38 protein-coding genes and 1 pseudogene (2 of these 39 running past the window's edge) are annotated in these 57,671 nt (G+C 39.0%); 24 read left to right on the plus strand and 15 right to left on the minus strand.

All coding sequences use genetic code 11. The features are described 5' to 3' along the window. Window positions 1–416, plus strand: partial view of an arylamine N-acetyltransferase family protein gene (locus tag P3U61_RS00740; RefSeq protein WP_099997495.1) — the 3' portion only. It extends 391 nt beyond the left edge of the window; only the last 416 of its 807 coding nucleotides appear in the window; its start codon lies off the left edge, out of view; its stop codon occupies window positions 414–416. A gap of 293 nt (window positions 417–709) precedes the next feature. Here the strand turns inward: P3U61_RS00740 and P3U61_RS00745 are convergent, their stop codons facing one another. Further along, entirely contained in the window at window positions 710–1,204 is a 495-nt protein-coding gene (locus P3U61_RS00745) for an isoprenylcysteine carboxylmethyltransferase family protein (RefSeq protein ID WP_015729749.1), read from the minus strand. Between the two features lie 259 nt (window positions 1,205–1,463). Here P3U61_RS00745 and lip point away from each other — a divergent pair, with 259 nt between their 5' ends. The 3 genes from lip to P3U61_RS00760 all read left to right on the plus strand — a co-directional run bounded on the left by lip (window position 1,464) and on the right by P3U61_RS00760 (window position 4,085). After that, window positions 1,464–3,368, plus strand: coding sequence for a YSIRK-targeted triacylglycerol lipase (gene lip / locus P3U61_RS00750; protein ID WP_104052142.1), 1,905 nt, complete (start codon window positions 1,464–1,466; stop codon window positions 3,366–3,368). A gap of 193 nt (window positions 3,369–3,561) precedes the next feature. Next, window positions 3,562–3,819, plus strand: coding sequence for a type II toxin-antitoxin system Phd/YefM family antitoxin (locus tag P3U61_RS00755; RefSeq protein ID WP_014612814.1), 258 nt, complete (start codon window positions 3,562–3,564; stop codon window positions 3,817–3,819). Continuing rightward, complete coding sequence (locus tag P3U61_RS00760; protein WP_063278654.1) at window positions 3,819–4,085, plus strand: Txe/YoeB family addiction module toxin; 267 nt, start codon at window positions 3,819–3,821, stop codon at window positions 4,083–4,085. Before P3U61_RS00755 ends, P3U61_RS00760 begins: the two co-directional genes overlap by 1 nt. 360 nt (window positions 4,086–4,445) lie before the next feature. Here P3U61_RS00760 and P3U61_RS00765 read toward each other — a convergent pair whose 3' ends face one another. Both P3U61_RS00765 and lqo read right to left on the minus strand, forming a co-directional pair. Then, window positions 4,446–4,547, minus strand: a complete 102-nt coding sequence (locus tag P3U61_RS00765) for an SE2200 family small protein (protein WP_019169745.1) — start codon at window positions 4,545–4,547, stop codon at window positions 4,446–4,448. A 13-nt stretch (window positions 4,548–4,560) separates the two neighbouring features. Next, window positions 4,561–6,054 (minus strand): L-lactate dehydrogenase (quinone), encoded by a 1,494-nt coding sequence (lqo, locus tag P3U61_RS00770; RefSeq protein ID WP_014612817.1) that lies wholly within the window; start codon window positions 6,052–6,054, stop codon window positions 4,561–4,563. 756 nt (window positions 6,055–6,810) lie between these two features. Between lqo and P3U61_RS00775 the strand changes: the two genes are divergently transcribed. From P3U61_RS00775 to gtfB, 8 genes are all read left to right on the plus strand, one after another. Next, the gene (locus P3U61_RS00775) at window positions 6,811–20,415 is read left to right on the plus strand and encodes a KxYKxGKxW signal peptide domain-containing protein (protein ID WP_323695725.1); all 13,605 of its coding nucleotides are present in this window, start codon (window positions 6,811–6,813) and stop codon (window positions 20,413–20,415) included. Between the two features lie 123 nt (window positions 20,416–20,538). Beyond that, window positions 20,539–21,747 (plus strand): accessory Sec system protein translocase subunit SecY2, encoded by a 1,209-nt coding sequence (gene secY2 / locus P3U61_RS00780; RefSeq protein WP_037544107.1) that lies wholly within the window; start codon window positions 20,539–20,541, stop codon window positions 21,745–21,747. Window positions 21,748–21,757: 10 nt separating this feature from the next. After that, a complete protein-coding gene (gene asp1, locus P3U61_RS00785) occupies window positions 21,758–23,323 on the plus strand; it encodes an accessory Sec system protein Asp1 (RefSeq protein WP_015729742.1) in 1,566 nt (521 codons plus the stop codon). Next, window positions 23,307–24,851 carry an accessory Sec system protein Asp2 gene (asp2, locus tag P3U61_RS00790; protein WP_063284745.1) on the plus strand — a complete coding sequence of 515 codons (1,545 nt, stop codon included), beginning with the start codon at window positions 23,307–23,309 and terminating at the stop codon, window positions 24,849–24,851. The genes asp1 and asp2 overlap by 17 nt, the downstream gene beginning before the upstream one ends. Next, entirely contained in the window at window positions 24,841–25,767 is a 927-nt protein-coding gene (asp3, locus tag P3U61_RS00795; RefSeq protein ID WP_096536584.1) for an accessory Sec system protein Asp3, read from the plus strand. Before asp2 ends, asp3 begins: the two co-directional genes overlap by 11 nt. Next, a complete protein-coding gene (secA2, locus tag P3U61_RS00800) occupies window positions 25,764–28,151 on the plus strand; it encodes an accessory Sec system translocase SecA2 (protein ID WP_015729739.1) in 2,388 nt (795 codons plus the stop codon). Before asp3 ends, secA2 begins: the two co-directional genes overlap by 4 nt. A gap of 15 nt (window positions 28,152–28,166) precedes the next feature. Next, the gene (gene gtfA, locus P3U61_RS00805; protein ID WP_014612824.1) at window positions 28,167–29,675 is read left to right on the plus strand and encodes an accessory Sec system glycosyltransferase GtfA; all 1,509 of its coding nucleotides are present in this window, start codon (window positions 28,167–28,169) and stop codon (window positions 29,673–29,675) included. Continuing rightward, on the plus strand, window positions 29,668–30,999 hold the full coding sequence (gene gtfB / locus P3U61_RS00810; protein WP_020220167.1) for an accessory Sec system glycosylation chaperone GtfB: 1,332 nt from the start codon (window positions 29,668–29,670) through the stop codon (window positions 30,997–30,999). The genes gtfA and gtfB overlap by 8 nt, the downstream gene beginning before the upstream one ends. 61 nt (window positions 31,000–31,060) lie before the next feature. On the opposite strand, the gene P3U61_RS00815 is transcribed toward gtfB, so the two are convergent. From P3U61_RS00815 to P3U61_RS00865, 11 genes are all read right to left on the minus strand, one after another. Further along, window positions 31,061–32,242 (minus strand): thiolase family protein, encoded by a 1,182-nt coding sequence (locus P3U61_RS00815; RefSeq protein ID WP_014612826.1) that lies wholly within the window; start codon window positions 32,240–32,242, stop codon window positions 31,061–31,063. A 23-nt stretch (window positions 32,243–32,265) separates the two neighbouring features. After that, a complete protein-coding gene (gene fadB / locus P3U61_RS00820) occupies window positions 32,266–34,527 on the minus strand; it encodes a 3-hydroxyacyl-CoA dehydrogenase/crotonase FadB (RefSeq protein ID WP_096536581.1) in 2,262 nt (753 codons plus the stop codon). Between the two features lie 44 nt (window positions 34,528–34,571). Continuing rightward, on the minus strand, window positions 34,572–35,783 hold the full coding sequence (gene fadE, locus P3U61_RS00825) for an acyl-CoA dehydrogenase FadE (RefSeq protein ID WP_063284747.1): 1,212 nt from the start codon (window positions 35,781–35,783) through the stop codon (window positions 34,572–34,574). Between the two features lie 36 nt (window positions 35,784–35,819). After that, window positions 35,820–37,334 (minus strand): long-chain-fatty-acid--CoA ligase FadD, encoded by a 1,515-nt coding sequence (gene fadD / locus P3U61_RS00830; RefSeq protein ID WP_014612829.1) that lies wholly within the window; start codon window positions 37,332–37,334, stop codon window positions 35,820–35,822. Window positions 37,335–37,352: 18 nt separating this feature from the next. Beyond that, window positions 37,353–38,924 carry a fatty acid degradation protein FadX gene (gene fadX / locus P3U61_RS00835; RefSeq protein ID WP_323695709.1) on the minus strand — a complete coding sequence of 524 codons (1,572 nt, stop codon included), beginning with the start codon at window positions 38,922–38,924 and terminating at the stop codon, window positions 37,353–37,355. Window positions 38,925–39,211: 287 nt separating this feature from the next. Further along, complete coding sequence (locus tag P3U61_RS00840) at window positions 39,212–40,384, minus strand: MFS transporter (protein ID WP_014612831.1); 1,173 nt, start codon at window positions 40,382–40,384, stop codon at window positions 39,212–39,214. A 345-nt stretch (window positions 40,385–40,729) separates the two neighbouring features. Continuing rightward, window positions 40,730–41,773: an acyl-CoA dehydrogenase family protein gene (locus P3U61_RS00845; protein WP_037542148.1), complete on the minus strand. Its 1,044-nt coding sequence runs from the start codon at window positions 41,771–41,773 to the stop codon at window positions 40,730–40,732. A gap of 19 nt (window positions 41,774–41,792) precedes the next feature. After that, window positions 41,793–42,557 (minus strand): ABC transporter permease, encoded by a 765-nt coding sequence (locus tag P3U61_RS00850; protein WP_037542150.1) that lies wholly within the window; start codon window positions 42,555–42,557, stop codon window positions 41,793–41,795. 5 nt (window positions 42,558–42,562) lie between these two features. Next, complete coding sequence (locus tag P3U61_RS00855; RefSeq protein WP_014612834.1) at window positions 42,563–43,510, minus strand: ABC transporter substrate-binding protein; 948 nt, start codon at window positions 43,508–43,510, stop codon at window positions 42,563–42,565. A gap of 13 nt (window positions 43,511–43,523) precedes the next feature. Next, window positions 43,524–44,264, minus strand: coding sequence for an ABC transporter ATP-binding protein (locus P3U61_RS00860; protein WP_104052140.1), 741 nt, complete (start codon window positions 44,262–44,264; stop codon window positions 43,524–43,526). 170 nt (window positions 44,265–44,434) lie between these two features. Further along, window positions 44,435–44,947: a DUF4242 domain-containing protein gene (locus tag P3U61_RS00865; protein WP_063284751.1), complete on the minus strand. Its 513-nt coding sequence runs from the start codon at window positions 44,945–44,947 to the stop codon at window positions 44,435–44,437. A gap of 226 nt (window positions 44,948–45,173) precedes the next feature. Here P3U61_RS00865 and P3U61_RS00870 point away from each other — a divergent pair, with 226 nt between their 5' ends. Further along, window positions 45,174–45,629: a P-loop NTPase family protein gene (locus P3U61_RS00870; RefSeq protein WP_014612837.1), complete on the plus strand. Its 456-nt coding sequence runs from the start codon at window positions 45,174–45,176 to the stop codon at window positions 45,627–45,629. A gap of 338 nt (window positions 45,630–45,967) precedes the next feature. Here the strand turns inward: P3U61_RS00870 and P3U61_RS00875 are convergent, their stop codons facing one another. Beyond that, window positions 45,968–46,483 carry a peroxiredoxin family protein gene (locus P3U61_RS00875; RefSeq protein WP_015729726.1) on the minus strand — a complete coding sequence of 172 codons (516 nt, stop codon included), beginning with the start codon at window positions 46,481–46,483 and terminating at the stop codon, window positions 45,968–45,970. Window positions 46,484–46,752: 269 nt separating this feature from the next. Between P3U61_RS00875 and P3U61_RS00880 the strand changes: the two genes are divergently transcribed. From P3U61_RS00880 to P3U61_RS00930, 11 genes and pseudogenes are all read left to right on the plus strand, one after another. Beyond that, window positions 46,753–47,724 (plus strand): LacI family DNA-binding transcriptional regulator, encoded by a 972-nt coding sequence (locus tag P3U61_RS00880; RefSeq protein ID WP_063284752.1) that lies wholly within the window; start codon window positions 46,753–46,755, stop codon window positions 47,722–47,724. Next, entirely contained in the window at window positions 47,724–48,608 is an 885-nt protein-coding gene (rbsK, locus tag P3U61_RS00885; protein ID WP_041614892.1) for a ribokinase, read from the plus strand. Before P3U61_RS00880 ends, rbsK begins: the two co-directional genes overlap by 1 nt. Then, window positions 48,601–48,990: pseudogene (gene rbsD, locus P3U61_RS00890) on the plus strand (D-ribose pyranase). Before rbsK ends, rbsD begins: the two are co-directional and overlap by 8 nt. Before the next feature lie 1,703 nt (window positions 48,991–50,693). After that, window positions 50,694–51,146, plus strand: a complete 453-nt coding sequence (locus P3U61_RS00895) for a DM13 domain-containing protein (RefSeq protein ID WP_014612843.1) — start codon at window positions 50,694–50,696, stop codon at window positions 51,144–51,146. Window positions 51,147–51,185: 39 nt separating this feature from the next. Further along, entirely contained in the window at window positions 51,186–51,644 is a 459-nt protein-coding gene (locus P3U61_RS00900) for a DoxX family protein (RefSeq protein WP_014612844.1), read from the plus strand. Further along, a complete protein-coding gene (locus P3U61_RS00905) occupies window positions 51,622–52,308 on the plus strand; it encodes a response regulator transcription factor (protein ID WP_015729722.1) in 687 nt (228 codons plus the stop codon). Before P3U61_RS00900 ends, P3U61_RS00905 begins: the two co-directional genes overlap by 23 nt. Then, on the plus strand, window positions 52,309–53,343 hold the full coding sequence (locus P3U61_RS00910; RefSeq protein ID WP_014612846.1) for a sensor histidine kinase: 1,035 nt from the start codon (window positions 52,309–52,311) through the stop codon (window positions 53,341–53,343). A 515-nt stretch (window positions 53,344–53,858) separates the two neighbouring features. Further along, window positions 53,859–55,793: a BglG family transcription antiterminator gene (locus P3U61_RS00915; RefSeq protein WP_015729721.1), complete on the plus strand. Its 1,935-nt coding sequence runs from the start codon at window positions 53,859–53,861 to the stop codon at window positions 55,791–55,793. A gap of 12 nt (window positions 55,794–55,805) precedes the next feature. Next, window positions 55,806–56,255: a PTS sugar transporter subunit IIA gene (locus tag P3U61_RS00920; protein ID WP_014612848.1), complete on the plus strand. Its 450-nt coding sequence runs from the start codon at window positions 55,806–55,808 to the stop codon at window positions 56,253–56,255. Further along, window positions 56,252–56,536, plus strand: coding sequence for a PTS sugar transporter subunit IIB (locus P3U61_RS00925; protein WP_014612849.1), 285 nt, complete (start codon window positions 56,252–56,254; stop codon window positions 56,534–56,536). The genes P3U61_RS00920 and P3U61_RS00925 overlap by 4 nt, the downstream gene beginning before the upstream one ends. 18 nt (window positions 56,537–56,554) lie before the next feature. Next, window positions 56,555–57,671 carry the 5' portion of a PTS ascorbate transporter subunit IIC gene (locus P3U61_RS00930; RefSeq protein WP_015729719.1) on the plus strand. Its footprint extends 245 nt past the window's final position, so 1,117 of the gene's 1,362 nt are visible here — the first part of the coding sequence; it begins with the start codon at window positions 56,555–56,557; its stop codon lies beyond the right edge, outside the window.

Below are 57,671 nucleotides of genomic sequence, written 5' to 3' on the forward strand. Positions count from 1 at the left end.
TCAAAGCGATGCGTGTCACTGATGATGGAAGTGAGACCGTAGAAGATAAAAGTGGCGTATATCGAGCATTGAGAGTGGATGATGACATTAAAATACAAAAATTTGAAGATGATCATTGGGAAACATCATTTGTAGCAAGTGCTGAGCCCAGATCATTATCTGACTTTGATGATAAACTTGAATACAATCAACATCATCCAGATTCTCCATTTGTGAATCACTTAATTGTGACAAAACCTACTTCGACAGGACGTGTGACGATGTCTCAAAGTAATTTAACAGTGACAGACAAAAAAGGGAAACACAAAACACCTGTCACATCTAACAATTATAGACACTTTTTGAAAAAGTATTTCGATATGGATATTGTTATTCCACGTTTAGAAAGTGAAGAAAAGACATCAACGGAAAAGTAAAAGATGGTAAATCAAAACAATATTGATTCAAGAGACTTAGAGCGTCATCGTTCTAGGTCTTTTTTGCATTTTGAAAGGAAAATAGACCTAGATCATATCGTTGGTACAAGTAATTGATGGATCACGTCGAGAAAGGGGACAATTGATACAGGAATTGGAGAAATAGGAAGTATATAATAGTCAAAATGTGGTATGACTCAAGTCTATGTAAGTTGTTGTAATTAGTGAAGGCAACAGAAAAGAACAGCACATGTCGAAATGAAAAAAGAAAGCTTTCAACATGTGCTCTTGTTTTAGAGTGACATCAGCTTTTCTTCTTGACGAATACGAACGAATAAGAAGTAAGCGTATGGAATTAATAAGATAGCTGTGTATGTCGCATGTGTAAGTAACAGAACACCAATTAATTCAGGGATAATATTCAAGTAGTAGTTCGGATGTTTAGTGACGCGGTATAAACCAGAGCGAATGATAGGGTGGTCTGGTAAGATATACAACTTCAAAGTCCAAATCGGTCCTAGTGTTTTAATGACATGGAATAAAACGAGGTAAGCCAGTACAATGATGATTAGACCTACAGTATTTACTATGCTCCATGTATCATGGTTCAATAATGTTTCGATTGCTGCACCAACATAAATTAAAATGTGTGTGATGGCCAACCATTTCGAATTCTTTTCGCCGTATGCCTGTGCCCCTTGCTGTACAAGTTGTTTTGAATGTTTGATAGAAATAGCAAGGCTAAAAAGACGAATGATAAAGAAAATCAATAAAATAATAAAAGCCATGGTGTTCCTCCAATGAAATAAAATCAATTTATCCTTACATTTTATAGTTTCACACTTACAATTACTATTAACTAATTATTAAATATATAGGACTTGAGCTTTTGTGTAAATTAAATTATAATGCCAAATCTAAAATTTAAAATATAAAATAGATTTACAGTTAAGCATAGAAATAATACAGTTAGGAGAAACTTTAACTATATACAGATGGATTTGTTATATTGGGAGTGTCACCATTAAATTTCAAGGGGAAATACAATTGCATAAAATTAATAAACGTAACACTTTTGCACTGAGAAAACGACCAATGGGTGTTTCATCGATTTTAATTGCATCGGGGTTGTTGATGTTCGCAGGGCACGACGGAAAAGCAGCAGAAAGAAGTGCATCTCAAGACGTAGGAGTTGTAGCCAAACAACAGGAATTATCACTCTACCAACAGAAAGATGGAGATGAACCCACGCGTCATGATGCTCCGACTGTTGTAAATCATGAACGAGAAACGACAAAAAAAGCTTCTGTTGACCACCTTCATACATATACACGCTCTTTAGATACAACAACTGTATCTAAAGAACTCGACAATGAAAAAATATATGGTACAGTTCCACCATCACCGCGAGTTCCTAAAGATCAATCTAACGAAGCCACGCCTGTAAAAACAGAAGATAGCCATACTCAATTAACACAAAAGCCAGAGTTAGATTCTGAGTTTTCAGCTATTGAAAATGACAATAAAGAAGCAAAAGAACAAACAAAACATGCACAACGACCAGAGTCAGATTTTTCGGTAGTAGAACAACAACATAAAGACAAGTATATTACGAGAGAGATTAAACAGGCTCCTAAAGTGGTAGAGGCATCAACAGAAGACGTTGCACCGACAGACGCTGATAAAAGGAATAAAGGCGTTGTACCAGATTCAAAAATAAACAGCCCCTCACCGCGTCTAACCACACACAGTCAAACACAAGCAACTTCAGCACCGACTATAACAAAACTTGATAAATCGGCTGTTGAAAACAAGTGGAAGCATAAAGATCCAATCATTTTTGTTCATGGCTTTTCTGGCTTAGTAGGTGATAATGCGCCGAAAGGTTCGAATTATTGGGGCGGGACAAAATACAAAATGATTGAAGAACTGCGTCATGCGGGTTATAACGTATTTGAAGCGAGCGTAAGTGCATTTGGAAGTAACTGGGCACGTGCTGCTGAATTATACGCTTATATTAAAGGCGGTATCGTTGACTACGGGGCGGCGCACGCAGCAAAATACGGTCATCAACGTTACGGTAAAACATATGAAGGTATTTTACCTAATTGGCACTCAGATCAAAAAATACATTTAGTAGGTCATAGTATGGGCGGACAAACGATTCGCCTTTTAGAACAATTATTGCGTAACGGAGATTTAGAAGAAATGGCGTACCAAAAAGAGCACGGTGGCACAATCAGTGAACTTTTCCAAGGTAATCAAGATAATAGAATTACTTCGATTACGACAATTGCGACGCCACATGATGGGACTGTTGCGTCAGATGATTTAGGTAATACAGAAATCATTAAACGCTTGCTATATGAGTACAATGTATTCGCAGGGCGTACAGGACAGACTATAGATTATGGCTTAAAGCATTGGGGATTAGAGCAACGTGAAGGGGAAACCTACGCTGAATATGCAAAACGTGCTAGCAAAAGCCCTCTTTTTACATCTCAAGATACGGCATTGTACGATTTAACTCGTGAAGGAGCGAAAAAACTTAACGCACGTACAGATTTGAATCCTAATATTTATTACAAGACGTATACAGGCTCTGCCACATATGAAACGGTTTTTGGTACACAAATTGCACATCCTTACATGAATATTGCGCACGTCTTGACTGGTGACTTAATCGGTATGACAGAGAACCCCGCTTGGAGAGAGAATGATGGCCTCGTTTCAGTTATTTCATCACAGCACCCTGAAGATGAAGCGTTTGAGTTTGTCGATTTTACTGCGCCAGCTGTCAAAGGGATCTGGCAAGTCACGCCAACATTAAAGGGATGGGACCATACTGACTTTACTGGTAAAGATGTACTGGATTGGCGACGAAGCGGTGCGGAGTTGCAAAACTTTTATCATCGTTTAGTAGAAGATTTAGTACGTAAAGAAGAAGTATAGCGCAGTGAAAAAAGGTTCCATACAATAGGGTTGATGATTTGTGAAATAGTCATACGTAAACTTGAAATGAAATACTTTAAACATAGGTCAATATGTTGTTTGTATTTTTAATCAGAATTGAGAAAGTCATATCATTTGCGTACGTAAAAACGTACGTTATAATATAACTATACTAGTAATGGAAGTGATGTTAATGATTATTAAAACGCCTACAAATGCTAGAAAAGAGTTTTACGAGTTGTTAAAACAAGTTAATGATAATCATGAGCCTATTATAATAAGTGGTTCTAAAAGTGAAAACAATGCAGTTATTGTTAGTCAGGAAGACTGGGATAGTATTCAAGAAACGTTATTTCTCGAATACACTGGTACTATGGATAAAGTAAGAGCACGTGAAAAAGATGATAGTGGTTATACCAATATTGACGATATAGATTGGGATAATTTGTAATGGGTAATTATTCTGTTTTAATTAAGAATTCAGCCAAAAATGACTTAAAAAAAATTAAAAAGCCACTTCTTAAAGAGCAATTTTCAAAAATTATTGAAGTTTTAAAGATTAACCCTTATGAAGCTAGTCAATCTTTTGAGAAGCTACAACCGAAGCATTCAGCTCGATATTCAAGGCGTCTGAATCATCAACATAGAGTTGTGTATACGGTTGATGATGAAAAAAGAGAAGTTTATATTTTTTCTGCTTGGTCACATTATGAGTGAGCGGTATGTAAATAAGTGCTGTGAAAGCATTGATAGTGAGTTATATTGAAACAACATGATTAAAAGTGAATAAGAACAAGGCCATGATTTAAAAATCGTGTTTTACAATACCGTGAATGTCTGAGAAAGCAATGGAGTGTATGTTTTTAAAAGTGACATTATTTCGGTTAAAGCGTTGTTACTACTCTATTGTTGAAGCTTCTATCGTTAAGTGTGACAGTTTACTTCTTAGTATATATGTTGAGTGATGTTGAATAACGACGCTGACATCAGTTCATATGGCGCATCAGTCCAGTTTGGCAAGATATTTTGAAAAAGCCCGATATCTCTATAATAGAGATGTCGGGCTTTTTGCATGCTTTAATATTCAATATTAGGTGCTTTGTTGACGTGTTCTTGATAACGTTTTAAAGCAACGAAAGCTGCAGTGAGTACAGTTGCAACGACTAATAATTTTTTCATGATAGCAACTCCTTTACTCGTAGTAGTTTAATTCTAAGTCTTTTGAAGTTTGTTGACGTATTTTTCTCATTAAATCAACATCTTCAATTAATGATTTACCATAAGAAGGAATCATTTCTTGTAATTTAGGTGTCCATTCAGGTACGTATTCAGCAAAGTTGCGTTCTAATACTTCAAGTGCCACAGACACTGATGTAGAAGCCCCTGGTGATTCACCTAATAAAGCAATAACAGTATGGTCTTGTGAGTTTACTACTTCTGTACCGAATTGGATGTAACCTTTACCGTATTCTTCAGTATCTTTAATCACTTGTACACGTTTACCAGCAGTATATAATTCCCAATCTTGATCTTTAGCTTCAGGGTAGAATGTACGTAAGTGGTTCATACAACCTTCTTTAGTCATTAAGATTTGATCGATTGAGTATTTAATTAACGGTAAGTTTTTCACCGCAGCGGCAAGTAAAGTAGTAATATTGTATGGTTTTACAGATTTGAATAAATCTAAGTTCGAACCATTTTTCAAGAATTTAGGACCGATGCTTGCGAAAGGTCCGAATAATAATGCTTTACGGCCGTTGATATAACGTGTATCTAAGTGAGGTACAGTCATTGGTGGTGTACCAGGTGGCTCTTTACCGTATACTTTCACACCATGTTCTTCGATAACATCTGGGTTTGTACACATTAAGAATTGTCCTGTAATTGGGAAACCACCTAAATGTTTACTTTCAGGAATACCTGTTTTTTGTAACAACGGAATCGCACCGCCACCAGCACCGATGAAGATATAGTCTGCAAGTTGTACATGTGACTCACCTGTATTGCGGTTGACCACTGTAACTTCCCATTTACCATCTTTACGACGGTTGAAGTCTCTAACTTCATGGTTATAATGTACATCTGCATTTTTATGTGCTTCGATACTTTTAGCCATTTTACGAGTTAATTCACCGAAGTTAACATCAGTACCTTCGTCGATTTTACTTGCAGCCATGATGTCGCTAGCACTACGACCTTGCATCATCAACGGCATCCATTTTCTCATCACTTCAATATCTTCTGTATATTCAATATTGTCGAACATTGGGAAATCTTTCATTTTATTATAACGATCTTTTAAGAATTGAACGTTATTCTTCCCGCGTACGAAGCTAATGTGTGGAAGAGGATTGATGAAATCTCTTGGTGTATCAATGTTTTTACTTTTAACAAGATGACTCCAAAATTGTTTTGAGATTTCGAATTCTTCATTGATTTCTTTTGCTTTTTCGATGTCAATTGAGCCATCAGGTTGTTTCACTGTATAGTTCAATTCACAAAGTGCAGCATGGCCAGTACCAGCATTATGACGCTCGTTTGAACTTTCTACACCTGGACTGTCTAGGCGTTCATATAATTTAAGATTCCATTCTGGTTCTAAATCTTTAATCATTGAAGCGAAAGTCGTACTTAGCACACCGGCACCAATAATGACAATGTCTTTAGGTTCTGATTGAGTTGGCATACATAATCACCTTTCGTTTGTTGTATATTGCGGAATATGATAGGAAATCAAGTCCCTTGCATCACTTCTTAACTATTATAGTACATTTTCTATACTAACAAAAATGAAGCGCTTGAATTGTGACAGAACTGATACCACTTTGTAAAGATTGTAAACAAAATGAACAATCATACTTCGCATTACTATAATAATAATAACCCGTGTTAAAGGGGTGAAGCAATAATTTTTAATAAATAAATTACGAGTTTTTTAATTTATATTAAAGAAGGTGAAAGTCAAATCAATGCATCACTTTTATTTATGTCATAAAGGTGTCGTCTTACACTTGTTGTTCAACAGTATAAAGTTCATGAAATGCCCATTATATATGGAATGACACTGACTTAGTGATCTGAAGAATAAATATTTTTATGTTTATTTGTTATCACAAAAATATTATCGTAAATATTAAATTTGTTAAATATAAAACTTAACGGTAGTGCTACATGTGCTTTTATTTATGCTTTTTAAAAAAAACTCCCTTGATTTAAGCTATCTTTTCTTTTCGATTTTGCTATTTTTTACATCAATGCAAAAATCCTAATAACAAAATAAAAACATAATTTAATATAAGTAAATTCTAATAATGAAATTCGTTATATAACCAACATTATAATGATTAAAATTAAGTTGCCTAACGCTTAGAATCGTATTATTATCTATTAATGCAGTGGTGGAATTTTTATCTTTTGAAATTTATCATATGGGAGTTTTGCAATGACAAGAAAATTTAGGGAATTTAAGAAAAGTTTAAGTGAAGAAAAAGCAAGAGTGAAACTTTACAAGTCAGGTAAAAACTGGGTTAAAGCTGGAATTAAAGAATTTCAGTTATTAAAAGCATTAGGCTTATCTTTTTTAAGCCATGACATTGTAAAGGATGAAAATGGAGAAGTAACGACACAATTTGGGGAACAGTTGAAGAAAAATGCATTAAGAACAACTGCTTTTGCGGGTGGAATGTTCACAGTTAATATGTTGCATGACCAACAAGCATTTGCGGCGTCGGATGCACCTATAACTTCTGAACTGGCAACCAAAAGTCAAACTATTGGCGATCAAACATCAATTGTTATTGAAAAGTCTACATCGTCAGATCAATCAACGAACCCAATAACAGAAAGTGAAAGTAAACACGATTCTGAAAGTATCTCATTATCTGAGCATCAAACATCAGAGTCAACAAGTCTTTCAACGTCAACTTCCAAATCAATATCAACTTCAGTAGAGGAATCAGAATCAACATCAAAAGATTCTCATACTAAAACTCAAGATAGTCAATCAGATAGTCATCAGTCAACAAGTCAAGAGGTAAATGGCTCTTCCAACCACGAGCAATCAACACCACACACTGCACAAAGTCTTACGAGCCTATCTATTGAGAGCCAAACGTCGACTTCAAATACATCATTGAAGGAAACTAAAGAAGGGGAATTGTCAAAAAACCTTTCGAAGTTATCTCAAAATCAAAACATCAAACTTCATGAAGAACATACGATGCGTTCAGCAGATTTGAGCTCAGGTTATACAGGATTTAGAGCGGCTTACTATGTACCAAGATCAAGAACAACACCAACGACAAAAGTCTACACAGGGCAAGGAAGCTTCAGAGGTAGAGGTAGAATTAAATATAATATTTTCTACAAAGTTGTCGTTACAAGTAATGGCAAAGAAATGAAGATCCGCTATACATTGAGTCAAGATGATCCAAACACGTCTAATGTTGAAAAACCTAGGTGGGCAGGACAGAAACGATTTGGTATTCATAATACTTGGGATGCAGGTCCTGGTCGCGGGCAATTAAAGTTAGGGTCGGCATTCGGCAAACCAACAGTTATACAAGGAGAAACTAGACCGAATTATGGTAGCTGGGTTGGCACACCTATAACGAAATATGTTTCAGGCGATCGTACAAATGGTTTTTACTGGCAAGCTGCTGTACTTGCACCGAGACATGGAGAGAAGGGAGAAGGAATCACAGCAGAAATTACAGTTCCTATTGTTAACCCTTCTGGAAGATTTAATTGGGAATTCCATCCTGTCGGTCAACAGGACGGAGTTGGTGGCAAAACTGACTACTTTGAAAATGTATGGATTCGAGACTATGACCCATATTACAAATATATTCAAACTAAGGAAGGCAGAGCCTCAGTTTCGCACTCTATTTCTCAGGTGAAAGCAAGTGAATCGAGATCGACATCGCTCATACAATCGGAGTCTATTAGAAGATCACAGTCCATATCTGAGAGTGAATCTATTGTAGCCGCAAGTCATTCGGCAAGTGTAGCAAAATCGCAATCCATCTCGAGAAGTCAATCTGTGGCGAAATCACAATCGATCTCAAGAAGTCAGTCGATCGCACACAGCCGATCAGCAAGTGTGGCAAAATCGCAATCCATCTCAAGAAGTCAGTCGATCGCACACAGCCGATCAGCAAGTGTGGCAAAATCACAATCGATTTCAAGAAGTCAGTCGATCGCACACAGCCGATCAGCAAGTGTGGCGAAATCACAATCGATTTCAAGAAGTCAGTCAATTGCGCAGAGCCAATCAGCAAGTGTGGCAAAATCACAGTCGATTTCAAGAAGTCAGTCAATTGCACAGAGCCAATCAGCAAGTGTAGCAAAATCACAGTCGATTTCAAGAAGTCAGTCAATTGCGCAGAGCCGATCAGCAAGTGTGGCGAAATCGCAATCGATTTCAAGAAGTCAGTCGATTGCACATAGCCGATCAGCAAGTGTAGCGGAATCACAGTCGATTTCAAGAAGTCAGTCGATTGCGAATAGCCAATCTGTAGCAGCGAGTGAATCAGAGAGTCTATCAATATCATTGTCTAAAAAGCAGTCAATATCGATGAGTAATTCTGAAAGTGCAGCAAAATCACACTCGCTTTCGGTGAAAAGGTCTAACTGGATTAAAAAGTCAAAAGCGGCTTCAGTAAGAAAGTCACATTCACTTTCGGTAAGAAAATCTAATTCGGCGAAAAGGTCACATGCTATTTCGGTAAGAAAGTCAAAGTCATTATCAGTTAAAAAGTCGATTGCGCAGAGCCAATCAGCAAGTGTGGCGAAATCGCAATCGATTTCAAGAAGTCAATCAGTAGCAGCAAGTGAATCGGCATCATTAAGCAAGTCGAAGAGCACATCTTTAAGCAACTCAGTGAGTGTAGAGAAATCGACGTCATTAAGTCGATCAGCAAGTGTAGCAAAATCGCAATCGATTTCAAGAAGCCAATCAGTAGTAGCGAGCGAATCGGCATCGTTAAGTAAGTCGAAGAGCACATCGCTCAGTAACTCAGTGAGTGCAGAGAAATCGACGTCATTAAGTCGATCAGCAAGTGTAGCAAAATCGCAATCGATTTCAAGAAGCCAGTCAGTAGCAGCGAGTGAGTCGGCATCGCTAAGTAAGTCGAAGAGCACATCGCTCAGTAACTCAGTGAGTGCAGAGAAATCGACGTCATTAAGTCGATCAGCAAGTGTGGCAAAATCGCAATCGATTTCAAGAAGCCAATCAGTAGCAGCGAGTGAGTCGGCATCGCTAAGTAAGTCGAAGAGCACATCGCTCAGTAACTCAGTGAGTGCAGAGAAATCGACGTCATTAAGTCGATCAGCAAGTGTAGCAAAATCGCAATCGATTTCAAGAAGCCAGTCAGTAGCAGCAAGTGAGTCGGCATCATTGAGTAAATCAACAAGTACGTCAACAAGTGACTCAGATAGCGCGTCAAAATCAACATCTGTATCAGATAGCGATTCAGCTTCATTGAGTAAGTCGACTAGTACATCAACAAGCGATTCAGACAGCGCGTCAGCATCATTGAGCAAGTCAACAAGTACATCAACGAGCGACTCAGATAGCGCATCGACATCAACATCAGTATCAGATAGCGACTCCGCATCGTTGAGTAAATCGACAAGCACGTCAACAAGTGATTCAGACAGTGCGTCAAAATCAACATCTGTGTCAGATAGCGATTCAGCTTCATTAAGCAAATCGACAAGCACATCAACGAGTGATTCGGACAGTGCGTCAAAATCAACATCAGTATCAGATAGCGACTCCGCATCGTTGAGTAAATCGACAAGCACATCAACGAGTGATTCGGACAGTGCGTCAAAATCAACGTCGGTATCAGATAGCACGTCCGCATCATTAAGCAAGTCGGCAAGTACGTCAACGAGTGACTCAGACAGCACGTCTACTTCATTGAGTAAGTCGACAAGTACATCGACAAGTGATTCAGATAGTGCGTCAAAATCAACGTCAGTATCAGACAGTACGTCCGCATCATTGAGTAAATCGACAAGCACGTCAACAAGTGATTCAGATAGTGCATCAAAATCAACATCAGTATCAGATAGCGATTCAGCTTCATTGAGTAAGTCGACTAGTACATCAACAAGCGATTCAGACAGTACGTCCGCATCACTAAGCAAGTCGACAAGTACGTCAACAAGCGATTCAGATAGTGCGTCAACATCGACATCGGTATCAGACAGCACGTCAGTTTCATTAAGCAAGTCGACAAGCACATCGACAAGTGACTCAGATAGTGCGTCAACATCAACATCAGTATCAGATAGCGACTCCGCATCGTTGAGTAAATCGACAAGTACGTCAACAAGTGACTCAGACAGTGCGTCAAAATCAACATCTGTGTCAGATAGCGACTCAGCATCATTAAGCAAGTCAACAAGTACGTCAACGAGCGATTCGGATAGTGCGTCAAAATCAACATCAGTATCAGATAGTGAATCCGCGTCATTAAGCAAGTCGACAAGCACATCGACAAGTGACTCAGATAGTGCGTCAACATCGACATCGGTATCAGACAGCACATCAGTTTCATTAAGCAAGTCGACAAGTACATCGACAAGTGACTCAGATAGCGCATCGACATCAACATCTGTATCAGATAGTGACTCAGCATCATTAAGCAAGTCAACAAGTACGTCAACAAGCGACTCAGATAGTGCGTCAAAATCAACATCTGTATCAGATAGCGACTCAGCTTCATTAAGCAAGTCGACAAGTACATCAACGAGTGATTCAGACAGTACATCAGCATCACTAAGCAAGTCGACAAGTACGTCAACAAGTGACTCAGATAGCGCGTCAACATCAACGTCGGTATCAGATAGCGATTCAGCTTCATTAAGCAAGTCGACAAGCACATCGACAAGTGACTCAGATAGTGCGTCAAAATCAACATCAGTATCAGATAGCGACTCAGCATCATTAAGCAAGTCGACAAGTACGTCAACAAGTGACTCAGATAGCGCGTCAACATCAACGTCGGTATCAGATAGCGATTCAGCTTCATTAAGCAAGTCGACAAGCACATCGACAAGTGACTCAGATAGTGCGTCAACATCGACATCGGTATCAGACAGCACATCAGTTTCATTAAGCAAGTCGACAAGCACGTCAACAAGCGACTCAGATAGTGCATCAAAATCGACATCAGTGTCAGATAGTGACTCAGCTTCGTTGAGTAAATCGACAAGCACGTCAACGAGCGATTCAGATAGCGTGTCAAAATCAACATCAGTATCAGATAGCGACTCCGCATCGTTGAGTAAATCGACAAGTACGTCAACAAGTGACTCAGACAGTGCGTCAAAATCAACATCTGTGTCAGATAGCGATTCAGCTTCATTAAGCAAATCAACAAGTACGTCAACAAGTGACTCAGATAGCGCATCAACATCATTAAGCAAGTCAACAAGTACATCGACAAGCGATTCAGACAGTACGTCTACATCATTAAGTAAGTCAACAAGTACATCAACAAGTGATTCGGATAGTGCGTCAACATCAACATCAGTATCAGATAGCGACTCCGCATCGTTGAGTAAATCGACAAGTACGTCAACAAGTGACTCAGACAGTGCGTCAAAATCAACATCTGTGTCAGATAGCGATTCAGCTTCATTAAGCAAATCAACAAGTACGTCAACAAGTGACTCAGATAGCGCATCAACATCATTAAGCAAGTCAACAAGTACATCGACAAGCGATTCAGACAGTACGTCTACTTCACTAAGTAAATCGATAAGTACATCAACGAGTGATTCAGACAGTGCATCGACGTCAACGTCAGCATCAGATAGCACATCCGCGTCGTTAAGTAAGTCGGCAAGCACGTCAACAAGTGATTCAGATAGTGCGTCAAAATCAACGTCGGTATCAGATAGCGATTCAGCATCATTAAGCAAGTCGACAAGTACATCGACAAGTGATTCAGATAGTACATCAGCATCATTGAGTAAATCGACAAGCACGTCAACAAGCGATTCAGATAGCGCGTCAACATCAACGTCAGTGTCAGATAGCGATTCAGCATCATTGAGTAAATCGACAAGCACGTCAACAAGTGACTCAGACAGTGCGTCAAAATCAACATCTGTGTCAGATAGCGATTCAGCTTCATTAAGCAAATCGACAAGTACATCAACAAGCGATTCAGATAGTGCGTCAACATCAACGTCGGTATCAGATAGCGACTCCGCATCGTTGAGTAAGTCGACAAGTACGTCAACGAGCGATTCAGATAGTGCGTCAAAATCAACGTCGGTATCAGATAGTACGTCCGTATCATTAAGCAAGTCGACAAGCACATCAACAAGTGATTCGGATAGTGCATCGACGTCAACGTCAGCATCAGATAGCACATCCGCGTCGTTAAGTAAGTCGACAAGTACGTCAACAAGCGATTCAGACAGTGCATCAAAATCAACGTCGGTATCAGACAGTACGTCAACATCATTAAGTAAGTCGACAAGTACATCAACAAGCGATTCAGATAGTGCGTCAACATCGACATCAGTATCGGACAGTACGTCTGCATCATTGAGTAAGTCGACAAGCACATCGACAAGTGATTCAGATAGCGCATCAACATCAGTATCAGATAGTGATTCCGCGTCATTAAGTAAGTCGACAAGTACGTCAACGAGTGATTCAGACAGCGCGTCAAAATCAACATCAGTATCAGATAGTGATTCCGCGTCATTAAGCAAGTCGACAAGTACATCGACAAGTGATTCAGACAGTGCATCAAAATCAACGTCGGTATCAGACAGTACGTCAACATCACTAAGCAAGTCGACAAGTACGTCAACAAGCGATTCAGACAGCGCGTCAAAATCAACATCGGTATCAGATAGCACGTCAACATCGGTATCAGACAGTACGTCCGCATCGTTAAGTAAATCAACAAGTACATCGACAAGTGATTCAGATAGCGCATCGACATCAACATCAGTGTCAGATAGCGATTCAGCTTCATTGAGTAAGTCAACAAGTACATCGACAAGTGATTCAGATAGTGCGTCAGCATCATTGAGCAAGTCGACAAGTACATCGACAAGTGACTCAGATAGCGCATCGACATCAACGTCGGTATCAGACAGTACGTCCGCATCGTTAAGTAAATCAACAAGTACATCGACAAGTGATTCAGACAGCGCATCAAAATCAACATCAGTATCAGATAGCGATTCAGCTTCATTAAGCAAGTCGACAAGTACGTTAACGAGTGACTCAGATAGCGCATCGACATCAACATCAGTGTCAGATAGCGATTCAGCTTCATTGAGTAAGTCGACAAGCACGTCAACAAGTGATTCAGATAGCGCATCGACATCAACATCTGTATCAGATAGTGATTCCGCATCACTAAGCAAATCGTCAAGCACGTCAACAAGTGATTCAGATAGCGCATCGACGTCAACGTCAGCATCAGATAGCGATTCAGCTTCATTAAGCAAGTCGACAAGTACGTCAACGAGTGAATCGGACAGTGCATCGACATCAACATCTGTATCAGATAGCGATTCCGCATCATTAAGTAAATCGACAAGCACGTCAACAAGTGACTCAGATAGTGCATCGACATCAACGTCAGTATCAGATAGTGATTCCGCGTCATTAAGCAAGTCGACAAGTACATCGACAAGTGACTCAGATAGTGCATCGACATCAACGTCAGTATCAGATAGTGATTCCGCGTCATTAAGTAAGTCGACAAGTACATCAACGAGTGATTCAGACAGTGCGTCAACATCAACGTCAGTATCAGATAGCGATTCAGCTTCATTAAGCAAGTCGACAAGTACGTCAACAAGAGAATCAGACAGTGCGTCAAAATCAACATCAGTATCAGATAGCGATTCCGCATCATTGAGTAAGTCGACAAGCACGTCAACAAGAGAATCAGACAGTGCGTCAACATCGACATTAGTATCGGATAGTACGTCGGTTTCATTGAGCCAATCAACAAGTGTGGATAAAGATAGTACAGCGAAGAGATCGACAGAATTAGCAAATGTTGCATCACTTTCAATCAGTGCGAGTCAATCAAGTAGTTTATCTGCTTCAACATCCAAATCGATTGAAAATTCTGAGTCTACATCAACAAGTGGCTCAAATTCAACTAATGCGTCGTTAAGTAGCTCAGCTTCACTTAGTACATCAGCAAGTACTTCTGTAAGCGAAGTGACAACTGTCACACATTCTGAAAATGATTTAAGTGCATCTAACGATAGAGATACATCCGGATCAGTAAGTCAATTTGCTTCTGAAAATGCATCATTAAGTGATTCAGCATCAATTAGTGGCGAAGTTTCTAGTAGTACGTCCGCGTCAACTTCGAAATCATCATCACTTTCAGCAAGCGCGTTACATGATAAGCATGTATCAGAAAGCACTTCTGCATCATTAAGTAGTGGAGATTCAAGTCGTGCTTCGGCATCAGTGTCAACGTCATTATCAGAATCAGATAGTGCGTTAATAGACTCTGAATCAATTAGCGTTTCCGAGCACACATCAACATTACAATCAGGTAGTCATTCACTATCACAACAACAATCAGCAGAATTATCACAATCAGAGCAAACATCACAATCACAACGCATTTCAACAAGTGCGTCAGTATCGGCTATGAAATCAGAAAGTGCTGCTAAGGTATCTGAATCGATATCTACGTCTCAATCAAAAGTAGATAGTCAATCACAATCGGTATCTGAATCAGCGAGCAACTCACGAGTGTCAAGAGATTCAAAATCAACAAGCGCTTCAATGCGTCGATCATTGTCAGAGTCAGTATCTCAAAGTATGTCACTTATTGATCAGTCAGAAAGTGATTCAACATCTATATCGATTTCGACGTCAATCAGTGATGAAGACTCTATGCTGTATTCTATGAGTGATTCCGCATCGATCAGTACTAAGGCATCAAGTAGTATGTCTACTTCGACAAGCGAAGAGCATGCCAACAGTCATTCTCAATCTGAATCGACAGCATCGGTTGAATTATCTCAAGAAATGAGTGCATCGGCTTCAACAAGCAAATCTGAGTCTCAATCAGAGTCAGTATCAGTAAGTAACGAAGAATCAAATATCTCATCTATGCAAGAGTCTTTTGTAGAGAGTGCAAAAGCATCGCGTAGTGCATCTATGAGCGTTGCAAAATCTGAAGCCTCTGAATCACAGCTATTAAGTGAGTCTAATGCTTCGGTAAGCCAATCAGCAAGCACAAGTAGTAAAGCATCAGCAAGTACGTCAGAATCTATTTCAACGTCACTCAGCGTATCTGAAGCAACTCATGGAAAACCGAGAAATCATTCAGAAAGTGCTTCAGCAAGTCAATTATTAGAAGAAAATGAGTCATTAAGCGATTCAGCATCAACAAGTGTTGAAGATTCAGAAAGTGCATCAGCATCTCTGTCGGTGTATCAATCACAATCAGCAAGTGCATTGAAATCAACACATGCATCGGAAAAAGCTTCAGTGAATACAAGTACAAATGCTTCGAAGCGTGCATCAGCATCGACATCTATCTCTAACTCGAAATCTAAAGTCATTGCGAGTGAATCGAAGTCAACAAGCATATCAACATATGAATCGTTGTCAATATCGACTAGTAAAGAACAATCAACGCGTGTATCAGTGAGTGAGTCGACATCAACGTCTAAAGTGAAGTCAGAAAGCGACTCGGCATCAACGTCGACATCTGAATCAATCTCAATTAGCGCAAATCGTTCAGGTTACACATCGTCTAAACGTTCGGTACAAATGAGTGAAGCACAATCAACGAGCGATTCATTATCAGTAATGCAATCTGAAGGTTCAGTAAGCATATCGCAATCTTTAAGTGTATCAGATAAGACATCACAGTCCTTATCGGAATCAATATCGCATTCAGAAAGTGACTCTGATAGTAACTCAGTGTCTATTAGTCAAGAGACATCTGAACAACATTCGGTGTCAGACAGTAACTCGACGTCAATTTCGGAAAGCGAATCTATTGCATATAGTCAATCAGCGAGTGAATCAGAATCAACAAGTATCGCAAAATCTGATAGTATTTCGAACTCATTATCTGTTTCATTAAGTGAATCAGAAAGTGAAGCAAGCACATCAGCTTCAGTGAGTACATCTGAAAGTACGTCTGTAAAAGATTCTTTATCAACAAGTATCTTGAACAGTCAATCAGCATCTACTCATCAATCAACAGAAGCTTCTCAAAGTACATCAACTTCAAAAGTTGAGGAAGCATCATTGAGTGACTCTGCTTCTGTATCAGATTCACAATCACTTTCAATGAGTCATGAGAAATCACAAAGTGCATCGACTTCAAAATCTACGAGTCTGTCAAAAACTATTTCTGAGTCAGAGTCTGTGAGTGCATCGACATCAACAAGTGAAGCTGTAAGTACAGAAGCAAGCGAATTTGTATCAACAGTAGACTCATTGAGTCAAGTAACTTCTAACGGAAGCACAACGAAAGAAGATGCAAGCACATTTGTATCCACAGTAGATTCGTTGAAAGACAAAGCATCAAATAATGGTACACCATCAGAGTTTGCGTCAGCAGTGAAATCAACACACGCATCAGTGAGTGTGTCAGCATCAGAAAGTACATCAGCATCGACATCAACAAGCGAAGCTGTAAGTACAGAAGCGAGCGAATTTGTATCAGCAGTAGACTCGTTGAGTCAAGTAACTTCTAACGGAAGCACAACAAGAGAAGGTGCAAGCACGTTTGTATCAACGGTAGATTCACTGAAAGATAAAGCGTCGAACAATGGTACGCCATCAGAATTTGAATCAGTTGTGAAGTCAGTACACGGATCAATGAGTACATCAGCAAGTGCGTCAACGTCGGCATCAACATCAACAAGTGATGCAGTAAGCACAGAAGCAAGTGAATTTGTATCAGCAGTGAACTCATTAAGCAGTGAAGCATCGAATGGTAGCACAACAAGAGAAGGTGCAAGCACGTTTGTATCAACGGTAGATTCACTGAAAGATAAAGCATCAAACAATGGTACACCATCAGAATTTGAATCAGTTGTGAAGTCAGTACACGGATCAATGAGTGTATCAGCAAGTGCGTCAACGTCGGCATCAACATCAACAAGTGATGCAGTAAGCACAGAAGCAAGCGAGTTTGTATCAGCAGTGAACTCATTAAGCAGTGAAGCATCGAATGGTAGCACAACAAGAGAAGGTGCAAGCACGTTTGTATCAACGGTAGATTCACTGAAAGATAAAGCATCAAACAATGGTACACCATCAGAATTTGAATCAGTTGTGAAGTCAGTACACGGATCAATGAGTGTATCAGCAAGTGCGTCAACATCAGCATCGACATCAACAAGTGATGCAGTAAGCACAGAAGCAAGCGAATTTGTATCAGCAGTAGACTCGTTGAGTCAAGCAACTTCTAACGGAAGCACAACGAAAGAAGATGCGAGTACATTTGTATCCACAGTAGATTCGTTGAAAGACAAAGCATCAAATAATGGTACACCATCAGAGTTTGCGTCAGCAGTGAAATCAACACACGCATCAGTGAGTGTGTCAGCATCAGAAAGTACATCAGCATCGACATCGACAAGCGAAGCTGTAAGCACAGAAGCAAGTGAATTTGTATCAGCAGTGAGCTCATTAAGCAGTGAAGCATCGAATGGCAGCACAACAAGAGAAGGTGCAAGCACGTTTGTATCAACGGTAGATTCACTGAAAGATAAAGCATCAAACAATGGTACAGCATCAGAATTTGAATCAGTTGTGAAGTCAGTACACGGATCAATGAGTGTATCAGCAAGTGCGTCAACATCAGCATCGACATCAACAAGTGAAGCTGTAAGCACAGAAGCAAGCGAGTTTGTATCAGCAGTGAACTCATTAAGCAGTGAAGCATCGAACGGCAGCACAACAAGAGAAGGTGCAAGCACATTCGTATCCACAGTAGATTCATTGAAAGATAAAGCATCGAACAATGATACAGCATCAGAATTTGAATCAGTTGTGAAATCAGTACACGGATCAATGAGTGTATCAGCAAGTACGTCAGCGTCAGCATCAACATCGACAAGTGAAGCTGTAAGTACAGAAGCAAGCGAATTTGTATCAGCAGTAGACTCGTTGAGTCAAGTAACTTCTAACGGAAGCACAACAAGAGAAGATGCAAGTACATTTGTATCCACAGTAGATTCGTTGAAAGACAAAGCATCGAATAATGGTACGCCATCAGAATTTGAATCAGTTGTGAAGTCAGTACACGGATCAATGAGTACATCAGCAAGTGCGTCAACGTCGGCAAGTACGTCAGCGTCGACATCAACAAGTGAAGCTGTAAGTACAGAAGCAAGTGAGTTTGTATCAGCAGTGAACTCATTAAGCAGTGAAGCATCGAACGGTAGCACAACAAGAGAAGGTGCAAGCACATTTGTATCCACAGTAGATTCATTGAAAGATAAAGCGTCGAACAATGATACACCATCAGAGTTCGCGTCAGTTGTGAAGTCAGTACACGGATCAATGAGTGTATCAGCAAGTGCGTCAACGTCGGCAAGTACGTCAGCGTCGAGATCAACAAGCGAAGCTGTAAGTACAGAAGCAAGTGAATTTGTATCAGCAGTGAGCTCATTAAGCAGTGAAGCATCGAATGGCAGCACAACAAGAGAAGGTGCAAGCACGTTTGTATCCACAGTAGATTCGTTGAAAGGTAAAGCATCGAATAATGGTACACCATCAGAGTTCGCGTCAGTTGTGAAGTCAGTACACGGATCAATGAGTACATCAGCAAGTGTGTCAGCATCAGAAAGTACGTCGGCATCGACATCGACAAGTGAAGCTGTAAGTACAGAAGCAAGTGAGTTTGTATCAGCAGTGAACTCATTAAGCAGTGAAGCATCGAACGGTAGCACAACAAGAGAAGGTGCAAGCACATTCGTATCCACAGTAGATTCGTTGAAAGACAAAGCATCGAATAATGGTACGCCATCAGAATTTGAATCAGTTGTGAAGTCAGTACACGGATCAATGAGTACATCAGCAAGTGCGTCAACGTCAGCAAGTACGTCAGCGTCGACATCAACAAGTGAAGCTGTAAGTACAGAAGCAAGCGAGTTTGTATCAGCAGTGAACTCATTAAGCAGTGAAGCATCGAACGGCAGCACAACAAGAGAAGGTGCAAGCACATTTGTATCCACAGTAGATTCATTGAAAGACAAAGCATCAAACAATGGTACAGCATCAGAATTTGAATCAGTTGTGAAGTCAGTACACGGATCAATGAGTACATCAGCAAGTGTGTCAGCATCAGAAAGTACGTCGGCATCGACATCGACAAGTGAAGCTGTAAGTACAGAAGCAAGCGAGTTTGTATCAGCAGTGAACTCATTAAGCAGTGAAGCATCGAACGGTAGCACAACAAGAGAAGGTGCAAGCACATTCGTATCCACAGTAGATTCATTGAAAGACAAAGCGTCGAACAATGGTACGCCATCAGAATTTGAATCAGTTGTGAAGTCAGTACACGGATCAATGAGTACATCAGCAAGTGCGTCAACGTCAGCAAGTACGTCAGCGTCGACATCAACAAGCGAAGCTGTAAGTACAGAAGCAAGCGAGTCAGCATCGATCAGTGTATCAATGTCAGTGAGCGCATCAACAAGTGCTTCAATGAGCGTATCAGTGTCAAACAGTGTGTCAGTGAGTGACTCTATTTCAGTAAGTGCATCAACAAGTGAACCTAACTCGGTAAGCTCTTCTATGAGTAGTTCTCTTTCAACATCGGCATCAACGCCATCAGAAATTACTTCAAGTTCGTCATCAAGCGATTCAGCGACAGTTCAAAAAGTAGTTTCTAAAGATGAACAGCACGCTACAAATAAAGTTGAAAAATTACCTGACACAGGTCAATCAACGACACAAACTGGTTTATTGGGTGGAGTAGGTGCTTTACTTACAGGCCTTGGTTTACTCAAAAAATCAAGAAAACAAAAAGATGAAGAAACATCATCACATGAATAATAAATAGTTTAAGCATGGTTAAAGAGGCTAGCTTCATGTTTATATAACATGATTTGTCAAAGAGATAGTTAGCCTCTTTGACACCATGTTTGAAAAAAGAGGGTTAAAGTGAAAAATAACAGAATCACAAAAATTATAAATCAATATGAATACAAGATTTTTTACAAAAGAATAGCATTCACAATACTTATATTATTGATATACATATTAGGCAGTAAAATAACCATTGTTGATGAAAACGCCATGCGTCAACACGATAGCGCTTTTTACAAGTTAGCTGTTTCTAATATGGGTGGAGATATACATCAATTAAATGTATTTTCATTGGGATTAGGACCGTGGTTGACAGCTATGATTATCATCAGTTTGATAACTTATAAAAATATGGAAAAAGCCATGCATCAAACACGAGCAGAAAAACATTATAAAGAAAAGTTTTTAACGCTAGGCTTAAGCATCATACAAGGTTATTTTGTTATTAATCAATTCGTTCGACATACAGATGCTGAGAGATTCACTGAGTTATTACTTCTACTTATCCTCGTTACAGGTGCCATGTTAATGATGTGGCTTGCAGATCAGAATATGCGCTATGGAATTGCGGGGCCGATGCCTATTGTGTTGTTGAGCGTGATTAAATCAATGTTTACGCAAAGTTTGCCAATTGTATCTATTGAGATTTTGATGCTAGTAGTAATGGTGATATTAATAATTGTCGCATTATTTATATTACTTTTGACTGAATTGATTGAGTATCGCATTCACTATCGAGACATTATTGAAATGCCAACTCCAGGGCAACCGACTTATTTAGCATGGAAAATCAACCCTGGTGGAAGTATTTCAATCATGATTAGTTTATCTGTATTTTTGCTTTTAACGAGTACGATTAATCTTATTTTTAATATGGTTACTGGGAAAACACCTCATTTACAATGGTTGTCTTTTGGGCATTATATGGGTGTTACGATTTACCTTATTCTTCAAACCGTCTTAGGTTATTTGTTATCACGCTTAATCGTAAACACCAAACAAAATACCAAGGACTTTTTAAAAAATGGTAATTACTTTATTGGAATTAGGCCGGGTGCAGATACAGGAAATTATTTAAATCATTTAGCTAAGCGTCTTTGTTGGTTCGGAACTACCATTGTTACAGCTATTATTGGCGTGCCTTTGTACATTTCATTGCTGGTTCCAGACTTGTCAGAATATATTTATTTTGCTGTGCAACTGATGATTATGGTGTATTTGGCAATGAATATTACTGAAACGATGAGGACCTATTTATATTTCGATAAATACGGTGCCTTCTTAAATCAATATTGGTAAGGAGCATTTTATGAAACATTTTATACCTGCTTGGTACACAACTGATGATTGGTGGAGGAGTCAAGCCCTTCCTTTTCATAGAACGTTAAAAGTGAATGAGTTTGATGAATTAATTAGTCTGATGAACATTCATTTAAAAAATAAAGCTCCATTTGAAATGATGGTGCTTAATTATTCACCAAATTTACGCTTGTTTTTACATCGGCAGGAACTATTTGAAGCGACATACTGGTCATTATTTGATGAAATTCAAGGATTTACGCATCAAACACCGCGTCCTATAGATTATCGTCAATTTAATTGGCCGAATGGTACAGAATTTGTACATTCACTATTTTTAATTAGAGCACTTACAGGGCCACATATGTATTCAGAAATCCAATTCAGCCAAGAAGGGTATCTTTTGTGGATTGAAACTTTTGAAAAGGGTGTTCAAAAAAATCGTTGTATCTTTGACGATCGTGGCTTTCTTTCAAGCTTTTTATCATGTGATGCTCATGGTCAATTCGCGGAGCATTACTACATGACAGCGAATGGCGACTGGATTATGAAAGAAGACTTGTTATTAGGTGGTGTTACTATTCATCCGGATTATGCTCATCGTTTTAAATATGCCTATTACGACAATATGCCAGCGCTTATTGATGAATATATAAACCATTACAAAACCAAAATAAGCAGTAAAGATGTCATTATTACAGCATCAGATGTCCGACATAACCCAATCATTTCACGTCATTTTTCAACGCAACGACTATGCTTTTCAGTCTACCAACAAAGAGAAAATGCACTATCTGATGAAGGTATGGCGTCTATCAAAGAAGGTCCATATTGTTTAATAGACACAATGGAAAATGAGCGACGTATAGCGGATTGCGGTATTTTATCCTCGGAGACCCAGAAAAGGCTTCGTATTACACCTTTTGATGTACGTATCACTCCGAATGTCAGCAACCAATTACATGAAAGTCTAATAGGAGTATGGATTGATGGTATAGACCAAGGAAGATTGGTAACAATTGTGAATTACCTCATCAATGAACTGGAATGTCGTCCTCAAACACGTGTGGTTTTTCTTACACGACGAGAAGAATATCAGGTCCCTGAATGGATACAAGCAGAAGTGAATCGAATACAAAACTTTTTTAAAGAGCGGCAGACTGAATCAAAGGTGTTGCAAGAATTTCCGCAAAAAGGAAAGCGTGACAGTATCGTTTATGCTTCATTGAAATCTGTACCATTTGAGATCGATGTTGCTGAGGCTGTTTCGACATTAAGACTAGTCATAGATTTGAATGAAGAGCCGGATTTATTTTTACAGATTTGTTGTCTTGGTGCAGGATTACCACAAATCTCCCGTATGGAAACAGATTATGTCAAACACGGTAGGAATGGCTATGTGATTTCAAATGATGCTGACTTAACTGAGGGGATTGCTTATTTTTTAGACTACTTAAAACATTGGAATCACGCCTATGCGTACGCAATGAAGCTTGCTAAGGCATATGAATCGAATGAAATTTTGAAAATGTTGGACGATTGGTTAGAAGGTGAAACACATGAAGCAACGTTATAAAATGTTACAAATTGGTGGGGAGAATTATGCTTCACATTTTAAAGACAGAGATGAAGTGAGTTGGACCTCTATGCCACTTGATTCATTATCAGATTTGGAAGAATTAAAAAAGTTAGTAGAAGAAGAAGAACAATTTGATTTTGTTTTTGTTCAGGTCCCTTATTCAGAGATGTTAATGCAAGCATTCAGATTAGTCAGTCAACCCTACAACACTTATGTCGACCAACGATTTTGGAATAGTTTTTTTGAAGCAGAAGAGGTTGTTCGTACACGCTTTATTCGTTGTTTTTCTTATGATTCAGAAGAAGATTGTATCAAACGATTAATGGCACTTGCTTTTAGTAAACAATATGGGGATCGGATTCACCCTATTCATTGTAAAGTCAATCCACTTTTTAAAGGAGAGACGTATTATGAGGGAAGGCATCAACTTGTGCTAAAAGGAAATTTTGGTGAGACGTACACGCCGATTCTGAGTTGGAACATGTATCTTTATTACGACAGATACAAAGTCAATGAAATATGGCTCGAGTACACATCATCACCCCATGTCGAAGTGTCTTATACATTACGCTTATATGAAAATCTTAATATGGACAACTTAATTCGCGAATTTGTGTTGGAAGGCGAGCGTTTGATAGAGCCTTTTGCCATCCCGAGCATGGACAAAGATGCCTATATCTTTGTGACTGCAAAAGCAAAAGGGGAAGGTACGCTCAAAGTAGGTAATATTCACAAGAGATGGTCTCGTATGGAACATGGGCAGTTTATCTTAGGTGGACAAAGGTGGAGTAGTGAAGATAGAGGAGAATTCATCCATTTTTTCCATCCAGGTGATTTAAAGCCGCCATTAAATGTTTACTTTAGTGGTTACCGTACTGCTGAAGGGTTTGAAGGTTACTATATGATGGAGAAATTTAAGGCGCCATTTTTACTGATTAGTGATTTGAGATTGGAGGGTGGTGGATTTTATTTAGGAAACGATGCCTTTGAGAATCAAATTAAAAAGGTCATCCAAGACACATTAGAGTGGTTAGGTTTTAAAGAAGATGAAATGATCATGTCTGGACTCTCAATGGGTTCTTTTGGTGCACTCTATTATGGTGCACAACTCAATCCAGCCGCCATTGTAGTGGGAAAACCCCTCGTCAATATAGGAGGGATAGCTGAAAATATGAGGTTAATGCGACCAGAAGATTTCGGTACCGCGCTTGATATTTTGTTGACAAATGAAAGAGGCTTAGATGATGAAGCCATTGAACGACTGAATCAAAAATTTTGGACCACACTGAATCAAAATCAAATCGACCAGACACTCTTTGCGATTTCTTATATGGAACATGATGATTACGATTTGTATGCATTCCAAAATCTTTTGTCAGCTTTATCTCGTCAAGGTGCGCGCGTGATGAGTCGAAGTACGCCAGGGCGTCATAATGATGATACCCCTACGATTACAAGTTGGTTCAGTCACTTTTATTTTATGATTATGGAAAGCCAGTTTGGGAGAGTGAGAGATGAGCGATAAACATCCATTTAATATTCGGTGGACTCATGTCACGAAAGACACATTTATGTACGGTACAAAATTGAAATGGTCCTCGACAGGCGCCTTATTTGAAAATGCTTTAATGCCTTCTGGGATTGTCATTCATGAATGGAAAATGATGACAGATTTTCAAACAGACGTGAATGTTCCAGACTTACCTATCCTAAAAAAGAATTGTACCTACCATTTTTATTTTGATTACGATGTACAACCTGAGAATAGTATCTATTTCAAAGTGATTTTTAAAAGACGTAATGGCACCACATGTGGCTTTCAAATTATTAAAACACATGAGGCAGATGTGACGGTCCCTGAAGATACGTTTTCATATGTCATACAAATGATAAATGCTGCATCAACACAATTGTTGTTCCGTCAAATTACTATTAAAGAAGCTCGGCTTGAAATACATCGAAAAGATGGGGTTAGAATCAGCAGTATGCAAAATCCAAATGTCAATGTGGCTAGGACTACATTGATTTTTGCACCAAAAGAAGGTTTGGACTCTGAATTAATCAAGGGGATCCAAAATTGTATGCTTGTGACAGGGTGGGATGTTAAAGCATCAACATATGAAATCACGCATTTAGTTGAAATGATCAAAGAAAAAACAAAGGGCTATCGCTGTCAGTTAGTTGGTTATGATAAACGTTCAAATAAGATGGCGAAACTGATTGGTAACCATCTCAAAGCAACGATTTTTGTGACTTCTGATACAGATAATGCTCAAGAAAACGCGCCAAATATCCATGATGCAAAAGACAGCACAATAGTCATCTATCAGGGCAATGAAACGGTTACTCAGTCGTGTCAGTGGTTAGATGCTGTATTGAATAAGAGTCATCAATTACGAGGACTCAATGTACAAAGGTTGAATGGAGGTCAGATTGAATGAGTCAGTCACTGCATAAAACAATTAACAAGATGCGGTTGAGACGTTTAAAGCGTATTTTAAAACATATTCAGCAATATGAAAAATCATTTCAAACGCTACCAGATGATGTGTTGCAACAAAAAACAGCAGCATTTAAGCGTCAATTATTACAAAAAGAGACGACACTTGAAGCCATTTTACCTGAAGCTTATGCACTTGTACGTGAAGCGAGTCGACGTGTCTTAGGTATGTTTCCTAAAGATGTTCAAGTGCTTGGGGCAATTGTATTACACGAAGGAAATATTGCAGAGATGCAAACCGGTGAAGGTAAAACATTGACTGCGACGATGCCATTATATTTAAATGCACTCACTGGTAAAGGGGCGTATTTAATCACGACAAATGATTATTTAGCAAAAAGGGATTACATGGAGATGAAGCCCCTTTTCGAATGGTTGGGACTTACTATTGCTTTAGGGTTTGTGGATATTCCTGATTATGAATATGAGAAAGGTGAAAAACAAGCCATTTATCAACATGACATTATTTATACAACAGGAGGGCGTTTGGGGTTTGATTATTTAATCGATAATTTAGCAGAATCTCGTGAAGGTAAGTTCTTGCCTACATTGAACTATGGCATCATTGATGAGGTGGATTCAATTATTTTAGACTCCGCTCAAACCCCGCTCGTCATTTCAGGTGCACCACGTGTGCAATCTAACTTGTTTCAGGTAGTCAATACATTTGTTCAAACACTCGAAAACAAACGTCATTTTAAGATGAAAAAAACAAAAAAAGAGATTTGGTTAACAGCTGATGGCATTGAAGCAGCAAACGCTTATTTTGGCGTGGACAATATTTATGATGCGCCTTATTTTGACTTAGTTCGTAACATTAATCTATGTTTACGTGCACAGTTTTTATTCGAAAATAATATGGACTATTTTGTTTATCAAGGAGAAGTCGTACTGATAGATCGAATTAACGGGCGAATGATGCACGGCACTAAATTACAATCAGGTTTACATCAAGCTATTGAAGCGAAAGAAAATGTAGAAATGTCTATGGATATGAGTGTCATGGCTACGATTACTTTTCAAAACTTGTTCAAGCAATTTAATGTGTTTGCGGGAATGTCAGCCACAAGTCACCTTGGTGAAAAAGAGTTTTTAGATTTATATTCAAAAGTTGTCATTCAAATTCCGACTCATCGCCCGATACAACGCATTGACTATCCTGATCGCGTATTTAAAAATATTGAAGATAAACACCAAGCGATTATTGAACGGGTGAAAACGCTTTATACAGAGCAACGCCCTGTACTACTGATTACCCGTACTGCAGAAAGTGCTGAGTATTTTTCAGCAGCATTGTTTGCACTCGATATTCCTAATAATCTACTCATTGCACAAAACGTTGCGAAAGAAGCGCAAATGATTGCTGAAGCGGGACAGTTGCGTGCTGTAACGGTAGCAACAAGTATGGCAGGTCGTGGAACGGATATCAAATTAGCTGAAGGTGTTCCTGAGCTAGGCGGGTTGGCAGTCATTATCAGTGAACATATGGAGAATAGTCGTATTGACCGTCAGTTACGGGGACGTTCAGGACGACAAGGTGATCCAGGGACAACACAAATTTATATTTCTTTAGAAGACTACCTCGTCAAAAGGTGGTCGGATCATCAGATATCACGGATAAAGCGACTAGAAAAATTCGATACCCATACGTTACAAAACAGTCGTCTTTTCCAAAAGCATGTAAGAAAAATTGTCAAACGTGCTCAGCGACTTTCTGAAGAACAGGGCATCAAAGTAAGAGAAACTTCGAATGAACATGAAAAAAGTATTAGTGTCCAAAGAGAACTGGTTTATAAAGAGCGTAATCGTGTGTTGCAATTTAAAAGCTTGGAAGAGATCCAGTTAGAGCAACTTGCGTTAGAAGTTTTTGAAGAAGCATTTGAACACACACATTTCACTGTTTCTGAATGGGTGGACTATATTTATAAAAATTTAAGTTTTCAATATAAGGGACAACTAGAAGGTGTAGATCTGAGAGATATTAACGCGGTAACTCAATATCTTCTCAAATTATTTAAACAGCAATTAGCATATCAAAGACAGCATCTAGATGACTATTTTTACACGTACTTTGTGCAAAAAGCGATATTAAAAGCGATAGACAGTAATTGGATTAAACAAGTTGACCATTTACAAAGGTTAAAGAATAGTGTGAACACCAGACAAAATGGTAAGCGTAATCCCATTTTCGAGTATCACAAAGTCGCATTAGAATCATTTGAACTGATGACAGATGCTATTAAAAAAGACATTGTAAAGTACCTTTGTCAAAGTATAACGGAAAAAGAAGATGATCGACATTTAATCGTGCATTTTCCAAATTAGAGAGGTGATGAGAGCATGACAATTTATAATATTAATTTCGGTATTGGATGGGCAAGTAGTGGAGTAGAATATGCGCAAAAGTATCGCGCTGAAGCGTTACGCGGGCTTGATGTTCCTTTGAAATTTGTATTTTTAGATTTTATGAGTTCAGAAAACATACAAACTTTAACATCCAATTTGGGTTTTCAAGATGATGAAGTGATATGGCTATATCAATATTTTACAGACATTAAAATTGCACCCACCACATATACAATTGACGATATAAAGTCTTCTATCCATGAAGAAGTGGTTCGTGAAGAAGTAGACGGTTCTGTGCGATGGTTATATTTAGAACAACCGGGCAGCTTTATTACATGTTATTTAAAGAATGAAGATGAACCTTATGTGGATTGCGCAGAATTTGTGATTAATAACAAATTGGTACGAAAAGATTATTATAGCTACACACGAACTTTTTCAGAGTATTATGCTCCGGCTGACCAAAAAGCTAAGTTATACATGAGACATTATTATAATGAAGATGGTTCGGTTGTTTACACAGAGTATATTGATGAGGGTACTCATGTTTATGCGTTTAAAGATCAACTATTTTATACAAAAGAGGAATTTGTCGCATACTTTATTCAAAACTTAAAGCTAACATCTGAAGATATTGTCATTTATGATCGTGCAACTAAAGTAGGACAAGCGATGCTCCAAAATAAAGGGGATAGTAAAGTAGGCGTTGTAGTGCATGCGGAACACTTCAGTGAAAATGCGACGGACGAGGATCACATTTTGTGGAACAATTATTATGAATATCAATTTACAAATGTAAAAGAGATTGATTTCTATATTACTGCTACAGAACGTCAAAATGAGATATTGTCACAACAATTCAAGCAATATCTCAACGCTGAGCCACCGATTTATACAGTACCAGTAGGGAGTTTAAATCAACTTAACAAGCCAGCGTCACCGCGACATGCATATCGCATGGTGACTGCTTCAAGATTAGCAAGTGAAAAGCATATTGATTGGCTGGTTCGTGCTGCGAGTATTGCGAAGAAAGAGGTACCTGAACTCACTTTTGATATTTATGGTGAAGGCGGGGAACGTGAGTCCATTGAAAACTGGATTGAAAAACTGGGCGCACACGATTATATCCGGTTGCTGGGACATCAGAAACTAGATGATATTTATAAGAATTATCCATTGTTTGTTGCGGCTTCAACAAGTGAGGGGTTTGGCCTTACCCTTATGGAAGCAGTCGGTTCAGGTTTAGGGATGATTGGCTTTGATGTGAATTATGGCAATCCAACCTTTATTAGAGATGGAAAAAATGGTTATCTTGTGCCTATAGAAGTTAAAGAAGATAGTAATGAAAAAATAATTGACAGTTTAGCTCAAGCAATCATTCGCTTTTTCAATGATGGACCTGTTGACCCTCATGAAACATCGTATGCGATTGCGACGCCATATTTAATAGAGAATACGCGACAAAAATGGAAAGAATTAATAGAAGAGGTGTTACATGGTTAATTTATTTGAGTATTTTAACAGTGATACACGTGAACTATACGAAACGTTAAGGATATCGGGTCACCATGATGAGACAATTGTTTTAGTTGATGATGGATTTTTACCAGAGGGCATTCGTTCACCGTATCAATTCTTTGCAAATTATCAAGTCCCTGACAAACAGCGCGCACGATATTTTAACGAAGTTCCTGTGCCACGCTTTTGGGAGATTGAAGGGAACAATGATGAAGCGTGGGTTAAAGATATGAGTGATCGACGGGCGATGATATATTTTCATCCGTCAGAGAAACGTCGCCTTGTCAGTCATGTGGAATGGCTCAATCGAAAAGGCCAACTTCAGTATGTTGATCATTACAATCAACATGGTTTTCGTTATGCACAAACAGTATACGATTTGACAGGAAATATGATTTTTCGCCGCTATTTGGATCAACAAGGCAACGAAGTGATTTATGAAAATTTTGTCGCTTCAAGTGTAATTTTAACGTGGAAAGGTGAGCAGTATCATTTTAGCGATAGTATCGATTTTTATACGTTTTTCCTAAAGGCAATTGATGTTAATTTGGAAAACATTGTTATCAATTCGCTGAGTACACCATTTTTGATACTGTATCAATTAGATATACCAGGAAATGATATTTTATTCTGGCAGGAAACATCTTATGGCGAAATTCCTGGAAATATGCGTGTGATTCTTGAAAAAGACACACCACGTCATTGTCGAATTTTAATACCTGAGCGTGAAGAATATGAAAACATCTATGCACAATTGACAGATGAAGAACGTCAATTTATTGCGCACAGTGGTTATTTATACAACTATCAATCAGAAAATAATTACACCATGAACATTTTAACTATGACTAACTCGGATCAAATTGAAAATCTAGAAGCGATTGTACAATCTTGCCCATTCGCTCAGTTTCATATTGGTGCGGTAACAGAGATGTCATCTAAGTTGACAGCATTTGAGCGTTACGCGAATGTGCATTTATACCAAGCGATTGAATTGGATACTGTCGAAACAGTTTATCGTAAATGTGATGTTTACTTAGATATTAATAACGGTGGAGAAATTATCAATGCCGTCAAAAAGGCCTTTGATTTTAACATGCTCATTTTAGGTTATAGTGACATTGCACATAATCGTCGTTTCACAGCACCTGAAAATTTATTTGAAAAAGAAAAGGATGCCAGTGCTTTAATACAAGCTTTAAAAGATATCAATCTCAAAAAGCGTTATTTTAAACTACGCTTACAATATCAACAAGATCATGCTAATGAAACGACAATAGAGGCCTTTAATCAAATATTCAAAGCTTAAAACGATAAAAGGGACTAGGACAAACAATGAGTTGTCCAGTCCCTTTCCTAATAAGTAGTTTTTAAACCAGTTCGAAAACACCAGCTGCGCCCATACCGACACCGATGCACATCGTCACCATACCATAGCGCACATTTGAGCGTTTTTTCATTTCAGCCAACAATCTTGCTGTTAAAATAGCACCTGTTGCGCCCAACGGATGTCCTAAAGCAATGGCACCACCATTCACATTCGTTTTTTCTTCAGATAACCCGACTTCACGCATAGAGGCGATAGTTTGAGATGCAAAAGCTTCATTTAGTTCAATGAGATCGATATCGTCAATGGTTAAATGTGTTAAATCTAGTACTTCAGGAATCGCAAAAGCAGGTCCAATCCCCATCAACTTTGGATCGACGCCCACTGCTTTATAGCCCACAAACCTTGCGATAGGCGTGACACCTAATGCTGTTACTTTTTCTTTAGACATGAGTACAACAAACCCGACACCATCTGATAATGGCGCTGATGTTCCAGCTGTCACGGTACCATCAGCTTTAAATACAGTCGGTAATTGTGATAGCGCTTCCATATGCGTATCGGGTCTCACTAGCTCATCGGTATCAAATATTTCTGTATCGACACGTGGACCGTTCTCATCGTAACTGACTTTGTTGACACGAATGGGGATGATTTCATCTGTGAATTTCCCTTTTTGCTGTGCTTCTGTTGCACGTTGATGACTTTGAACAGCATAAGCATCTTGGTCTTCTCTTGCTACTTGGTACGTCTCAGCAACATTTTCAGCAGTGAGTCCCATTGGATATGACGCCCCTACATCTTGTTGTTGTAATGTAGGGTTGTTGGTTGGTTCATTTCCACCCATGGGTACAGCACTCATGAACTCAATGCCACCTGCTACGAGAATATCGCCTTGACCAGCCATGATTTGGTTTGCAGCGAGTGCAATCGTTTGTAATCCAGATGAACAATAACGATTAACGGTTTGGCCAGGTACACTATTAGGAAGGCCAGCACGTAACGCAATGGTTCTTGCAATATTTTGACCTTGTAGTCCTTCTGGGAATGCGTTACCGACTATAACATCTTCAACCATATCAGGGTGAAATGCGCCATCTATACGATTGAGGACCCCTTTTAATACTTCTGCTGCAACATCATCTGGTCGTTCATGAAAAAGCGCACCTTTTTTTGCTTTAGCGACTGCAGAACGGCCATAAGCGACGATATAAGCTTCTCTCATGCCAATCATCCTCTCTATTTAAATTAGTTTCGTAACGGTTTTCCATTTTCGAGCATATATGTGATTCTGTCATACGTTTTTTCAGTTTTGATAAGTTCTAAGAAATGCACTTTTTCTAATTGTTGAATGTAACGTTGTTGAATATACGTATTGCGTGGTAAGTCACCACCTGATAAAACTGTTGCAATACGTAACGCAATGTCATAATCATGTTTGCTGATATAGTGGCCGAGGCGTTGGGCATCAAGCTGTCCTTGGGCGAGTGAGAGAAAATCTTTGCCTAGTGCAAGATATTGTCTTTCAGTCGCTGGCATATAATGTGCATCTGCCTCGTATTGTGCACGTTGTAAAGCGATTTGGACACGGCGTTCTTGATTGAAAATAATGGTGTCTGTTGGTCGTAAGAAGCCATAACGCTGTGCTTCAAAAGCATTGGTTGACACTTTCGCTAAGCCTACTGTCATAAGAAGTTGTGTCATGCTTGCTTGTTTGTCGTTCATCATATGTGTTGTTTTTAAAATACGGTCACTCATTTCTGCGAGGCCACCACCACTTGGTAATAGACCGACCCCTGCTTCAACAAGGCCCATATATGTTTCACTGCTTGCTACGATGAATGGAGAGTGGAGGGCAAGTTCGCAACCCCCGCCCAGTACACGACCATGAATGGCAGTGACAATCGGTTTTTCGCTATATTTTAATCGATTGAAACTTGCATGTAACCGATCAATTGAAGGTGCGATCCGTTTATCGATTTGATTCGTTTCGTATGCTTTTTTCATTTCGTATAGATTAGCACCAACACTAAAATGTGGGCCGTCAGCATAAATCACCATACTTGAATAAGGTTCATTTTCCAACATATCAATCGCTTCGACCAAGTCATCGTTAAAAGCATCAGTAATGACGTTATTGTAACTTCTAAGCTTCAGCAACAGTTGATGTGCATTCACGATAGCGAGTTGTGAGTCTTTACGTTGCCAAAGAATTTTATCAAGTTGATGCTCAATAGGTGTAACGACATCAATTGTTTCACACTCTCCATAAAAGCCATCTTCTATTTGTTGAATCCACTCAGGTAAAGTCCCAAGTTCTGCTTCAATGCGCGTTTTTACACGATCAAATCCCATCAAGTCCCATAATTGAAAAGGGCCTAACTTCCAATTGAATCCCCAAACAAGTGCACGATCGATGTCTTGAAAATCATCGGTTGCTTTTGGAACATTGCGTGCTGCATAATAAAAGTTATTGCGCAGCGTTTCCCATAAAAATTGACCAGCTCTGTCTGTTGCATTGAATATCACGTCTAAGTTGTGCGCTAAGTCTTTAGTAAAAGTGGTGAGAATAGGTAACTCTGGTTGTGTTAGGGGAACATAATCTTGTTCATCGACATCATAGACAAGACGTTGTTTTTGTTTGCGCGCTTTTTTGTAGAAACCTTGTTTTGTTTTTCGGCCGAGTGCACCTGCTTCATAGAGCGTGTCGACAAGCTTGACATCTTGGAAGTAGGGCTGTTCTTCAGGCACTTGTTGTAATCCTCGAATGACTGATACTGCAATGTCTAAGCCAACAAGGTCAGATAACGCGTATGTGCCTGTTTTCGGACGTCCAATAATTTTACCTGTGAGCGCGTCGATTTCTGTAATTGAGAAACCTTGTTGCTCTGCACGATACATAATATCGTTCATCGTTTGCGTGCCGATACGATTCGCTACAAATCCTGGGACATCATTGACAACGATCACCCCTTTGCCGAGAACTTCTTGTGTGAATGTTTGAACGTTGTCAATGAGCGTCGGGTCGGTCTCAGCGTTTGGAATGAGCTCGACTAATTTCATAATGCGTGGGGGATTGAAGAAATGTAGACCGAAAAAACGCTTCTTATCTTCTGGACCAAACGCTTTAGCAATTGCTTCAATCGGAATCCCAGACGTATTCGTCGCAAATAATGCTTCTGGTTTTGCAGTTTGTGCGACTTGTTGCCACAACTGATGTTTAACTTCTAAATCTTCTTTCACGGCTTCTAAATAAAGATCCGCATCATCATTGGCTAAGTCAGCTTCAAAATTTCCGTATGTGAGATGTGACGCAAGTGCAAGGTCAAATAGTAACGGTTTTTTCGGATGTGTGATTTTATCGTATGCTGCTTTTGAAATTTTGTTCGGGTCGTTGTGATCAATGACGATATCTAAGAGTTTTACTTTGAGTCCTGCATTGACAAGGAGCGCAGCGAGTTGTGCCCCCATTGTCCCTGCACCGAGGACTGTTACTTTTCTAATTGTCATCATATATTCCTCCCATAGTTCGCTTTTTGGCTTATAATTGCTTTTTATACAAATGCGGACACACCTGTCAGTGCACGGCCGATGACAAGAGCATTCATTTCATGTGTGCCTTCATACGTGTAGATTGCTTCAGCATCAGAGAAAAAGCGTGCAATATCGTGTTCTCCAGCGAGTATTCCGTTTCCTCCAGTAATGCCACGACCCATTGCGACTGATTCACGTAAGCGGAGTGCATTCATCATTTTCGCAGTAGAGGTCGCTACTTCATCATATTCACCATTTTCTTGCATCCGAGCAAGTTGCGCACTCATAGCCATCGCGTGAGTTAAGTTACCTTGAATCATAGCGAGTTTTTCTTGGATAAGTTGATATTGACTGATTGATTTTCCAAATTGTTGACGTTCTTTCACATAACTGAGAGTTGCACGTAATGTACCAGCAAGTGCACCTGTTGCCATGTAAGCAACGCCGGCACGTGTGGAGTATAAAATTTTAGCAATGTCTTTGAAACTTGTAATATTTTGGAGGCGGTCAGCTTCTTTCACTTTGACATGATTGAGCCGGATTTCAGCATTTGGCACGATACGTAGTGCGATTTTATGTTGAAGGACCTCAATCTCTACGCCTTCTTGATCAGGTCTAACTACGAAGCAATGTGGTTTACCTGTGTCTTTATTGACGGCAAAGACCGGGATGACATCAGACACATGCGCACCACCAATCCATTTTTTAGCACCCTTAATGACCCATTCATCACCATGGCGTTCAGCGACTGTTTCAAGTCCCCCCGCGACATCTGAACCATGATTGGGCTCAGTCAAGGCAAAACATGTACGTAATTCATGAGATTGAAGTTTAGGCACGTATTTTGCGACCTGTTCTGAACTGCCCCCGAATAAAAATGTATTATGGCCGAGACCTTGGTGTACACCGAGCAATGTCGCTAAAGAAACATCAAAGCGTGCAATCGTATACGACATGAAAAATTGAAACAATTGGCTCGGTGTTTTAGCTTCTTCACGCCCTTGATAAAGAAGTGGGTTTGTAAAATAGTTCAAGTTTCCAATATCTTGAAAATAGTCTTCAGGAACCGTCGCATCGACCCAATGTTGATTGATGTCTTGACGATATTTACTTTCTAATAGGTCATTGAGTTGCTGTAATAATGCCACTTCACCGTCTGTTAAACCTTTCGCAATGCTTAAAATATCTTCAGGATACAATTGTTTTAATGTGTTTTTTTTATCTGTAGTCATAAAAGTAAACCTCCTAATAGTGATATGATGAGCTGATTATTGCTCAGATGTTTGTTGCTGTGCTTTGTCATTCATTATTTTCGTAATAGCTAATTTATCTGGTTTTTGTGTTGAATTAAGTGGCATGTGTGTGACCGGTAAATACATACGTGGCACTTTGTATCCAGCTAATCGCTCACGCATATGTTGGTCGAGTTGGTCAACATAGTCCTCAGGTTGCTCTCTTAAAATGATCGCTGCTGCAATAGACTCGCCGTATTTCGGATGTTCATAACCGACGACAACACAGCGATCAATGAGTGGATGCTCCGCGAGTGCATTTTCAACTTCTGATGGAAGAACATTTTCGCCACCAGTAATAATCAATTCTTTTTTACGATCGATAATAAAAATGTCACCATCTACATCTTTTTTAGCTAAGTCACCAGTCAGTAAATACTGATTGTGAAAAATTTTGGCCGTTTCCTCAGGTTTATTCCAATAACCAGGTGTGACATTTTTGGCGCGAATGGCTAGTTCACCAATTTCATTAAGTCCGACTTCGTTTTTGTTATCATCTAACACTTTCGCATCGACAAACATCACTGCTTTTCCGATGCTCATAGGTTTTTGTCGGGCATTTTCTGGCGTGTTAACCAACACGAGCGGTGCTTCAGTGAGACCATAACCGTTAATGATGTTGATGCCGTGCTTTTTGAATGCTTTTTGAATGCTCGGTAATGGTTGCGATCCTCCTTGAATCACATATTTCATAGCTCTAAAATGTTCTGGATTGAAATTGTCTTGTGTCAGTGTGCTGTAATACATTGTTGGAATCATAATGAGAAAGTCTGGGTGATATTGCGCAATCATGTTGTTAAGTTCTTCTCCATTAAAATAGCGTTGTAAGACGAGCGTGCCGCCTGCCATTAGAGTCGGTAACACTGTATCGTTAAAACCTAAAACATGAAACATCGGAGTTGAAATAATAGTGAGGTAGTCTGAGTTGAATTTATATGTCAGTTCAATATTGGCACCATTATGCACGAAGGATTCATACGAAAACATGACCCCTTTAGGTACGCCAGTTGTTCCACTTGTGTAAATTAAAGCGGCAAGGTCGGTTGACTCTACGTTAATAGCTTTAAATACAGAATGTTGTGAGGGGTCAACAATTTGGTTATACGCATCGGAATCAATATCCATATGCAAGTATTTTGGGTTGACCTCATTCAGTGAACTTAAATGCTTTTCAGCGTAAAACAATAGTTTCAAAGTTGAATCCTCGACAATTGCTGCAATTTCTTTAGGATTGAGACGCCAGTTAATCGGTAAGAAAACAGCTCCCGTTTTGAAGCAGGCGAACAGTAAATCCAATAATGCGACATCATTTGGTGCGAGGACACCGACGACATCGCCTTTTTGAATGCCTTGTTTTGTCAGATAATGTGCCATATGATCTGCACGAATATTCAGCTGTTGGTATGACCATTGTGTCCCTTTAAGGTGATCAATGACTGCAGGCTTCTCCACATCAAAATCTGCACGCGTTTTAATCCAATCGAAGTTCATCTCTTTATACCCCCTTGTTTATACTATTCTGTTTGACTGAATCATCTGTCGTAATTGCCCCCATTTTGCTTGATACATCGTGGGATCTACCTCTTTTAATTGTGGTGAAATTTTTGGTGTAAAGCCCATTTGAGTAATGATATCTTGCTCAATGTCTAGTCCTGGTGCCACTTCTATCAAGGTGAGGCCGTCTTCTTGCAATTCGAATACAGCGCGGTCTGTGACGAAAAAGACTTCTTGATGTAATGACTTGGCGTACGATGCGTTGAAATCAATGTTACTCACTGTCTCAACAAACTTTTGTGTATGACCTTCTTCCACTACGGACAATTGTTGGTCTTCTATACTGAGCTTGGCGCCTGCGATGAGTGTGCCGGTCAAAATCAGCTTTTGTACAGATTGACTAATATCGATAAAGCCACCACAACCATTCATGCGATTGCCGAAGTAGGAGACGTTGACGTTGCCATGTTGGTCGACCTCCGCAAAACTCATTAATGCAATTGAGACACCCCCGTTGTAGATATAGTCCCATGTTAATTCGTGACGCATGCGCACATCGGAATTGTAATTCATCCCGAAATGTTCACGACTACCTATAAAACCACCGAAAATACCAATGTCCATAATCGGCTGAACCAAATCATTGACGTGTTCCTCATGCAGAAGGTTTGTCAATTCATTGTTGATACCGTAACCGATACTCATCGTGTCCCCAACACTTAAAAATTGGGCTGCACGTCGCAACATCAGTTTTCGGACGTTAAACGGGAGTGGCGGTTCAGGTATGATGTCAATGCGTTCCTGTCCGGATAACGTTGGTTGATACATCGTTTGGATAACTTGACGATGCTGTGATGTATCTTCAACGACGTACACGTAATCGACAAGTGATCCAGGAATATACACGTGGTTCGGTTTTTGTTGACCTTTATCAACGATAGCTTTGACTTGTACGATGACCGTGCCACCATTGGACTTTGCATTGAGCGCTAAACTGTAACTTTCACCGAGATGTGCTTCTTCGTCCATGTAAATATTGCCTTGTTCATCCGCGTATGTGCCTCGAAGTAATGCGACATCTAATGGTGGTAATTGATAATGCAAAAAATCTTCGCCATCAATGTTCAAAAATGAGACGAGGGATGCAGTCGTCTTATCATTGACGCGCCCACCTTGATAGCGCGGATCAATATGGGTATTCAAACCAATTTTTGTAATGACACCTGGCGTAATCGCATTCGTTTGACGATAGTGTGTTGCGATAACCCCTTGAGGTAAAAAGTACGCCTCCAACTCATTATGTTTAATCGCTTGAGCTGTGCGAGGAGAAGCGGTCATAATACTCATAATGACACGGTCTACCATGTGCCGCTCAACAAAGTCATCTAATTCGGTTGCCAGACCACGACTACTAATGTCATTCGCCATCATCATCGTCAATTGTGTCGGTTCGTGATGTTGATTGTAATGTTCAATTAACGATGAGAGTAGTGCTGCGGGCAAGTTGGAAACGGTCAGTGCGGCCAAACCAATCACATCACCCGTTTTAACAAGTGACGGAATCGCTGCCCATGTACACTTTTTCATGTTGCAGAGCCTCCTTTTACACTTTTTATGTAAGCCCTTACATGAAATATAACACAGTTACAATGATTGTAAAAATAAAAAATTTGTATTTTCAGACAATAGACAAAGATTAGACAATTTTTAAAGTATGATAAATTGAGTGGCCACACTGTTTTCAGTCGTTTACATGGGAGATGAAAAAATTTTCAATTGGGCAATTCGGTATAGGAATGGAAACGTAAGATTGAAGAGAAAACGGTCTTCCAAATGAAAAGGACTCAACCATTGAATGGCGAGTCCTTTGATGTTTATTTTGAATGTTGTGCGACATGGCGTCCGTGTACGAAATAATAGATTACGAGTGCGACAAGTGCTAATACGGCCATCGCAATGTAAAGTGCACGGAAGCCCCATGATGAAATGAGATAGCCTAATAAAAATGGACCGAAACCTGCACCGAAGTCTAAGAAAATGTAAAATGTCGATGTCGCAAGCCCTACATTTTGACGCGGTGCTTGTTGTACGACGATAGCTTGACCGCTTGGCACAATCGTTCCGTAACCCATACCGATAAATATAGCGGACAGCGTGATGAGCCATGTACTTTGCGCGCTACTCAATATGAAAAGTCCTATCGCGAAGATAGCAATGACAGGATACATAATGGCATTGTGCCCGCGTTGGTCGAAGATTTTCCCTGTAAAAGGTCGTGTGATAAAAGAGGTGATTGCATACACGATAAAAAAGTAACTCGCGACAGTCGGTAAATTTATCGATTCTGTATACACAGATAAAAATGACAGGACACTTGAATATGCGACGCCAATGACAGCTAAGACGAAAGAGACGGGAATCGCATCTTTTTGAATAAATGCGCGAATGCCTTTCAACGGTTCGCTTTCTGTAGATATTTCTACTTTAGGTAATGGTTTCAAGGCAAGTGCGAGAACAAATGCGACAATGATTACTCCTAAACTGAGTGTAAAAATGGAGCGGAAACCGAATGATTGGTTGAATAAAATACCGAAAAACGGTCCGACAGCAGAAGCAGTTGTCACACTTAAAGCATAGTAACCGATACCTTCACCCTTACGTGCTTCCGGTACAATACGTGAAGAAATCGTACCTGTCGCTGTAGAAGAAAAACCAAATGCGATACCATGGATAAACCGCACAATTAATAATAGTGAGAGTGTTTGAATCACGAAATAAAGTGCCACTGTAATAATTGAAAAAATAACGCCATAAACGAGCACTTTTTGAGGTTGGAGCGAATCGACTATACGTCCGGATGCGAGTCGTCCCAATAACATACCGATAATGAAAATACCGGATGCGAGACCACCGATACTTTCAGAGGCATGGAATTCATGAATGGTAAAGACTGTCACTGTAACCATCAACATATAGTGAATCATGTACATTAAAAAGTTGATCAAAGTGATGAAGATAAAGTCTTTTGACCAAAGTTTTTCTTGCATAAATAGGACCACCTTTTGTCGGCAATAGAAGTAAGTTTGATATGTACTTAGTATAGAACATCGTATGCGACATGTTAAATAAGAGGTTTTGGAAGAACGGGAGGGAGCACAATGATGCATACATTGTTGTATAAAAACCGGGAGTATTACAAATTGCTGAACCTTATACTTGCTTCACGGGATATGACTTCCTTTGGTCTGCATTTTCCAAAAGACTTGCCTCAACTCCCCCACACTTTTGTATGATAGTCAAACAAATGAGGGGGAGTTGAGGCATACCCGAGGAAAAGTATTATTTTGTAAAAGGGTGATTTCACTTTTGATTGGGTGACGCGTTTGAATTGTTTACGTCATCTGAAGTGTCTCTTCCAGTTTTCCTAAATGACGCAATGTTGGTGTGAGTGCTGCAAAGAAAAAGCCTTCTTTCAACTTACGCGCTTGTGGAGCTTTGGGTGAATAGGCACGGGAACCACCATTCACCATTGACGCTTGGTTCACTTCAAGTAACAAATAACCTAACGCTTTTTTTAATTGAATCACTTCGAGTAAATGATCGTTTAAATCACCTTGTGCCTTGTCCAATAACGCATAATATTGTTCACGTAACGTTTCAAACTGTTTTTTGTAATTTTTAACATCATATTCCAAATACGCATTAATGCCGTTTTGTGCGTTTGAAAATTGATCGATTAAATCGAGCGAACTTTGAATAGATCCTAATGCGATAGGAATCTGTAATGCGACGAATTGTGGGCGAATGGTTGCCGCAAATTTCTCAGCGTCTTTCGTAATGATTTGTGATTTGGGTACTGCTACGTTGTCGAATATAATGCTGTAAGTGGCTGAACCATTGACACCAAAGAAATTCGTTTTTTCTTCAAGTGTGAGGCCATCTGTATTCGCTTGTAAAATAAACATCACCAGTTCATTCGTCTTAGTATTTTGTGAGATAGCACCGAAATAATGGTCATAGCCGATATTACTTACTGCTGGCAATTTACCGTTCACGATCAATTGGTCGCCCTCATAGTAATGCGTTAAGTTGAATGTTTCTAATGCATTGAACGACTTCATCGGGTTAGACAAGCCTGTTGCGCCTAAAGCTTGGCCGGATAAAATTTGTTGTTGTAAATCTTCGTGTAATGCCGCTTGTTGTGCCTGTTTTAAATACGTTGAAAAGGCGAGTTGGCACCATAAACAAAACGCTGTTGTCAGGCATGAATAGGCCACTTTTTCAACGACTTGCGCATTTTGTTTTAGATTATCTTTTGAAAAATGGCCGTTTTCAAATAAATGTTGAATGAATGGCTGTGCATAATATTGTCCGTTATCAATTTCGACTAAGTAAGGGTTCAATTCTTGTTCAATTAAAGTTTCAATCGTTGTCATAGTGTAGCTCCTTTATTGATTAAGATTCTCCAAAGCGTTTTAAAATCAGACTTTCTAAATAACTAATGATACGGTCGATCAGAAAACCGAAAATACCGATGAAAAAGATGGCGGATAACACATCTTCAAGGTTTAACATGTTGCGTGAGTCGACAATGAGAAAGCCGAGTCCTGATTGCGCGCCGATCATTTCTCCTGATACTAAGAAAATCCAACTCGTACCCACTGCGACATGAATGCCTGACATGATGTGTTTAAATGCGCCAGGAAAAATGATGTCACGGTATAATGACCACCCGTGTAAGTTCAAGTTGTCAGCAATTTTTAAATAATGGTTGTCGATCGTGCGTACACCTTTAATCGTGTTGAAGATGATAGGGAAGAAGGCAGCGATAAAAATAATGAAAATGGCTGGCAAACTTCCGATACCGAACCAAAGGACGATAAACGGTGACCATGCAATCGGTGAAATCGGTCGAATCGTCTGAAGTAACGGCTCAATGGCTTGATAAAGTATGCGATTGCGCCCTAAAAGAATCCCGAGTGGAATAGCGAGCATCACCGCAATAAGAAAACCGACGATAAAGCGATATAAACTAATGCCTAAGTGTAGAAATATTTCCCCGGTAATGATGAAATTGCCAATACTTTGTGCGACATGAACTGGACCAGGTAATAAGACAGGTTGGTAATGTCCAATCCAAATGACGCATTGCCAAAGTAATAAAAAGAGTGCGAATGTATAGAAAGGGCGTAAATATTTTTTGAATCGTTTGGCGGTCATGTGAATCACCCTTCCTTATATAATGAGTTGTCTACAAATTGGTCGTATGATGGGGCGTCAAACAAGTGATGCGCTTTTACGAGTTGTGCAATGTTATCATAGCCCTCTTGTTGGATTGTTAAATCACCATAAGACGTCCATTTTGCAGATTGTTCCAGTATTTTGCGATCTTGTTTATAGTATTTCGACATAACGTCGACACTTTTGGCTTTATCATCTAATTGGTAGCCTGCTTTTTTGTAGTCACTTACAAATTGTTGTGCAGCTTGATGATGGTGTTGAATGACATCTTCTTGTAGAACAAGGACACAACAATACGCATCGGGCATAATATCACTACCATGTTGTAACAGATGCCCTTTACCGAGCTGTTCACCAAGTGCACCAAATGGTTCTGCGACAGAATAACCATCAATCCGTTGTTCACTGAGTGCGGCAGGCATTTCAGCAGGTGCCATTTCGTGATAATGAAAATGATCATGGCCGATATGGAGCTGTTTGCGCATTTCTTCTAACAGTAAATAATGTGTGGAATAACGGTGTGGAATGGCAAACATATAATTATTGTCGTTGTTAAAGTCATGCAAGTCATGGCCGTTTTGACCAAGCACCACATTGCCTTCGTGATGTCCGAGTGCCACGGCTTTGATTGGCGAACCTTTTGATTTTGCTTTCATTGCGAGTTCGATCAAAGTAGAAGCGCCATCAATCCGTCCACTATTGAGTGCATCCATTAAGTCAGGCCAATTGTTAAAACGCACTAATTCAATATCATAATTCGGATTATTCTGTTTGATTTCTTTCGTCATCATCAAATTCGCGGCATGTGTAATCGGCAGGTAACCAATTTTAAGTACTTTTTTGTCTTGATTGACGTGATTTTGAGAATTTGGCGTGCATCCTGTAACAATGAAAAGGGCGATAATGAATAAGATCAGTGCTCTTTTTTGCATAAATTTCGCTCCTTTACAAATAATATTCCGGCTCTGCCATATGATGATTGAGTGCGAAATCTTCCATAATTTGACGCCGAATCGATAGTAATGCTTCATCACTGCGATTTCTCGGATGAGATTGCTGAATGGTATATTGGTTGAGAATTTGAGCCCCATCCCCGAGAAGCACAATTTCATCAGATAAATAGAGCGCTTCGTCGATATCGTGCGTCACGAGAATGAGTGTAGCATCGGTATGTGTCCGCAATTTGATCAGTTCATCTTGTAATTTGTAACGTGTAAAAGCATCCAGTGCGCCGAGGGGTTCGTCTAAGAGTACGACACGCGGTTGATGAATGAGTGCACGACAAATGGCGACACGTTGCTGCATTCCACCTGAGAGCGCGGCAGGGAATTGGGTACCTTGATGTGCTAAACCGACCGTTGATAAATATGTATTGATTTCAGCATTTGATACATCTTTCGTTAAACCGAGCTTAATATTGTCGTTAATCGTCTTCCAAGTCAACAAGTTATGGTGTTGAAATAACATTAAACAATCCGATGACGGTGCTGTCTTACGTGTTTGATCTATTACAACGTCACCCGAGGTAGGTGTTAAAAAGCCACCGATAATATTGAGTAGTGTCGACTTACCGCAACCACTTTTGCCGATAAAACTGACAATTTTTCCTTTAGGTATCGTTAAATTAAAGTCTTGAATGACATGGTGTTCTCCAAAATAATGATGTAGCATTTTAATCTCAATCATTGCATCACCCTTCCTTAAATCTTATTAAAATACTAGGGATTATAATGATAAGAAAGAGCGAGAAAGAGGTATCGACAGTATGTGATATTCTAAAATCAAATAGCTGACTGACTACTCATTTCTCGCTCCCAAATGTGACGTTGTGCATTGACGCCATAACAATAATGACGTTAAATTTTTTCGATGCCGTCAATAGGTGTATTCACAGCTTCACGTGCACGACGCACCGAATCTTCATCGGGTGCGTTATAGAGGCATACACATTTTGTCATATCTTCGCAAACATAAGTTCTTTGGAATTGAACTTCAGGTACTTCTTCATAGTGTACAGAATTTTTCTTTTTACGTTCTAAATATTGATCCATCGTAATACCTTCTGGAATGTTCCAAGTCACTAAATAGTCGATAGATACGTCACCTTGCTTCACTTCGTCTAAATCTTTACCCACGAGACGGACTTCTTTCACTAGGCTCACTTGAATAGACCCATCTTCTAAAAATTGTTTTACTTCTTCTTCACTATGACCTTCAACGATAAAATAACCGTGTGATAAATCTTCAGTGACTTGTACTTCAATCAATTCTGGACCTGCTTGTTCAGAAAGAGATTGCACCTTTTCTTCTAATTCTGCTGGCGTTTTTGCGAATGATAAATCTTGAGTTTCCAATAAGAATAATGACATAAACAGTACCTCCAACAATTTTTAATATGGACATATTACCTTAATTCCTATCAGAATACAAGGGATTATTAGAAAATAAATCAGAATTTTTCGATAAACAAGAAACAAATCTATAGAATTGTGCGGTGTTGAATCATTTTATTAATAATGAAAAATGTTATCGGAAGGCGTATCATTGGTTGAAGATGGTTTATAATAGTAAATGTGAATAAAGGAGGGGATGTATATGTATCGACGTATCGTTATTTTAGGAATGCCGGGTTCGGGAAAATCGACGTTGTGTGCGAAATTGGGAAAGGCGCTTCATATACCTACATATCATTTGGATCGTTATGCATGGGAGAGCGACACGCTTGTACCGGCAGAGGTGTTGCAACGACATGTCATTGAAATTGTGAAAACAGATGCATGGATAATGGATGGCACGTATGAAGGCACATTAGACGAGAGATTAGCGCGCGCAGATTTGTTAATATGGCTCACAGACTCACGTTGGCGCTGCATTTTGCGTGTCATCCGTCGCTATGTGATGAGTAAAATACATCCTCAAACCGGAGACAATCCAGATATTATCAGTTGGGAATTCATTCGTTATATTTGGCAGTATGAGCGTCATAAAACAGCGCGTCTGTTGTGTATTTATCAGCCTCATGCCGACCATTGTGAACTGTGGCGGAGATGAAAAGGCTTAACAAAATGATTTTAACGACGCCTTGTTCATTAATCGAATTTAATAAAAATGATTTCGATTGAGGTTTTGAACCCTTAACTTATTACAAATCTCGTTGAATGTTCAGCATAATGGTTCATGCGATGATGACATTCTTCTGAAATTTGAGTTAAGGGTTCTTTTCATGCTCAGTAAATTATCGCAGTATCAATGTGGTTTAATGATACGTGGAGTTGAACTTTGAATAAAAATGTGATCATACAGTGATGAAATAAAGTGTTACGCCTTAGTTTTATTTACACTACTAATAAAGTTATAACCACATCTCCAATAGAACGATTCTTTTTCTACTATTCAGCCTTTTTATAACTTTTTTGGATATATTGAATAATCTTTCTTAACTCAATCATGCTTGGGCGGCCAAATGGATTTGTTTGTTTTTGTTGATAAAGTAAACGATTATCTTCAGAAACTAAGAAATATGCAGGTTCATTGTGCGTCCCGTGGTCATCATAAATCGAATCATCTGGATGGCTATAAACCCCGTAAGTATTCGCAAAATCATTGTTTTCATCGACAAGCACTGGATAAGGCACTTGTTTTTCCTCAACCATTTGACGAAGATTTTCTGCTGTATCATTTGACGTTAAAATGATTTGAATATTTTTCTTTTCAAAGTAACCTACATTTTTAATTAAACTATCGAGCTCTTCCATACAAACAGGGCACCAAGAGCCACGGAAATTAATCACAAAATACCATTGGCTCGGATGCGTTTGTTGGAATTGGTGAAAATCGAATGTTGTTCCATCTGTTGCGTTCAATTGAAAGTTCGGCATTTGATCGCCTAATGTAAACTCTGCCATTGTTATTCTCTCCTTTTTATTTTCTTTAATATGGATATACTGTTAAGATATTTCTGCTAATTCAAATATAGCATTGTTGTGATAAACAGCGAAGTAGTGTGCTTGTGGTAAAGAAAAAATAAAGTAATTTTTGAACAGAAAATGACTTTTATACTACCGTTAATGTGCGGGAAGTCCTAGTTTTAACAAGAGATGAAACACTTTATATTGCACGTTTGTGAAACTCGTGGTAATTTATATGTAAACGTTTCCATAATAGGAGGTGTGTGATGGCGACCATTAAAGAAGTGGCTGCTTTGGCTGGTGTATCGGTAGCAACTGTGTCTCGGGCGATGAATCGGAGTGGCTATGTTAAAGCAGCGACGAAAGCTAAAATTGAAGCCGCGATTCAACAGTTAGACTATGCACCGAATGAAGTGGCACGGACTTTGAATATGAAACAATCTAAAGTGCTCGGTCTCCTGTTACCAGATATGAGCAACCCTTTCTTTACACAAGTAGCACGTGGCGTTGAAGATACAGCGATGGCGCACGGTTATCACATTATGATTGGAAATGGTGCGATGAATGAGCATAAAGAGTTGAATTATTTAGCGACTTTTAAAGCGAATCATTGTAGTGGTATTATCGCATCCCAACTGTCGACAGAGCATGCCTTTGAACAGCTTCAAAGTGACGAGCGACCGCATGTACTTATCGATCGAGTGACGAAGGATGACTTTTGTGTTGAAGCCAATCATCAACAAGGGGGACGTTTGCAAGCGGAAGTGGTGCTCCGTGGCGAGGGCCATCGCGTGTTGATTGTGTATCAAGATCAAAGTTATCAATCATTTCAACAGCGGTATGAAACGGCACGCAAAGTGTTGCAAGAAGCGGGCTGTACAGTGTTTGAAATATCAGATTTAGCTATGACTGAGGCACAATTTTTAAGTTTAGTTCATGCAAACGACATTGACAGTGTCATTTGTAGTCATGATGTAGCTGCATTTCGTGTATTAAAATGGCTCAATTATGACGGACAGCGGGTACCGGAAGATGTGCAAGTTGTCGGTTATGATGATATGCCACTAGCGGAATGGTTGGTGCCTGGATTAACGACTGTGCGACAACCGGCGTATACGTTAGGTGAACGCGCAGCGCAAAAATTGATCGCCCAAATTGAAGGGCAAAGCAACATAGAACGCAAAACATTGTTAGATGTCACATTAATAGAAAGAGAAACGACAAGGAGGAATCAATGATGCGTCAAATTTATGTCATTGGAAGTATGTCTATGGATTTAGTGGTATCTTCACAGGTGGTACCAGAACAAGGTGAGACAGTGTTAGGTGAGGACTTCTTTACAACACCTGGAGGCAAAGGTGCGAACCAAGCTGTTGCGGCAGCACGTCTCGGTGAACAAGTGCATATGATCGGTTGTGTCGGTGAAGATACATTCGGCGAGCAAATTCAACAAAACTTTAAAGACAATGGTGTGCAAATAGATGGCATTGAAGTGATTGAAGGTGAATCATCTGGAACAGCTCATATTACATTATCACAGCAAGACAATCGCATAATCGTTGTGCCATCAGCAAATGGTTATGTGACACCAGAACGGATTCAGCCGTACTTAGCGCGTATGGAAGCGGGAGATATTGTGCTGATTCAACAAGAAATTCCAGCAGAAACAGTCGCGCATGTGATAGATTACTGCGCGCAACATGATATTGTATCTATTTTAAATCCCGCACCTTATCGTGAAGTGCCTGCAAAAGTCATCGAACAAGCGCATTATATTACGCCTAATGAAACGGAAAGCGCGCATCTATTTAAAGGTGAGGCCATTGAAGAAGTCACGGCACAATATCCAAATAAACTCATTGTGACACTTGGTTCGGAGGGGGCAATGTATCATAACGGCGAACAAATCGTTAAGGTCCCAAGCTTCAAAAGAACGGTCAAAGATACGACGGGTGCAGGAGATACGTTTAACGGCGCCTTGGCAGTCGGATTACAAAAAGATTATTCGTTAACTAAAGCGATTGAATTTGCCAACTTAGCAGCAAGTTATTCAGTAACAGGTATGGGGGCACAAGGCGGCATGCCGTATTTTGCGGATTTGGAACGTGAATTAGGTGTATAGATTTGGAACATTAAACAGTGAAATTTCGCGTGCATTAAACAGGTGAGGTCACACAGATGAAATCGTTATTGCGGATTGTGGACTCCCAATTCCAGAAGGGGTCAAACGTATTGATATCGCATTGAAAAAAGGCACGCCATCATTTCAAGAAGTGTATGAAGCGCTTATGTATCACATGGTCGTGGAACAAGCCATTGTAGCTCGAGAAATGGTAGAGGAAAATGAAGCGTTGTATCAAAAAGTTAAAAACGGTTTTCCAACGCTTGAAATGGTTTCACATGAAAAATTTAAAAAACAAACACGCCATGCGAAAGCAATTATTCGAACAGATGAGGCAACACCATATGCCAATATTATTTTAAAAAGTGGTGTGATTTTCTAAGGGGTGACAACGGTGCCCTACCTAGACCATCAAAATTTCAAGAGCTCATGAATCACCTTGATACGAATGAGCGACTACGATTAGCCACTGTTGAAACAAATCAATGAGTAATTAAACCACATATTTATCAAAAGTAGACGTATGTTTGGGAGAAATCTCACATACGTCTGTTTTTATGATGTCTCACAATTTAAAGGGAAGAAAATTAAAACGGGGGCTTTGCTGTATTTCCTCTCCACACATGTCATGAAGAGAGACTGAATGTAACAGAGGGTGAAATGAGCAAATGTTCCACAAAGAGAAAAGTCCCGAGGCAAGCAACCAACCATTTAAAACAACGTCTTTATCACCCAATACCCAAAAACAACACGACATCCATCACACCACAAAAAATGCCCCTGATGTGAGATGAAGCACATCAGGGGTCTAAAGGTTTTAAGATTTTAAGATGATTTTTTTAATTATCTAGAGTTGTAAAAATGATACAAGATGTCGGTATGTTGCTATAGATGAAAGGGAGTGTATCACTATACCAACAACCTTAACTATAGAATCAAGTTGTAATTTTGGAGGTGTTACGCAATTTTAGGGGTATAACGTAACTACCCAATACATGTCACAATATCAAGGGCTAATTTATATCATGGCATATATTAACATGTTACAGTCGATATCGTTTCACTCTATGTAGTAGAGGGATAACATAGGCGAACCTTCAACTGTTTAATAGGATTCATACCTGCTGTTCAATCTTACTTTAGTTATGGAGGATAAACATTTCCGTTGTGACAATCTGCTATCAACTATGCTGAGATTGTCCAACTTGGCTTTTACTTATTAAGGGAAATATGAATGCTTGCTTACTGTAGTCTTTTTAGGAATGACTGATATGTGTATGATTCTTGACCCTTGGCTTCAAGTAACGGATTTGATTGAAATGCGAACAATGTTGAGATAGGTATCAGCATTGTTACTTTGTAATGTAAAACATAGATATGAGTGTGCGCACAATAACAAATATCAAGTAACATTACGTTCCACCATCAATTAAGACAAGTTGTGCAGGGCTAATGCGACGTTGCCTTAATTGAATTGTTCAATGATAAAACGAAAATATCAGAGAAGCCTTCATATCGTTCATACGGTCATCACAGTGTACGCATAGGGCTCAAGTTATGCCTTTGAGACCAGATGAATCGCTATGAAAAAGCAAAGCCATTACAGAGAATGACATGTGATATACGTTTATCGAATTGAACAATTTTAAGATAACACATCATATAGGTTTTGTAAACAAAAAAGTTAGGCTAGCCTAAAAATTTTGTGTAACGGTCTATTTTAATGTGTTTCTATGTTTTTTGATATATCAGTGAAGAGATGATGCAACGAACAACGATTTCTATTTTAATTGCATAGAGTATGCAAGCGGATGAATAGACTTCTTAGAATAATGTGACAGCGATGAGGCAGGATATCGGACGGACTATATCTATATCTGAACCAATGAAATATAAAAGAAAGTGTGCATATTGTCACTGACGTCTACAACAAACGTATGATAATAAACTTAAAATTAATAAAAACTAATTAGTAAATGGTTGTTAATATTTAGTTAAGAATTATTAATGAGTAGTTTATGTTAATTGCTGTTTCAAGCATATATCATGATACATGTAATCCCAAAAAGAAAGAAGGAATTTGTTATGAACATGAAAATGGCATTAGTTTCAGGTGCTTTAGCGACAACATTTTTGCTAGGTGCTTGTGGTAACGACAACGCAGATAAAGCAAAAGAGGACAACAAAGCTGAATCTTCAATGCACGACAAAAAAGCGAATGAGTCTAAAGTAGATAATTCAAAAGTAATGAAAACAGGCACATTCAAAGGTGAAAACAACGAAATGGTAAAAGGTAAAGCTGAGATTAAAGATGGTAAGTTGATGTTAACTGACTACGAATCATCAAAAGGTCCAGATTTACATGTTTACTTAACAAAAGGTAATGTCATCAAAAACGGTGTGAAGTTAGATGCAGTTAAATATAACGAAGCAACTCAAACTTTCGACCTTAAAGATGTCAATGCAGCAGACTATGATACAGTAACAATTTACTGTGACAAAGCACACGTTATTTTTGGTTCTGCGGAACTTAAATAGTTAGACGGAATCGACATCATGAAGAAAGGAGAGTAACATATGGCGATAGCTTATAAAGTCTTAATTTTGATTATTCGCTTAGGATCAGGTTTTTATATCCTGATGCAAGGCTTTGAAAAACTAACGGGTGGTTTTGCGATTGATGGACTTGTTTCAGTAATCCGTGACAACCAAGATTCCCCACAATGGTATAAGACATTCTTTGAGTTTGCAGTTGCAAACCACCTGGAGCTTTTCAAATGGATGGTTCAAATAGGTGAGATTGCAATTGGTTTAGGTCTCATTTTAGGTGTTTTCTCATATACTGCGAGTTTCTTTGGTGTGTTTGTTATGTTAAATTATATTTTAGCTGATATGATTTTTACGTACCCACTTCAATTGTTGTTTTTCATTATTCTATTAATGAATAGAGAAACATTAGCATCATTGAGTTTAAATCATTTCATCAAACGTAAAAATATAAGGAATGATGAACATGACGCACATACTCATAGTTGACGACGAGCAAGACATCCGAGAAATCTGTAAAACCTATTTTGAATACGAAGGCTACCACGTTTCCACAGCATCAAATGGCAAAGAGGCACTCGATTTATTAAATACGAATGTTGATGTTATGGTAATTGATATTATGATGCCTGAGATGAATGGATATGAAGTGGTACGCGAGATGAAAAATCAAGGACTCGATATCCCATATGTTTACTTAACTGCGAAGACAAGCGAACAAGACACCATATTCGGTTTAATGTTAGGGGCAGATGATTACGTCAAGAAACCCTTCAGTCCCCGTGAGTTAGTTATACGAGTGAAAAATTTAATGAATCGTGTCAACGTCACAAGTCCTTCAACACAAGAAACGATTCATTGTGGCAGACTCGTATTAAATAACTTAAACAAAACCGTAGAATTAGAAGGGGAAGTGATCCCTTTTCGCATCAAAGAGTTCGAATTGCTATGGTACTTTGCAAACCATGAATCAGTCGCTTTGTCCAAAACAGATTTGCTAGAACAAGTTTGGGGTTACGAGTATTACGAAGACATGAATACCCTAAATGTTCATGTTCATCGTATACGCGAAAAACTAGAGAAATATGGCTACGATGACTATATCATTGCAACGGTATGGGGATTGGGCTATAAATTTCAGAGGCAGCTTTAAATGACGATACGCAAGCAATTAATTTATTCGTTTATCGTCACAATTATCACAACGACCTTTTTATTCTATACGCTATATAAATTGATGTGGTTTGATGGACCGTTAACGATTCTATTAACGCTATGTTCATTTCTTTCTGGTATGATGACACTCATTATCGGTATCTTTTTTACAGTCCCCATGATTAAAAAGATAGAAAGGCTGAACCACAAAACTCAAAAAATAGCGAATGGCCAATTTGAAACAGAAAAGACAAAAATACATGCCCCAAAAGAAATACAACAATTGAGTGAATCTTTTGATCAAATGGTCGATAAAATTCAAGAGCAAATGAATCTTATCAAAGAAGAGCAAGAAGAAAAGATGAATTTAGTTCAAAATCTTGCCCATGATTTAAAAACACCCTTAGCAAGTATTAAGTCCTATTCAGAAGGATTGCGAGACGGCATTATCCATAGTGAATGTGATACGAAGAAAGCATACAGCATTCTTATAAGTCAGTCTGATCGGTTGTCGAGAATGTTCGACGATTTGACAGACGTCATCACAGTCAACCACCAAGAAAGCGAACAAACACTCATTCATATGGATCAATTGCTTATCCCAATATTTGAAATTTATTCACAAAAATTACACCATGAAAACAGACAGCTTGATGTAGAAATAGATCCTAATATCAAACCTTTTATTCAAGACCAACGCGCGATAGAACGTATCCTCATGAACTTCATCGATAACGCGCTGAAATTTTCTGACCACGGTTCGCCCTTAGCCGTGAAGGTCTTTGAAGAAAATGATGAAATTGCCATCTCCGTCATTGATCAAGGTATGGGTATTATGGAATCAGATATCAAAAATATATTTGAACGAACTTTTCGCGTAGAAAGTTCTCGACATAAAGATACAGGTGGTTCTGGTCTTGGTTTATATATTGCTAAAACTTTAGCGCATCAAATGGATGGGCATATCGAAGTGAGTAGCACATATGGTCAAGGGACAGCAATCACATTATACTTCCCTCCAAAAGTATGTTAAATATAAATAATAATTCTCAAACTCAGTACTTCTCAAACCTTTCATAAATTATATAGATAGATATTACAGGCGTTAGGCATAGTCCTAGCGTCTTTTTTGATGGATGGAAAGCTAAACGTTCAGAAATATAGCTTTCTCTCTTCACATTCTTTCATCTCACCTCCGTCTCTTTTTTGTTGCAATTGCACATCTCTCTCATACTGTTTCACCACTTTAAAAATGCCCATAAATAGGTGTTATTTCTTGATGATTTCTTTCTTTATTTCAATTTCCTATATGTTCAAACTTATCCATTTTTATATTAATCATGATTTTATGTTTTTGAAACCGCTTTGATTATGAATCGTTTAAGGTTTTAATAAAGACAACTACAGTGTGGTGCAAAGATGCGCGTGTAGTGAGTTCTGTCGTTTCCTTCGAGCTGCATATGCAAAATTTCGTTTTGAGAACTGAAGTGAATTGCACATCTATAAAACGACTGGAGCTATTACAATAATGACATAGGAGGTTGAACGTTGCTAACGAACAGACAATTTGAAATTTTAAACAAAGTTATCAAAGCTCAAGATTTCATTTCCATTGCTGAATTGGCAAATGAATTTGAACGCTCCGAAAGAACGATTCAATATGATATTGAGTACATTGAGTTTATGAAGGAAGCATTACAATTACAAATTCAAAGGAGTAAAAGTAACGGCATTAAAATTGAGTGTGAAAATTTCAGTGCAATTCGGCAGATGAATCGTGCGACTTTTCCAGATGTGCATTTTACGAAAAGTGAACGGCATTTACAAATTTTATTACATCTGTTTGAAGCGAAAGCACCTGTTAATTCTCGGATGTTATCTACTTTGGTTAATGTGTCGCGACGTACGATTGTAGATGATTTGAAAGATGTGACAGAGTGGCTTCAAGCGCAGGCGTTAACTTTACGTTATATGAAAAATAAAGGGTTTGTCATTGATGGAGATGAAGGGAGTTATCGCAAGGCTTATGGTCTCATTATTCACGATTATGTAAAGTCGACAAATGAATTAGTACGCAAGACATTATTTGAAAATGAAGATATGCAGTGGATGCGACAAATGGTCATTCGTACGTTAGAAGAAAAGGGGTATCCACTCTTTCAAATTGCGCTTGATGGATTAGTGATTCATTTGCTCATTGCGATACAGCGTGTTAAAAAACAATTTACGATGGAACCGCCGACAGAAGCACTCACAGCATTGATAGAGACGGATGCATTCCGAGTTGCTCAAGCGATTGCAGTCGAAGTCGAACAACATGATGACATTGCGTTTCCGATATCAGAAACGATGTTCATAGCACTTCATTTATTGAGTGCTAAAAAGTTAAAAATTGAAAATGATCATGTTGGCACTGAAGAACTTAAAATTCTCATTCACCAATTTGTCGAAAGGATGAGTGCGAGCTTGGGCATTGATTTGATTAGAGACACGAAATTGCTCAATAATCTCTATCTACATTTGGCTCCTGCACTCAATCGGTTAACATATCGTTTCGTTCAACATAATCCTATTAAACAAGAAATTTATACTCAGTACATGGAAATAACAGAAGTGATTACCGACAATATTTGGATTTTTGAAGAATTATACGAGGTTGAATTTACAGATGATGAAATGGCATATTTAACACTTCATGTCGCTTCGGCAATTGAAAGATTGACACAGCATAGAGGTCGAAAAATCAAAATTGTATTATTGTGTGGCTCTGGTATTGGAACGTCACAATTATTAAAAGAGAAGTTACGAAAAATTTACCCAGAGTTTGATATTTTAAATGCTTATTCGTTGTATCAAATTGATGAAACACAGTTGAAAAAACGTTACGTCGATTATGTCATTACGACAGTACCAATCGAATTGGAATCCATTGAATGTATTAAAGTGACACCTTTTTTGGACGAGAAAGATAGAGAAAAACTTAATGACATCATTAATAAAGAACGGGAACGCTTTGTACATCATCTATCAAGACGAGGCTTGCAATTGAAACAAGTGATGAAATCTGAATTTTTGGGATCGATTCACCAAAAGATGTCTCGAAATGAAGCGATTGCTGAAGTGATGCGACCGCTAGAGCAAGCAGGCATGATTCATGCACAGTACAAAAAAGAAATTATCAATAAGTTGGATGAGTTTGGGGCATATATGGTCATCAGTCCGCATATTGCGTTACTTCACGGCAGTACAGAATTTGCGTTGAAGGGAGTAGGCATGACATTGTTTCATTTTGAACAAGGTGTCTACTTTGGACATGAGCGATTTGATCCGGTCAAGGTGATGATTGGTTTAGCGACCGATGAACCGCAAAAACATTTAACTGCTTTGAAAGAACTGAGTGACATATTGATGGATGACACCATGCGTGTCCAACTCTTAAATGGAGATTTGACGGGATTGAAAAATAAATTAGCGTGTTTGTAAAGGAGGCCGAATATGTCCTTAGAAATGCTGACAGAAGATAAGATCAATGTGAAAGAATGTGTGGCATCGTGGGAGGAAGCAATTAAAGAAGCGTCTCAACCCCTCGTAGAACAAGAGTATATTAGTCAAAGTTATATCGACGCGATGATAGATAGTGTATATCGACATGGTCCCTATATTGTCATTGCCCCGGAGATTGCGATTGCCCATGCGCGTCCGAATGGTAACGTGAACAAAGTCGGGATCAGTTTGTTGAAGCTCAATCAGCATATCAATTTTGGTGAAAAGAGCCACTATGCCAGCTTAGTTTTTGTATTTAGTGCAGTGGATACGCACTCACATTTGGATATTTTACAGAGTTTGGCACAGATTTTAGGAGATGTAGCAATAGTAAAAAATTTAATTCAAAGTCAAAATGAAAAGGAAATCTTATCAATTATCAAAGGGGTAGAGCAAAGATGAAAATTTTAGTGGTATGTGGTCACGGATTAGGAAGTAGTTTTATGGTAGAAATGAATGTCCAAGAAGTGTTAAAACAGTTGACGCTAAAAGATGCTGTCGATGTTGAACATAGTGACATTATGAGTGCAAGTCCTGAAATGGCTGATTTGTTTATTTGTGGACGTGACTTAGAAGAAAATGCGGCACGACTCGGGGATGTGCTCATTTTAGACAATATTTTAGATAAGGCAGAGTTAGAAGGAAAACTAATAGATAAATTCGAGACGTTAGATGTCATTTAAAAATAAGGAGTGTTGTCTATGCAAACGATACTTGATTTAATAGTTGATGTACTGAGCCAGCCTGCGATACTTGTTGCTTTAATTGCATTCATCGGCTTAGTTGTACAGAAAAAGCCAGTGTCAGTAGTGACATCCGGAACAATTAAAACGATTCTAGGTTTTTTAGTATTAAGTGCTGGCGCCGGTGTGGTTGTGCAATCATTAGAACCATTCGGAAAGATTTTCCAACATGCATTCGGAGTCCAAGGGGTCGTTCCAAACAATGAAGCGATTATTTCGATAGCTTTAGAAAAATATGGGACAACTGCAGCACTCATTATGGTATTTGGCATGTTAGTGAACATTTTAATTGCGCGCGTATCGAATTTGAAGTTTATTTTCTTAACTGGGCATCATACGTTTTATATGGCCGCATTTTTAGCCATTATTTTAACGGTAGGGCATATTAAAGGTGTGTTAACGGTTATATTAGGTGCATTAATTTTAGGATTGATTATGGCTGTATTTCCAGCATTAGCACAACCGACGATGCGTAAAATCACTGGTAATGATCAAGTCGCATTAGGCCATTTTGGGACAGTGAGTTATTGGGCAGCAGGTGAAGTAGGAAAATTATTTAAAGGCCATTCTAAATCGACGGAAGAGATTAACTTTCCCAAAGGTTTGAGCTTTTTACGAGAAAGTACGATTAGTATTTCGTTAACAATGATTTTGCTGTATCTCATTGCGAGTTTATTTGCTGGTGTCGGTTATGTACACGATGAAATTAGTAAAGATCAAAACTTTATCGTTTTTTCACTCATTCAAGGGGTTACATTCGCGGCAGGGGTGTTTATCATTTTAACGGGCGTCCGCTTGATTTTGGCCGAAATTGTACCTGCATTTAAAGGTATTTCAGAAAAGTTGGTTCCGCATTCGAAGCCAGCATTAGATTGTCCGATTGTATTCCCTTATGCGCAAAATGCAGTATTGATTGGGTTTTTCGTTAGCTTTTTAACAGGTGTACTTGGTATGTTTGTGATGTTTTTAATTGGTGGTGTAGTGATTTTACCGGGTGTTGTCCCACACTTCTTCTTAGGTGCGACTTCAGGTGTGTTTGGTAATGCACGCGGTGGCATTAAAGGGGCTGTTGCAG

Source organism: Staphylococcus pseudintermedius (assembly GCF_034042775.1).
Classification (GTDB): Bacteria; Bacillota; Bacilli; order Staphylococcales; family Staphylococcaceae; genus Staphylococcus; species Staphylococcus pseudintermedius.

Bases quoted from the DNA above. Each gene is read 5' to 3' on its own strand.
- P3U61_RS00880 (WP_063284752.1), top strand. From the start codon at position 46,753: ATGGCGACCATTAAAGAAGTGGCTGCTTTGGCTGGTGTATCGGTAGCA.
- P3U61_RS00875 (WP_015729726.1), bottom strand. From the start codon at position 46,483: ATGGCAGAGTTTACATTAGGCGATCAAATGCCGAACTTTCAATTGAAC.
- asp1 (WP_015729742.1), top strand. From the start codon at position 21,758: ATGAAACATTTTATACCTGCTTGGTACACAACTGATGATTGGTGGAGG.
- P3U61_RS00900 (WP_014612844.1), top strand. From the start codon at position 51,186: ATGGCGATAGCTTATAAAGTCTTAATTTTGATTATTCGCTTAGGATCA.
- secA2 (WP_015729739.1), top strand. From the start codon at position 25,764: ATGAGTCAGTCACTGCATAAAACAATTAACAAGATGCGGTTGAGACGT.
- P3U61_RS00815 (WP_014612826.1), bottom strand. From the start codon at position 32,242: ATGAGAGAAGCTTATATCGTCGCTTATGGCCGTTCTGCAGTCGCTAAA.
- P3U61_RS00895 (WP_014612843.1), top strand. From the start codon at position 50,694: ATGAACATGAAAATGGCATTAGTTTCAGGTGCTTTAGCGACAACATTT.
- P3U61_RS00775 (WP_323695725.1), top strand. From the start codon at position 6,811: ATGACAAGAAAATTTAGGGAATTTAAGAAAAGTTTAAGTGAAGAAAAA.
- P3U61_RS00845 (WP_037542148.1), bottom strand. From the start codon at position 41,773: ATGACAACGATTGAAACTTTAATTGAACAAGAATTGAACCCTTACTTA.
- rbsK (WP_041614892.1), top strand. From the start codon at position 47,724: ATGCGTCAAATTTATGTCATTGGAAGTATGTCTATGGATTTAGTGGTA.
- P3U61_RS00925 (WP_014612849.1), top strand. From the start codon at position 56,252: ATGAAAATTTTAGTGGTATGTGGTCACGGATTAGGAAGTAGTTTTATG.
- P3U61_RS00855 (WP_014612834.1), bottom strand. From the start codon at position 43,510: ATGCAAAAAAGAGCACTGATCTTATTCATTATCGCCCTTTTCATTGTT.
- fadB (WP_096536581.1), bottom strand. From the start codon at position 34,527: ATGACAATTAGAAAAGTAACAGTCCTCGGTGCAGGGACAATGGGGGCA.
- P3U61_RS00860 (WP_104052140.1), bottom strand. From the start codon at position 44,264: ATGATTGAGATTAAAATGCTACATCATTATTTTGGAGAACACCATGTC.
- asp3 (WP_096536584.1), top strand. From the start codon at position 24,841: ATGAGCGATAAACATCCATTTAATATTCGGTGGACTCATGTCACGAAA.
- gtfA (WP_014612824.1), top strand. From the start codon at position 28,167: ATGACAATTTATAATATTAATTTCGGTATTGGATGGGCAAGTAGTGGA.
- P3U61_RS00765 (WP_019169745.1), bottom strand. From the start codon at position 4,547: ATGAAAAAATTATTAGTCGTTGCAACTGTACTCACTGCAGCTTTCGTT.
- P3U61_RS00905 (WP_015729722.1), top strand. From the start codon at position 51,622: ATGACGCACATACTCATAGTTGACGACGAGCAAGACATCCGAGAAATC.
- fadE (WP_063284747.1), bottom strand. From the start codon at position 35,783: ATGACTACAGATAAAAAAAACACATTAAAACAATTGTATCCTGAAGAT.
- P3U61_RS00745 (WP_015729749.1), bottom strand. From the start codon at position 1,204: ATGGCTTTTATTATTTTATTGATTTTCTTTATCATTCGTCTTTTTAGC.
- P3U61_RS00840 (WP_014612831.1), bottom strand. From the start codon at position 40,384: ATGCAAGAAAAACTTTGGTCAAAAGACTTTATCTTCATCACTTTGATC.
- P3U61_RS00910 (WP_014612846.1), top strand. From the start codon at position 52,309: ATGACGATACGCAAGCAATTAATTTATTCGTTTATCGTCACAATTATC.
- P3U61_RS00850 (WP_037542150.1), bottom strand. From the start codon at position 42,557: ATGACCGCCAAACGATTCAAAAAATATTTACGCCCTTTCTATACATTC.
- fadX (WP_323695709.1), bottom strand. From the start codon at position 38,924: ATGAAAAAGTGTACATGGGCAGCGATTCCGTCACTTGTTAAAACGGGT.
- P3U61_RS00870 (WP_014612837.1), top strand. From the start codon at position 45,174: ATGTATCGACGTATCGTTATTTTAGGAATGCCGGGTTCGGGAAAATCG.
- fadD (WP_014612829.1), bottom strand. From the start codon at position 37,334: ATGAACTTCGATTGGATTAAAACGCGTGCAGATTTTGATGTGGAGAAG.
- P3U61_RS00865 (WP_063284751.1), bottom strand. From the start codon at position 44,947: ATGTCATTATTCTTATTGGAAACTCAAGATTTATCATTCGCAAAAACG.
- P3U61_RS00755 (WP_014612814.1), top strand. From the start codon at position 3,562: ATGATTATTAAAACGCCTACAAATGCTAGAAAAGAGTTTTACGAGTTG.
- P3U61_RS00760 (WP_063278654.1), top strand. From the start codon at position 3,819: ATGGGTAATTATTCTGTTTTAATTAAGAATTCAGCCAAAAATGACTTA.
- P3U61_RS00920 (WP_014612848.1), top strand. From the start codon at position 55,806: ATGTCCTTAGAAATGCTGACAGAAGATAAGATCAATGTGAAAGAATGT.
- asp2 (WP_063284745.1), top strand. From the start codon at position 23,307: ATGAAGCAACGTTATAAAATGTTACAAATTGGTGGGGAGAATTATGCT.
- lqo (WP_014612817.1), bottom strand. From the start codon at position 6,054: ATGCCAACTCAATCAGAACCTAAAGACATTGTCATTATTGGTGCCGGT.
- gtfB (WP_020220167.1), top strand. From the start codon at position 29,668: ATGGTTAATTTATTTGAGTATTTTAACAGTGATACACGTGAACTATAC.